63 protein-coding genes and 1 pseudogene (2 of these 64 cut by a window edge) are annotated in these 56322 nt (G+C 47.4%); 55 read left to right on the forward strand and 9 right to left on the reverse strand.

What is annotated here, in order from left to right:
- The 38 genes and pseudogenes from rplK to rplQ all read left to right on the forward strand — a co-directional run.
- A protein-coding gene (rplK, locus tag AC0L4K_RS20610; protein ID WP_473267725.1) for a 50S ribosomal protein L11 crosses the window boundary here: on the forward strand, positions 1-37 show its 3' portion. Its footprint begins 398 nt before the window's first position; only the last 37 of its 435 coding nucleotides appear in the window; the start codon falls outside the window, past its left edge; the stop codon is at positions 35-37.
- Complete coding sequence (gene rplA, locus AC0L4K_RS20615) at positions 37-732, forward strand: 50S ribosomal protein L1 (protein WP_473267726.1); 696 nt, start codon at positions 37-39, stop codon at positions 730-732. Before rplK ends, rplA begins: the two co-directional genes overlap by 1 nt.
- Before the next feature lie 222 nt (positions 733-954).
- Positions 955-1449, forward strand: a complete 495-nt coding sequence (gene rplJ / locus AC0L4K_RS20620) for a 50S ribosomal protein L10 (protein ID WP_473267727.1) — start codon at positions 955-957, stop codon at positions 1447-1449.
- Positions 1450-1512: 63 nt separating this feature from the next.
- Positions 1513-1887, forward strand: coding sequence for a 50S ribosomal protein L7/L12 (rplL, locus tag AC0L4K_RS20625; protein WP_303581937.1), 375 nt, complete (start codon positions 1513-1515; stop codon positions 1885-1887).
- A gap of 172 nt (positions 1888-2059) precedes the next feature.
- Positions 2060-6160, forward strand: a complete 4101-nt coding sequence (gene rpoB, locus AC0L4K_RS20630; RefSeq protein WP_473267728.1) for a DNA-directed RNA polymerase subunit beta — start codon at positions 2060-2062, stop codon at positions 6158-6160.
- Positions 6161-6232: 72 nt separating this feature from the next.
- Complete coding sequence (gene rpoC, locus AC0L4K_RS20635; RefSeq protein WP_473267730.1) at positions 6233-10459, forward strand: DNA-directed RNA polymerase subunit beta'; 4227 nt, start codon at positions 6233-6235, stop codon at positions 10457-10459.
- Between the two features lie 219 nt (positions 10460-10678).
- Positions 10679-11053 (forward strand): 30S ribosomal protein S12, encoded by a 375-nt coding sequence (gene rpsL / locus AC0L4K_RS20640; protein ID WP_126159333.1) that lies wholly within the window; start codon positions 10679-10681, stop codon positions 11051-11053.
- A 144-nt stretch (positions 11054-11197) separates the two neighbouring features.
- Positions 11198-11668, forward strand: coding sequence for a 30S ribosomal protein S7 (gene rpsG / locus AC0L4K_RS20645; RefSeq protein WP_126159334.1), 471 nt, complete (start codon positions 11198-11200; stop codon positions 11666-11668).
- An 18-nt stretch (positions 11669-11686) separates the two neighbouring features.
- Positions 11687-13777, forward strand: coding sequence for an elongation factor G (fusA, locus tag AC0L4K_RS20650; protein ID WP_473267731.1), 2091 nt, complete (start codon positions 11687-11689; stop codon positions 13775-13777).
- A 30-nt stretch (positions 13778-13807) separates the two neighbouring features.
- Complete coding sequence (gene tuf / locus AC0L4K_RS20655; protein WP_473267722.1) at positions 13808-15031, forward strand: elongation factor Tu; 1224 nt, start codon at positions 13808-13810, stop codon at positions 15029-15031.
- Positions 15032-15454: 423 nt separating this feature from the next.
- On the forward strand, positions 15455-15766 hold the full coding sequence (rpsJ, locus tag AC0L4K_RS20660; RefSeq protein ID WP_036511965.1) for a 30S ribosomal protein S10: 312 nt from the start codon (positions 15455-15457) through the stop codon (positions 15764-15766).
- A 102-nt stretch (positions 15767-15868) separates the two neighbouring features.
- Positions 15869-16507, forward strand: coding sequence for a 50S ribosomal protein L3 (gene rplC / locus AC0L4K_RS20665; RefSeq protein WP_303580328.1), 639 nt, complete (start codon positions 15869-15871; stop codon positions 16505-16507).
- Positions 16508-16518: 11 nt separating this feature from the next.
- Complete coding sequence (gene rplD / locus AC0L4K_RS20670; protein WP_417227725.1) at positions 16519-17124, forward strand: 50S ribosomal protein L4; 606 nt, start codon at positions 16519-16521, stop codon at positions 17122-17124.
- Positions 17121-17417, forward strand: a complete 297-nt coding sequence (rplW, locus tag AC0L4K_RS20675; RefSeq protein ID WP_124927543.1) for a 50S ribosomal protein L23 — start codon at positions 17121-17123, stop codon at positions 17415-17417. Before rplD ends, rplW begins: the two co-directional genes overlap by 4 nt.
- Before the next feature lie 14 nt (positions 17418-17431).
- Positions 17432-18259: a 50S ribosomal protein L2 gene (gene rplB / locus AC0L4K_RS20680; protein WP_417227724.1), complete on the forward strand. Its 828-nt coding sequence runs from the start codon at positions 17432-17434 to the stop codon at positions 18257-18259.
- Positions 18260-18274: 15 nt separating this feature from the next.
- Positions 18275-18550: a 30S ribosomal protein S19 gene (gene rpsS, locus AC0L4K_RS20685; protein WP_215953571.1), complete on the forward strand. Its 276-nt coding sequence runs from the start codon at positions 18275-18277 to the stop codon at positions 18548-18550.
- A 15-nt stretch (positions 18551-18565) separates the two neighbouring features.
- Entirely contained in the window at positions 18566-18898 is a 333-nt protein-coding gene (gene rplV / locus AC0L4K_RS20690; protein ID WP_091361855.1) for a 50S ribosomal protein L22, read from the forward strand.
- 11 nt (positions 18899-18909) lie between these two features.
- Positions 18910-19596, forward strand: coding sequence for a 30S ribosomal protein S3 (gene rpsC / locus AC0L4K_RS20695; protein ID WP_215953572.1), 687 nt, complete (start codon positions 18910-18912; stop codon positions 19594-19596).
- Between the two features lie 12 nt (positions 19597-19608).
- Positions 19609-20022: a 50S ribosomal protein L16 gene (gene rplP, locus AC0L4K_RS20700; protein WP_215953573.1), complete on the forward strand. Its 414-nt coding sequence runs from the start codon at positions 19609-19611 to the stop codon at positions 20020-20022.
- A complete protein-coding gene (gene rpmC, locus AC0L4K_RS20705; RefSeq protein ID WP_126159343.1) occupies positions 20022-20213 on the forward strand; it encodes a 50S ribosomal protein L29 in 192 nt (63 codons plus the stop codon). The genes rplP and rpmC overlap by 1 nt, the downstream gene beginning before the upstream one ends.
- A gap of 2 nt (positions 20214-20215) precedes the next feature.
- Positions 20216-20479 (forward strand): 30S ribosomal protein S17, encoded by a 264-nt coding sequence (rpsQ, locus tag AC0L4K_RS20710; protein ID WP_091361846.1) that lies wholly within the window; start codon positions 20216-20218, stop codon positions 20477-20479.
- Positions 20480-20562: 83 nt separating this feature from the next.
- Positions 20563-20931: a 50S ribosomal protein L14 gene (gene rplN, locus AC0L4K_RS20715; protein WP_126159344.1), complete on the forward strand. Its 369-nt coding sequence runs from the start codon at positions 20563-20565 to the stop codon at positions 20929-20931.
- Positions 20932-21034: 103 nt separating this feature from the next.
- Positions 21035-21352, forward strand: coding sequence for a 50S ribosomal protein L24 (gene rplX / locus AC0L4K_RS20720; protein ID WP_417227723.1), 318 nt, complete (start codon positions 21035-21037; stop codon positions 21350-21352).
- A gap of 14 nt (positions 21353-21366) precedes the next feature.
- Positions 21367-21906 (forward strand): 50S ribosomal protein L5, encoded by a 540-nt coding sequence (gene rplE / locus AC0L4K_RS20725; protein WP_091361841.1) that lies wholly within the window; start codon positions 21367-21369, stop codon positions 21904-21906.
- A gap of 10 nt (positions 21907-21916) precedes the next feature.
- The gene (gene rpsN, locus AC0L4K_RS20730) at positions 21917-22222 is read left to right on the forward strand and encodes a 30S ribosomal protein S14 (RefSeq protein ID WP_215953575.1); all 306 of its coding nucleotides are present in this window, start codon (positions 21917-21919) and stop codon (positions 22220-22222) included.
- Positions 22223-22290: 68 nt separating this feature from the next.
- Positions 22291-22683: a 30S ribosomal protein S8 gene (gene rpsH, locus AC0L4K_RS20735; protein ID WP_215953576.1), complete on the forward strand. Its 393-nt coding sequence runs from the start codon at positions 22291-22293 to the stop codon at positions 22681-22683.
- A gap of 11 nt (positions 22684-22694) precedes the next feature.
- On the forward strand, positions 22695-23228 hold the full coding sequence (rplF, locus tag AC0L4K_RS20740) for a 50S ribosomal protein L6 (RefSeq protein WP_417227722.1): 534 nt from the start codon (positions 22695-22697) through the stop codon (positions 23226-23228).
- Between the two features lie 9 nt (positions 23229-23237).
- Complete coding sequence (rplR, locus tag AC0L4K_RS20745; protein ID WP_126159349.1) at positions 23238-23588, forward strand: 50S ribosomal protein L18; 351 nt, start codon at positions 23238-23240, stop codon at positions 23586-23588.
- An 11-nt stretch (positions 23589-23599) separates the two neighbouring features.
- Positions 23600-24100, forward strand: coding sequence for a 30S ribosomal protein S5 (gene rpsE / locus AC0L4K_RS20750; RefSeq protein ID WP_417227721.1), 501 nt, complete (start codon positions 23600-23602; stop codon positions 24098-24100).
- A 6-nt stretch (positions 24101-24106) separates the two neighbouring features.
- Positions 24107-24289, forward strand: coding sequence for a 50S ribosomal protein L30 (gene rpmD, locus AC0L4K_RS20755; protein WP_126159351.1), 183 nt, complete (start codon positions 24107-24109; stop codon positions 24287-24289).
- A gap of 10 nt (positions 24290-24299) precedes the next feature.
- Positions 24300-24734 (forward strand): 50S ribosomal protein L15, encoded by a 435-nt coding sequence (gene rplO / locus AC0L4K_RS20760; RefSeq protein WP_417227720.1) that lies wholly within the window; start codon positions 24300-24302, stop codon positions 24732-24734.
- Positions 24735-26064: pseudogene (gene secY, locus AC0L4K_RS20765) on the forward strand (preprotein translocase subunit SecY).
- 24 nt (positions 26065-26088) lie between these two features.
- Positions 26089-26205: a 50S ribosomal protein L36 gene (gene rpmJ / locus AC0L4K_RS20770; RefSeq protein ID WP_083935407.1), complete on the forward strand. Its 117-nt coding sequence runs from the start codon at positions 26089-26091 to the stop codon at positions 26203-26205.
- A gap of 143 nt (positions 26206-26348) precedes the next feature.
- The gene (gene rpsM, locus AC0L4K_RS20775) at positions 26349-26705 is read left to right on the forward strand and encodes a 30S ribosomal protein S13 (RefSeq protein WP_215953580.1); all 357 of its coding nucleotides are present in this window, start codon (positions 26349-26351) and stop codon (positions 26703-26705) included.
- 24 nt (positions 26706-26729) lie between these two features.
- A complete protein-coding gene (rpsK, locus tag AC0L4K_RS20780) occupies positions 26730-27119 on the forward strand; it encodes a 30S ribosomal protein S11 (protein ID WP_019622838.1) in 390 nt (129 codons plus the stop codon).
- A gap of 18 nt (positions 27120-27137) precedes the next feature.
- On the forward strand, positions 27138-27758 hold the full coding sequence (rpsD, locus tag AC0L4K_RS20785) for a 30S ribosomal protein S4 (protein WP_417227718.1): 621 nt from the start codon (positions 27138-27140) through the stop codon (positions 27756-27758).
- A gap of 26 nt (positions 27759-27784) precedes the next feature.
- Positions 27785-28789 (forward strand): DNA-directed RNA polymerase subunit alpha, encoded by a 1005-nt coding sequence (locus AC0L4K_RS20790; RefSeq protein ID WP_126159356.1) that lies wholly within the window; start codon positions 27785-27787, stop codon positions 28787-28789.
- A 40-nt stretch (positions 28790-28829) separates the two neighbouring features.
- Positions 28830-29222 carry a 50S ribosomal protein L17 gene (gene rplQ, locus AC0L4K_RS20795; protein WP_126159357.1) on the forward strand — a complete coding sequence of 131 codons (393 nt, stop codon included), beginning with the start codon at positions 28830-28832 and terminating at the stop codon, positions 29220-29222.
- A gap of 481 nt (positions 29223-29703) precedes the next feature.
- Here rplQ and AC0L4K_RS20800 read toward each other — a convergent pair whose 3' ends face one another.
- On the reverse strand, positions 29704-30618 hold the full coding sequence (locus tag AC0L4K_RS20800; protein ID WP_473267732.1) for a LysR family transcriptional regulator: 915 nt from the start codon (positions 30616-30618) through the stop codon (positions 29704-29706).
- Between the two features lie 95 nt (positions 30619-30713).
- Between AC0L4K_RS20800 and AC0L4K_RS20805 the strand changes: the two genes are divergently transcribed.
- Positions 30714-31742, forward strand: a complete 1029-nt coding sequence (locus AC0L4K_RS20805; RefSeq protein ID WP_473267733.1) for a zinc-binding alcohol dehydrogenase family protein — start codon at positions 30714-30716, stop codon at positions 31740-31742.
- Between the two features lie 60 nt (positions 31743-31802).
- On the forward strand, positions 31803-32096 hold the full coding sequence (locus AC0L4K_RS20810) for a putative quinol monooxygenase (RefSeq protein ID WP_473267734.1): 294 nt from the start codon (positions 31803-31805) through the stop codon (positions 32094-32096).
- An 87-nt stretch (positions 32097-32183) separates the two neighbouring features.
- On the opposite strand, the gene uvrA is transcribed toward AC0L4K_RS20810, so the two are convergent.
- On the reverse strand, positions 32184-35024 hold the full coding sequence (uvrA, locus tag AC0L4K_RS20815) for an excinuclease ABC subunit UvrA (RefSeq protein WP_473267735.1): 2841 nt from the start codon (positions 35022-35024) through the stop codon (positions 32184-32186).
- Between the two features lie 181 nt (positions 35025-35205).
- Here uvrA and ssb point away from each other — a divergent pair, with 181 nt between their 5' ends.
- The 7 genes from ssb (at position 35206) to AC0L4K_RS20850 (ending at position 43891) form a co-directional block, all read left to right on the forward strand.
- Positions 35206-35781 carry a single-stranded DNA-binding protein gene (ssb, locus tag AC0L4K_RS20820; RefSeq protein ID WP_473267736.1) on the forward strand — a complete coding sequence of 192 codons (576 nt, stop codon included), beginning with the start codon at positions 35206-35208 and terminating at the stop codon, positions 35779-35781.
- A gap of 164 nt (positions 35782-35945) precedes the next feature.
- The gene (locus AC0L4K_RS20825; protein WP_473267737.1) at positions 35946-37160 is read left to right on the forward strand and encodes a tyrosine-type recombinase/integrase; all 1215 of its coding nucleotides are present in this window, start codon (positions 35946-35948) and stop codon (positions 37158-37160) included.
- Entirely contained in the window at positions 37141-38682 is a 1542-nt protein-coding gene (locus AC0L4K_RS20830) for a site-specific integrase (protein WP_473267738.1), read from the forward strand. The genes AC0L4K_RS20825 and AC0L4K_RS20830 overlap by 20 nt, the downstream gene beginning before the upstream one ends.
- Positions 38675-40834 carry a hypothetical protein gene (locus AC0L4K_RS20835; RefSeq protein WP_473267739.1) on the forward strand — a complete coding sequence of 720 codons (2160 nt, stop codon included), beginning with the start codon at positions 38675-38677 and terminating at the stop codon, positions 40832-40834. The genes AC0L4K_RS20830 and AC0L4K_RS20835 overlap by 8 nt, the downstream gene beginning before the upstream one ends.
- A 2-nt stretch (positions 40835-40836) precedes the next feature.
- Entirely contained in the window at positions 40837-41247 is a 411-nt protein-coding gene (locus AC0L4K_RS20840; RefSeq protein ID WP_473267740.1) for a hypothetical protein, read from the forward strand.
- 14 nt (positions 41248-41261) lie between these two features.
- Complete coding sequence (locus AC0L4K_RS20845) at positions 41262-41735, forward strand: VPA1267 family protein (protein WP_473267741.1); 474 nt, start codon at positions 41262-41264, stop codon at positions 41733-41735.
- Complete coding sequence (locus AC0L4K_RS20850; RefSeq protein ID WP_473267743.1) at positions 41717-43891, forward strand: AAA family ATPase; 2175 nt, start codon at positions 41717-41719, stop codon at positions 43889-43891. Before AC0L4K_RS20845 ends, AC0L4K_RS20850 begins: the two co-directional genes overlap by 19 nt.
- 140 nt (positions 43892-44031) lie before the next feature.
- Here the strand turns inward: AC0L4K_RS20850 and AC0L4K_RS20855 are convergent, their stop codons facing one another.
- On the reverse strand, positions 44032-44454 hold the full coding sequence (locus AC0L4K_RS20855) for a DUF6988 family protein (RefSeq protein ID WP_473267744.1): 423 nt from the start codon (positions 44452-44454) through the stop codon (positions 44032-44034).
- Positions 44455-44731: 277 nt separating this feature from the next.
- Between AC0L4K_RS20855 and istA the strand changes: the two genes are divergently transcribed.
- The 3 genes from istA (at position 44732) to AC0L4K_RS20870 (ending at position 47471) form a co-directional block, all read left to right on the forward strand.
- Positions 44732-46264 (forward strand): IS21 family transposase, encoded by a 1533-nt coding sequence (gene istA / locus AC0L4K_RS20860; RefSeq protein ID WP_473267745.1) that lies wholly within the window; start codon positions 44732-44734, stop codon positions 46262-46264.
- 10 nt (positions 46265-46274) lie between these two features.
- Positions 46275-47015 carry an IS21-like element ISVch3 family helper ATPase IstB gene (istB, locus tag AC0L4K_RS20865; RefSeq protein WP_473267100.1) on the forward strand — a complete coding sequence of 247 codons (741 nt, stop codon included), beginning with the start codon at positions 46275-46277 and terminating at the stop codon, positions 47013-47015.
- 111 nt (positions 47016-47126) lie between these two features.
- Entirely contained in the window at positions 47127-47471 is a 345-nt protein-coding gene (locus tag AC0L4K_RS20870) for a group II intron maturase-specific domain-containing protein (RefSeq protein ID WP_473267746.1), read from the forward strand.
- Between the two features lie 70 nt (positions 47472-47541).
- Here the strand turns inward: AC0L4K_RS20870 and AC0L4K_RS20875 are convergent, their stop codons facing one another.
- The 5 genes from AC0L4K_RS20875 to AC0L4K_RS20895 form a co-directional block, all read right to left on the reverse strand.
- The gene (locus AC0L4K_RS20875; RefSeq protein WP_473267747.1) at positions 47542-48420 is read right to left on the reverse strand and encodes a TIR domain-containing protein; all 879 of its coding nucleotides are present in this window, start codon (positions 48418-48420) and stop codon (positions 47542-47544) included.
- Positions 48421-48487: 67 nt separating this feature from the next.
- Positions 48488-49033 (reverse strand): hypothetical protein, encoded by a 546-nt coding sequence (locus AC0L4K_RS20880; protein WP_473267748.1) that lies wholly within the window; start codon positions 49031-49033, stop codon positions 48488-48490.
- Between the two features lie 124 nt (positions 49034-49157).
- Positions 49158-49805 (reverse strand): HEPN domain-containing protein, encoded by a 648-nt coding sequence (locus AC0L4K_RS20885; RefSeq protein WP_473267749.1) that lies wholly within the window; start codon positions 49803-49805, stop codon positions 49158-49160.
- 130 nt (positions 49806-49935) lie between these two features.
- Positions 49936-50517 carry a hypothetical protein gene (locus AC0L4K_RS20890; protein ID WP_473267750.1) on the reverse strand — a complete coding sequence of 194 codons (582 nt, stop codon included), beginning with the start codon at positions 50515-50517 and terminating at the stop codon, positions 49936-49938.
- 446 nt (positions 50518-50963) lie between these two features.
- On the reverse strand, positions 50964-51614 hold the full coding sequence (locus tag AC0L4K_RS20895) for an NIF family HAD-type phosphatase (RefSeq protein WP_473267752.1): 651 nt from the start codon (positions 51612-51614) through the stop codon (positions 50964-50966).
- 64 nt (positions 51615-51678) lie between these two features.
- On the opposite strand from AC0L4K_RS20895, the gene AC0L4K_RS20900 reads away from it, so the two are divergent.
- Complete coding sequence (locus AC0L4K_RS20900) at positions 51679-51930, forward strand: helix-turn-helix domain-containing protein (RefSeq protein ID WP_473267753.1); 252 nt, start codon at positions 51679-51681, stop codon at positions 51928-51930.
- A gap of 146 nt (positions 51931-52076) precedes the next feature.
- On the opposite strand, the gene AC0L4K_RS20905 is transcribed toward AC0L4K_RS20900, so the two are convergent.
- Positions 52077-52823, reverse strand: a complete 747-nt coding sequence (locus AC0L4K_RS20905) for a DNA/RNA non-specific endonuclease (protein WP_473267754.1) — start codon at positions 52821-52823, stop codon at positions 52077-52079.
- A gap of 147 nt (positions 52824-52970) precedes the next feature.
- Here AC0L4K_RS20905 and AC0L4K_RS20910 point away from each other — a divergent pair, with 147 nt between their 5' ends.
- The 4 genes from AC0L4K_RS20910 to AC0L4K_RS20925 all read left to right on the forward strand — a co-directional run.
- On the forward strand, positions 52971-53126 hold the full coding sequence (locus AC0L4K_RS20910) for a carbon storage regulator (protein WP_473267755.1): 156 nt from the start codon (positions 52971-52973) through the stop codon (positions 53124-53126).
- Positions 53127-53398: 272 nt separating this feature from the next.
- A complete protein-coding gene (locus tag AC0L4K_RS20915; RefSeq protein ID WP_473267756.1) occupies positions 53399-53803 on the forward strand; it encodes a LexA family protein in 405 nt (134 codons plus the stop codon).
- Positions 53803-55074 carry a Y-family DNA polymerase gene (locus AC0L4K_RS20920; RefSeq protein ID WP_473267757.1) on the forward strand — a complete coding sequence of 424 codons (1272 nt, stop codon included), beginning with the start codon at positions 53803-53805 and terminating at the stop codon, positions 55072-55074. The genes AC0L4K_RS20915 and AC0L4K_RS20920 overlap by 1 nt, the downstream gene beginning before the upstream one ends.
- Before the next feature lie 306 nt (positions 55075-55380).
- A protein-coding gene (locus tag AC0L4K_RS20925; RefSeq protein ID WP_473267758.1) for an ATP-binding protein crosses the window boundary here: on the forward strand, positions 55381-56322 show its 5' portion. Its footprint extends 234 nt past the window's final position; 942 of the gene's 1176 nt are visible here — the first part of the coding sequence; the start codon lies at positions 55381-55383; its stop codon lies beyond the right edge, outside the window.

The following is a 56322-nucleotide window of genomic DNA, read 5'->3' on the forward strand; positions in this document are numbered from 1 at the left end:
ACGTAGCATGGGTCTTATCGTGGAAGGAGTTGAGTGATGGCTAAGCTGACTAAACGCCAAAAGGCGATTGCTGAAAAAGTTCAGCCAGGTAAGCAGTACACTGTATCTGATGCGGTTGCGCTGTTGAATGAACTATCTACTGTAGGCTTTAAAGAGTCTGTTGATGTAGCTGTTAACCTGGGTGTTGATCCTCGTAAATCTGACCAGAACGTTCGTGGTTCTAGCGTATTGCCAAGCGGTACTGGTAAAGATGTTCGCGTTGCTGTATTTGCTCAGGGTGAAAACGCTGAGAAAGCTAAAGCAGCTGGCGCTGATGTTGTTGGTTTCGATGATCTGGCTGAACAGATTAAAGGTGGCGACCTGAACTTTGACGTTGTTATCGCAACTCCGGATGCGATGCGTGTTGTTGGTCAGTTAGGTCAAATCTTGGGCCCACGTGGTCTGATGCCTAACCCTAAGGTTGGTACTGTTACACCTGACGTTGTTACTGCGGTAAATAATGCTAAGGCTGGTCAAGTACGTTTCCGTACTGACAAAAACGGTATTATCCACGCAGGTGTTGGTAAAGTTGGCTTCGAAGTTGACGCTATCGCCGCTAACCTTGATGCATTGTTAGGTGAGCTGAAAAAGCTGAAGCCTTCTTCTGCTAAAGGCGTGTACCTGAAGAAAATTACCCTGTCCACCACTATGGGGCCAGGTCTGGTAATCGATCAGAGCTCTTTGGGCGCTTAATCGATTTTCAGAAAAAATTGAGGGTCTCTGCAGTCTAGCTGCAGAGGTCGTCAAAGACCGCAGGTGAGAATGGCGCACGTAGTCAAACTCTTAATCTACCAGCCTGCGCAGACGGTGTGATCCCCTTAACAGGATCAATTCAACCACCGTACTCGGCGCTTCAGTGGTTTATCGCTGAAGTGATTGGTAAACAGTCGATAAGACTAAATCCAGGAGTAAATCGTGGCATTAGGACTCGAAGATAAAAAAGCGATTGTCGCTGAAGTCCAGGAAGCTGCTAAAGGCGCTCTTTCTGCTGTAGTTGCAGATTCTCGCGGTGTAACCGTTGAGAAGATGACTGAACTGCGCAAGCAGGCACGTGAAGCGGGAGTATGGCTGCGTGTCGTACGTAATACGCTTGCACGTCGTGCAGTAGAAGGCTCTGATTTCGAATGTATCTCTGATGCGTTCGTAGGTCCAACCCTGATTGCATTCTCTAACGAGCACCCAGGTGCTGGCGCGCGAATTCTGAAAGATTTCGCCAAGGGAAATGACAAGCTTGAGTTGAAGACCGCTGCTTTCGAAGGACAGGTCGTAGAAATCTCTGTGTTGGCTTCACTGCCTACATACGACGAAGCGATCGCCAAGCTGATGGGCTGCATGAAAGAAGCAGCAGCAGGCAAGCTGGTCCGTACTATTGCGGCTGTTCGCGAACAGAAAGAAGAAGCTGCTGCTTAATTTTAAAAGCGGCTTAAGTAACGAGTTTAAGAGCCTCAGGCTCGAATATTTAGGAATTGAACCATGTCTCTATCTAAAGAAGATATCTTGAACGCAATCGCTGAAATGTCTGTAATGGACGTTGTTGAGCTGGTTGAAGCAATGGAAGAAAAATTCGGTGTTTCTGCTGCTGCTGTTGCAGTTGCCGGCGCTGCTGGCGGTGACGCTGGTGCAGCTGCTGAAGAACAAACTGAATTTGACGTTGTTCTGGCCGCTGTTGGCGACAAGAAAGTAAACGTAATCAAAGCTGTTCGTGCAGCAACTGGCCTGGGCTTGAAAGAAGCTAAAGGTATGGTTGACGGCGCGCCTGCTACCGTTAAAGAAGGCGTTAGCAAGGATGAAGCTGAAGAGCTTAAGAAAGCTCTGGAAGAAGCTGGCGCAACTGTTGAAGTTAAGTAAGCAGCGCTATGCTTCGTATCAGACTATTTGATAGCTGATACATCTACGGCTGGTGGCAAAGTGCCACCGGCCTTTTTCCGTTATTAGTAAGAGCAAATGATAACGGCTCACAAACCGAGAAAATTCCTTCGGTTTGGTTGAATTTTTCAGGTGTAGATGCTGGGGAACTTAGATGGCTTACTCATATACTGAAAAGAAACGCATCCGTAAAGACTTCGGAAAGCTGCCGGAAGCGATGGATGTGCCATATCTATTGGCAATCCAGTTGGATTCTTATTTCAAATTCCTGCAACAGGGTGCTGATTCTTCAGACCGCAAAGATGTCGGACTGCATGCTGCTTTCAGTTCCGTATTCCCGATCGTTTCCTATTCCGGAAATGCCGCATTGGAATATGTAGGTTACCGTCTGGGCGAGCCGGTTTTTGACGTTAAAGAATGCCAGATGCGTGGTATTACTTATGCGGCACCACTGCGCGTAAGAGTCCGCCTGGTAATCTATGATCGCGATTCTTCAAATAAAGCGATCAAAGATATTAAAGAACAAGAAGTATACATGGGCGAAATGCCGCTGATGACCGACAACGGTACATTCGTTGTAAACGGTACTGAGCGTGTAATCGTATCTCAGCTGCACCGTTCGCCAGGTGTATTCTTCGACCATGATAAGGGCAAAACACACTCTTCTGGGAAGCTGCTGTATTCTGCTCGTGTCATTCCTTACCGTGGTTCATGGTTGGACTTCGAGTTTGATCCTAAAGATAGCCTGTTTGTACGTATTGACCGTCGTCGTAAGCTGCCGGCCACTATTTTACTGCGCGCGCTGGGTTATACCACTGAAGAGATCCTCGAAACCTTCTTTGATAATACGGAGTGGGTACTGAGCGCAGATGATATTCTGATGACGCTAGTACCAACACGCCTACGTGGTGAAACGGCTACCTTTGATATTAAAGATAGTAGCGGCAATGTGCTGGTTGAATCTGGCCGTCGTGTTACACCACGTCATATCCGTCAGCTCGAAAAAGATAATATTACCCAGCTAGAAGTGCCTGTTGAATATCTGCTAGGTAAAGTATTAGCAAAAGATATTATCGATCCGACGACCGGTGAATTGCTGTGCGAAGGCAACAGCGAGATCACTGAAGAAGTGCTCGAGTTGATGCGCAGCCGTGATGTGACAGCATTTGAAACGCTGTACACCAATGAGCTGGATTGTGGTCCATTTATATCTGATACCTTGCGTATCGATACGACCCGCAATCAGTTGGAAGCGTTGGTAGAAATTTACCGCATGATGCGCCCTGGCGAGCCGCCAACCAAAGAATCTGCTGAGAACCTGTTCGAGAACTTGTTCTTCGCTGAAGAGCGTTACGACCTGTCAGCTGTTGGTCGGATGAAGTTCAACCGTCGTCTGAATCGTGATGACGAAGTCGGTTCTGGTGTGCTGGATAAAGAAGATATCCTCGCGGTGATGAAAACCCTGATCGATATTCGTAACGGTAAGGGTGTTGTCGATGATATCGATCACCTGGGTAACCGTCGTATTCGTTCTGTTGGTGAGATGGCCGAAAACCAGTTCCGTGTTGGTCTGGTACGTGTTGAGCGTGCGGTACGCGAACGTTTGAGCATGGCTGAATCCGATAACCTGATGCCTCAGGATCTGATTAACGCTAAGCCTGTTGCTGCAGCCGTGAAAGAGTTCTTCGGTTCATCTCAGCTGTCTCAGTTTATGGACCAGAACAACCCGCTGTCAGAAGTCACCCACAAGCGTCGTGTATCGGCATTGGGGCCTGGCGGTCTGACTCGTGAACGTGCTGGCTTTGAAGTACGTGACGTACACCCAACCCACTATGGTCGTGTATGTCCAATCGAAACACCTGAAGGACCGAACATCGGTCTGATCAACTCATTGGCAACCTATGCCCGCACTAACGATTACGGCTTCCTTGAAAGCCCCTACCGTAAAGTGATCGATGGTCAGGTAACTGATGAGATTGAATACCTATCGGCGATTGAAGAAGGGCGTCATGTTATCGCTCAGGCTTCTGCTGGTATGGATGAAAATCGCAAACTAACCGATGAGTTGGTTGCGGTACGTCATGAAAATGAATTTACCGTTATGCCGCCGGAAAAAGTTACCTACATGGATGTATCTCCACGTCAGGTAGTATCGGTTGCGGCGGCACTGATTCCGTTCCTTGAACACGATGACGCGAACCGCGCATTAATGGGATCAAACATGCAGCGTCAGGCTGTACCGACATTACGTGCTGATAAGCCGTTGGTTGGTACTGGTATGGAGCGTTATGTTGCCCGTGACTCCGGTGTTTGTGTAACGGCTAAGCGTGGCGGTGTGATTGAAGCCGTTGATGCGGCCCGTATTGTTGTCCGTGTTAATGACGAAGAAACCGCGGCGGGTGAAGCGGGTGTAGATATCTACAACCTGACTAAATACACCCGTTCTAACCAGAACACCTGTATTAACCAGCGCTCGATTGTGAGCCAAGGTGAGCAGGTTCAGCGTGGCGATATCATGGCTGACGGTCCGTCCGTTGACTTGGGTGAGCTGGCGCTGGGGCAGAATATGCGTATCGCATTTATGCCTTGGAATGGTTACAACTTCGAAGACTCGATTTTGATCTCCGAACGTGTTGTACAGGAAGACCGCTTCACGACTATCCATATTCAGGAACTGACCTGTGTGGCCCGTGATACCAAGTTGGGTTCTGAAGAGATTACTTCAGATATTCCAAACGTGGGTGAGTCTGCACTGGCGAAACTGGATGAAGCCGGTATCGTACACATCGGTGCTGAAGTAGGCCCTGGCGACATTCTGGTTGGTAAAGTAACGCCTAAGGGTGAAACTCAGCTGACGCCAGAAGAGAAGCTGCTACGTGCTATCTTCGGTGAGAAAGCGTCCGACGTTAAAGATACTTCGCTGCGTGTTAAGACCGGCACCATCGGTAAAGTTATCGATGTACAGGTATTTACCCGTGACGGCGTGCCTAAAGATGAGCGGGCTGTCTCTATTGAGCAATCTGAACTGAATCGTATCCGTAAGGATTTGAACGAAGAGTTCCGCATTGTTGAACAGGCAACCTTTGAACGTCTTGAGCGTGCCTTGTGTGGTCTTAAAGCTGAAGGTGGTGCAAACTTCCAGAAAGGCGAAGAGATTACCTCTGCTGCGTTGGCTGAACTGAAGAAATCTGACTGGTTCAAGATTCGTGTTGCTGATGAGTCAGCACAGGAAATGCTTGAAAAAGCTCAAGAGCAGCTGGAAGAAAGCCGCGTTGAGTTGGATGCTAAGTTCGAAGACAAGAAGAACAAGCTACAAACCGGTGATGACCTCGCACCAGGCGTACTGAAGATTGTTAAGGTTTATGTGGCCACTAAGCGCCGCGTACAACCGGGTGACAAGATGGCAGGACGTCACGGTAACAAGGGTGTTATCTCCGTTATCATGCCGGTTGAAGATATGCCGTATGATGAAAACGGCGAGACGGTTGATATCGTCTTGAACCCTCTGGGTGTACCGTCACGGATGAACGTAGGTCAGGTTCTTGAGACTCATATGGGTATGGCGGCCAAAGGTTTGGGCGTTAAGATCAATGCAATGCTGCAAGCAGAGCGTGATCGTCTAGAGACCGTTAAAGAGCTGCGCGAATTCCTTGACCGTATCTACAACAGCGAACTGGGTGGCTATAAGTCAGGCCGTCACGAAGATATCGACTCTCTGAGCGATGACGAAGTGATGGAGCTGGCGAAGAACCTGAAAGGCGGTGTACCGCTGGCAACCGCAGTATTTGACGGTGCGAAAGAAGCGGAAGTTAAAGAGCTGCTGCGTATGGCAGATCTGAGCGACACTGGCCAGTTCACCCTGTTTGATGGTCGTTCCGGTGATCAGTTTAGCCGTCCAGTAACCGTTGGTTACATGTACATGCTGAAACTTAACCACCTGGTTGATGACAAGATGCACGCACGTTCTACCGGCTCTTACAGCCTGGTTACTCAGCAGCCGCTGGGTGGTAAGGCGCAGTTCGGTGGTCAGCGATTCGGTGAGATGGAAGTGTGGGCACTGGAAGCATACGGTGCGGCTTACACCTTGCAGGAAATGTTGACGGTTAAATCCGATGACGTGAATGGCCGTACGAAGATGTATAAGAACATCGTCGATGGCGATCATCGTATGGAACCGGGCATGCCAGAGTCGTTTAACGTGCTGGTGAAAGAGATCCGCTCGCTGGGTATCGACATCGAGCTGGAATCCGAGTAACCCTTTAACAGATAGTTTACTGCGCAGCTGATTAACCGCTGCGTGGTCAACTCCCCCGAGGAGCTGAAAGAAATGAAAGATTTACTAAATCTGTTGAAATCCCAGGGACAGAACGACGAGTTTGACTCGATCCGTATCGGTCTGGCATCACCTGAGATGATTCGTTCTTGGTCTTTTGGTGAAGTTAAAAAGCCAGAAACCATTAACTACCGTACGTTTAAGCCTGAGCGTGATGGTCTGTTCTGTGCCAAGATCTTTGGTCCAGTAAAAGACTATGAGTGTTTGTGTGGCAAGTACAAGCGTCTCAAGCATCGTGGTGTAATCTGTGAGAAGTGTGGCGTTGAAGTTGCACTGGCTAAAGTTCGTCGTGAACGTATGGGTCACATCGAGCTGGCATCGCCTGTTGCACACATTTGGTTTTTGAAGTCTCTGCCATCCCGTATCGGTTTGATGCTGGATATGACCCTGCGTGATATTGAGCGGGTCCTGTACTTCGAATCATTTGTCGTTATTGATCCAGGTATGACAACGCTTGAGCGTGGTCAGTTGATGAATGACGAACAGTACTTTGAAGCGCTAGAAGAGTTTGGCGATGACTTTGATGCCCGTATGGGTGCTGAAGCGATCCAAGAGCTGCTGAAGTCGATCGATCTTGTAGAAGAGATCGAGGTGATGCGTGAAGAGCTGCCAGCGACGAATTCTGAAACTAAAATTAAGAAGCTGTCTAAGCGTCTTAAATTGTTGGAAGGTTTCCATCTGTCAGGCAATAAGCCTGAGTGGATGATTTTCCAAGTTCTGCCGGTTCTGCCGCCAGATCTGCGTCCATTGGTACCGCTGGATGGTGGTCGTTTTGCGACATCTGATCTGAACGATCTGTACCGTCGAGTGATTAACCGTAACAACCGTTTGAAGCGTCTGCTTGATCTGAGTGCTCCGGATATCATCGTACGTAACGAAAAACGTATGTTGCAAGAATCTGTTGATGCGCTGCTAGATAACGGTCGTCGCGGTCGTGCTATCACCGGCTCTAACAAGCGCCCACTGAAATCCTTGGCTGATATGATCAAGGGTAAGCAGGGTCGTTTCCGTCAGAACTTGCTGGGTAAACGAGTCGACTACTCTGGTCGTTCGGTTATCGTGGTTGGTCCATACTTGCGTTTGCATCAGTGTGGTCTGCCTAAGAAAATGGCGCTGGAGCTGTTCAAACCATTCATCTTCTCTAAGCTAGAGCTACGCGGTTATGCAACCACGATTAAAGCCGCTAAGAAGATGGTTGAGCGTGAAGAGTCGCTAGTTTGGGATATCTTGGATGAAGTTATCCGCGAACATCCGATCATGCTTAACCGGGCACCTACGCTTCACCGTTTGGGTATTCAGGCATTTGAACCTGTACTGATCGAAGGTAAAGCGATTCAGCTGCACCCATTGGTCTGTGCTGCTTACAACGCCGACTTTGACGGTGACCAGATGGCGGTACACGTACCGTTGACTATCGAAGCGCAGCTAGAAGCCCGCGCCCTGATGATGTCAACCAACAACGTACTGTCACCTGCCAACGGTGAGCCAATCATCGTACCTTCTCAGGACGTGGTCTTGGGTCTGTACTGGATGACCCGTGATCGTATTAACGCTCAGGGTGAAGGCACTATCTTTGCTGATATCAAAGAAGTTCAGCGCGCTTACGGTGCTAAGCAGGTCGATCTGCAGGCACGGGTGAAAGTACGTATTAGCGAGACAATTCGCGACATCGAAGGTAACGAAGAACATATCACCAGCATCAAAGAGACGACCGTTGGTCGTGCTATGTTGTTTGATATCGTGCCAACTGGTTTGCCATTTGAACTGGTAAACCAAGCGATGACGAAGAAAGCGATTTCGCGTCTGATCAACACGGCTTACCGTATCGTTGGTTTGAAAGATACGGTTATCTTTGCTGACCAAGTGATGTACATGGGCTTCCGTCAGGCAACTGTTTCCGGTTCTTCTATTGGTGTTAACGACTTCGTTATCCCGGATGAGAAAGTCGATATCATCACCTCAGCTGATACTGAAGTGAAAGAGATCGAGATGCAGTATGCCGACGGTCTGGTTACCCAAGGCGAGAAATACAACAAGGTTATCGATATCTGGTCTCGTGCCAACGAGATTCTTGCTAAGAAGATGATGGATAACCTGAAGAAGGAAGAAGTCCTTAACCGTGATGGTGAGCTAGTCGCTCAGGATTCTTTCAACTCAGTTTATATGATGGCCGACTCCGGTGCTCGGGGTAGTGCTGCACAGATTCGTCAGTTGGCGGGTATGCGTGGTCTGATGGCGAAGCCGGATGGCTCCATCATCGAAACGCCAATCACCGCAAACTTCCGTGAAGGTTTGAACGTACTTCAGTACTTCATCTCAACTCACGGTGCGCGTAAAGGTTTGGCGGATACCGCACTGAAAACAGCGAACTCCGGTTATCTGACGCGTCGTCTCGTAGACGTTTCTCAGGATCTGGTTATCACTGAAGAAGACTGTGGTACTGAAGAAGGTCTGGTCATGCAGCCGCTGATTGAAGGCGGTGATGTTGTGGTCGGCCTGGGCTACCGTATTCTGGGTCGTACTATCGCGAAAGATGTGATGGATCCAACCGGTAAAGAAGTCTTGATCGAAGCCGGTACCCTGATCGACGAGGCGTGGGTTAAGCGTCTTGACGATGAGCAGCGCTTCTCGTCTATCGATGAAGTAGTTGTGCGTAGTGCGATTACCTGTGAAACAGCCTTCGGTCTGTGTTCTAAGTGTTATGGTCGTGACTTGGGTCGTGGTCATCGGGTTAACCCTGGTGAGGCAGTGGGTGTTATTGCTGCTCAGTCTATCGGTGAGCCGGGTACACAGCTGACCATGCGTACCTTCCACATCGGTGGTGCGGCATCACGGGCAGCAGCTGTCGATAGCGTACAGATTAAGAACTCCGGTGAGATCCGGATGCATAACCTGAAATCTGTTGAAAAAGCAGATGGTTCACTGGTAGCCACCTCTCGTTCCGGCGAGCTGGGTGTAACCGATGAGCACGGTCGTGAGCGTGAGCGTTATAAGCTGCCTTACGGTTCTGTGATTAAGGTTAAAGATGGCGATCGTGTTGAAGCCGGCGCTATTGTGGCTAACTGGGATCCGCATACCCACCCAATCATCTCTGAGGTGGCGGGTAAGCTTGAGTTTGTTGGTATTGATGACGGTATTACCGTTAAACAACAAACTGATGAACTGACCGGTTTGTCGACTATCGAAATTCTGGACCCGGCAGTACGTCCAGCGGCGGGTAAAGATATCCGTCCGATGATTCGTTTGGTTGATGCCGCTACGGGTGATGACTTGTTCCATCCGGGTACCGATTCGGCAGCACAGTATCTGTTGCCTGCGAAAGCGATTCTGAACCTGAGCAATGGTGCAGAAGTGGGTATCGGTGATGTATTGGCGCGTATTCCACAGGAAGGTTCTGTGAACAAGGATATCACCGGTGGTCTGCCACGGGTTGCTGACTTGTTTGAAGCGCGTAAACCGAAAGAGTCGTCTATCCTGGCGGAAATCTCCGGTACCATTACCTTCGGTAAAGAAACCAAAGGTAAGAAGCGTTTGGTCATCTCACCACAGAATGCAGATCCAATTGAGATCATGATTCCTAAGTGGCGTAACCTGAACGTATTTGAAGGTGAAGTTGTACAGAAAGGTGAAGTCATCTCCGATGGCCCATCTAACTCCCATGATATCTTGCGTATCAAGGGTGTGGCTGAACTGGCGAAGTATATTACCTCTGAAATCCAAGACGTTTACCGTCTCCAGGGTGTAGGCATCAACGATAAGCACATCGAAGTTATTGTGCGTCAGATGCTGCGTAAGGTTGATATTACCGCGAGTGGTGATAGTTCGTTCATCAACGGTGAACAGGCTGAATACCACAAGGTTATCGCTGAGAACAAAGCACTGGAAGCAGAAGGCAAGATTCCGGCTAAGTACGATCGTGTACTGCTGGGTATCACCAAAGCCTCTCTGGCCACAGAATCCTTTATCTCTGCGGCATCGTTCCAGGAAACAACGCGAGTACTGACCGAAGGTGCAGTGTGCGGTAAGAAAGATTATCTGCGCGGCCTGAAGGAAAACGTTGTTGTTGGACGATTGATTCCAGCCGGTACTGGTTTGGCTTATCACAAAGCGCGTAAGCGTAAAGCTCAGAAAGTTGATGATAACGTCACTGTTAGCGCAGAAGACGTTCAATTGGCACTGACTGAAGCGTTGAACCAGGCAGCGATGCCTGATTCAGAATAATGAGCTGTGGGCAGGGCTAAATTCGTTTTAGGCCTGTCATCAGAGCTCATAGTGGGTAATTTTCCTTTAGATGCTAATAAAGATCTAAAAAGAATTGCCTAATATCTGGTCGAATATTGACCTGATGGGCCGAGATTGAGTACAATCTCGGCCCTTTCGTGACAGGAGTGAAAAAAATCCTGTTTTTTTGGTGCTTAAATAAAGCGTGGAGTTTGCTTAATGGCAACTATTAACCAGCTGGTGCGACAGCCGCGCAAGCGTAAAGTGGTAAAGAGTGATGTACCTGCATTGCAGGCTTGTCCTCAACGCCGCGGCGTTTGTACCCGCGTCTATACAACAACCCCTAAGAAACCGAACTCAGCATTGCGTAAAGTATGTCGTGTTCGTTTGACTAACGGATTCGAGGTTACTTCCTACATCGGTGGTGAAGGTCATAACCTACAGGAGCACTCCGTTGTTCTGATTCGTGGCGGTCGTGTAAAAGACTTACCGGGTGTTCGTTACCACACAGTACGTGGCGCACTGGATACCAGTGGCGTTAACGACCGTAAACAAGGTCGTTCTAAGTACGGTACCAAGCGTCCTAAGTCTTAATTGTTTCCGGGACGGCGACAGAAGTCCGGCACTGACTGTGCAAACAGTCCGCTATACAACTAGAGCTAGACCGCAAGCAATAAGAGTAAGGTCAGGTATCAATTCCTGAAATAACCTGAAGACCTGTAGATAAAGGGGCTTATCATGCCAAGAAGAAGAGTTGCGGCAAAACGTGAAATCCTGCCGGATCCTAAATTCGGTAACATTACACTGGCAAAATTTACTAACCACCTGATGATCAGTGGTAAGAAATCTGTTGCTGAGAAGATCGTTTACGGTGCGCTGGATAAAATCAGTGAGCGCACGGGTGAAGATCCAATCGAATCATTCAACAAAGCACTTGAGGCTATCCAGCCAATGGTCGAGGTTAAATCTCGCCGTGTGGGTGGTGCTACCTATCAGGTGCCTGTAGAAGTTCGTCCATCACGTCGTATGGCTCTTGCTATGCGTTGGTTGGTTGATGCTTCTCGTAAGCGTGGTGAAAAATCCATGGCATTGCGTCTGGCCGGTGAAATCGGTGATGCAGTAGAAGGCCGTGGTGCAGCTGTGAAGAAACGTGAAGACGTTCACCGCATGGCTGAAGCGAACAAAGCATTCGCTCACTACCGCTTCTAAGTCTCTGAGGATTGAGTTTTGGCTCGTAAAACGCCTATTGACCGATACCGTAATATCGGTATCTGTGCCCATGTTGATGCTGGTAAAACAACGACCACCGAGCGTGTGTTGTTCTATACCGGCATGTCTCATAAAATCGGTGAAGTACACGATGGCGCGGCGACCATGGACTGGATGGAGCAGGAACAGGAGCGTGGTATTACTATCACCTCCGCTGCGACAACCTGTTTCTGGAGCGGCATGAGTAAACAGTTTGAGCAGCATCGCGTCAATATTATCGATACTCCGGGGCACGTTGACTTCACCATTGAAGTTGAGCGTTCTCTGCGGGTGCTTGATGGTGCTGTTGTGGTGTTGTGTGCGTCGTCCGGTGTTCAGCCTCAAACTGAGACCGTATGGCGTCAGGCGGATAAGTATGAAGTGCCGCGCATGGTTTTCGTCAACAAGATGGACCGCGCTGGTGCCGACTTCTTCATGGTCAAAGAGCAGTTGAAGGAGCGCCTGGGTGCAACCGCTGTGCCGATTAACTTTCCGATCGGTGCTGAGGAAGACTTTAACGGTGTTGTCGATCTGATCCGCATGAAAGCCATTATGTGGAATGAAGCTGATCAGGGGATGACTTACGAGCTTTACGATATCCCGGCCGAGCTGCAAGAACAAGCTGAAGAACTGCGTGAGCAGATGATTGAAGCGGCAGCAGAAGCATCCGATGAGCTGATGGACAAGTACCTCGAAGGAGGTGAGTTGTCCAATGAAGAGATCAAAGCAGGTCTGCGTCAACGCACCCTCGGCAACGACCTTGTTCTCATGCAGGCGGGTTCTGCATTTAAGAACAAGGGCGTACAGGCGATGCTTGATGCCGTTATTGAGTATATGCCCTCGCCGATAGAAGTTAAGGCAATTGAGGGTACGCTGGATGACGATGAGACGCTTGAAACTCGTGAAGCGGATGATTCTGCACCTTTTGCAGCGCTGGCCTTTAAGATTGCGACTGATCCATTCGTGGGTACCCTGACGTTTGTGCGGGTGTATTCAGGTGTGCTGGCTTCCGGTGACAGTGTTGTTAATACTGTTAAAGGGAAGAAAGAGCGCGTCGGACGGATGGTGCAGATGCACGCGAACAACCGTGAAGAGATTAAAGAGGTTCGCGCTGGCGATATCGCTGCTCTGATCGGCATGAAAGATGTTACGACCGGAGATACTCTGTGCTCTCCAGATCATAAGATCATTCTAGAGCGTATGGAGTTTCCTGAGCCGGTAATTTCGGTGGCCGTTGAGCCTCGATCTCAGGCAGACCAGGAAAAAATGGGTATCGCGCTGGGCAAGCTTGCTCAGGAAGATCCCTCTTTCCGGGTGGCAACTGATCCTGAAACCGGTCAGACAATTATCTCTGGTATGGGCGAATTGCACCTGGATATTCTGGTGGATCGCATGAAGCGTGAATTTAGCGTGGAAGCGAACATTGGTAAGCCGCAGGTAGCCTATCGCGAGAAAATCCGTCAGTCTGTCGATGCAAACCATAAGTTTATTCGTCAGTCTGGTGGTCGTGGCCAATATGGTCATGTGGTCATTGAGTTTAGTCCCTCTGAAAATGAAGGGCTGGAGTTTATCAATGAGATTGTTGGTGGTGCGATTCCTAAGGAATACATCCCTGCGATTGAGAAGGGCATCGAAGAGCAGATGAAAAACGGCGTTATTGCCGGCTATCCGCTCATCGGCCTGAAGGCTCGTCTACATGACGGGTCTTACCATGAAGTTGACTCTAACGAGATGGCGTTTAAAATTGCTGCCTCGCAGGCGCTTAAGAAGTTTGCACAGGATGCGAGTCCTTGTCTGCTTGAGCCCGTGATGAAGGTGGAAGTTGTAACGCCCGAAGATTACATGGGTGACGTGATGGGTGACCTGAACCGTCGACGTGGTCTGGTTCAGGGTATGGAAGATTGCAGCTCAGGTAAGATAATCAATGCTCAGGTTCCACTGGGCGAGATGTTTGGTTATGCTACCGACCTGCGTTCGGCTACTCAGGGTCGTGCAACCTACTCAATGGAATTCTTTGATTATGCCGAGGCGTCGGACAACGTCGCTCAAGCGGTAATCAATGCAAGATAATTTGCCCAATATATTAATGAGGAATTAATCGTGGCTAAAGAACAATTTGAACGTAATAAACCGCACGTTAACGTTGGTACAATCGGCCACGTTGACCACGGTAAAACAACTCTGACGGCAGCACTGACCCGTGTATGTGCAGAAGTTTTCGGTGGTAAAGCTGTTGCATTCGACGGTATCGATAATGCTCCAGAAGAGCGTGAGCGTGGTATCACTATCGCGACTTCTCACGTTGAGTATGACTCTACTATTCGTCACTATGCACACGTAGACTGCCCAGGACACGCCGATTATGTTAAAAACATGATCACCGGTGCTGCTCAGATGGACGGTGCTATTCTGGTTTGTGGCGCGACTGATGGCCCTATGCCTCAGACTCGTGAGCACATCCTGCTGTCTCGTCAGGTTGGTGTGCCTTACATCATCGTATTCCTGAACAAAGCAGACTTGCTGGCTGAAGATTGCGGCGGCGTTGATTCTGAAGAATACGCTGAAATGCTGGAACTGGTTGAGATGGAGCTGCGTGAGCTGCTTGATACTTACGACTTCCCAGGTGATGACACACCAATCATTGCCGGTTCTGCACTGATGGCGCTGAACGGCGAAGATGACAACGAGCTGGGTACAACTGCTGTACGTAAGCTGGTTGAAGCGCTGGATTCTTACATTCCAGAGCCGGAGCGTGCTATCGATCAGCCATTCCTGATGCCTATCGAGGACGTATTCTCAATCTCTGGTCGTGGTACTGTAGTAACAGGCCGTGTTGAGCGTGGTATCGTTAAGACAGGTGAAGAGATTCAAATCATCGGTATTCGCGAAACGCAAACAACTACCTGTACTGGTGTTGAGATGTTCCGTAAGCTGCTTGACGAAGGTCGTGCAGGTGAGAACATTGGTGCGCTGCTGCGTGGTACTAAGCGTGATGACGTAGAACGTGGTCAAGTACTGGCTAAGCCAGGTACTATCACTCCTCACACTCGTTTCGAAGGTGAAGTATACGTACTGTCAAAAGATGAAGGCGGTCGTCACACACCATTCTTCAAAGGTTACCGTCCACAGTTCTACTTCCGTACAACTGACATCACCGGTGCTTGCGAGCTTCCAGAAGGCGTTGAAATGGTAATGCCAGGCGATAACATCAAAATGGATGTTACCCTGATCAACCCAATCGCAATGGAAGAAGGTCTGCGCTTCGCGATCCGTGAAGGCGGCCGTACTGTTGGTGCTGGCGTTGTAGCTAAAATCATCGAATAATCTTCGTTGATGTAAAAAAGGCTCCTTCGGGAGCCTTTTTTTGTGGTTTTTTATTTTTTGATATGGCCGGGGTTGAGTATTAAAAGATTCTGTACGCCCATATCAAGCATTACATCATCAATTCTGGCGTAACGAAGTTTTGCTTGGGAAGTTTTGCTTGGATTGATGCCCTTATTCGTGCCCGCAAATGATCGAATAGATGATCTCCTGGTTGTTTCGCCTCATTGTTTTGTTTAAGTGGCGATTTTATGTCTGCTTTTTGTTGCGTAAGTGCTGTTGCTATTGAATGTCGCTAAAGGCGGGCTGTTTAATTTGTAAACAATACAGGCTTGACTTGGGGGTATAGGGTAAGTAGAATGCGCTACCCCGTTAAATGGGGTTAGGTGGCGAAAGCCTTTTTTTAATTCTAGGAATTGTGGTCAAATGCAAAACCAGAAAATCAGAATCCGTCTGAAGGCTTTTGATCATCGCCTGATTGACTCTTCCGCTCAGGAGATCGTTGAGACTGCTAAGCGGACAGGTGCTCAGGTGCATGGTCCGATCCCGCTTCCTACTCGCAAAGAGCGTTTTACAGTTCTGATCTCTCCTCACGTGAACAAAGATGCACGTGACCAATATGAGATCCGTACTCACAAACGCGTTCTAGACATCGTTGAACCAACAGAAAAAACTGTTGATGCACTGATGAAGCTAGATCTTGCTGCGGGTGTTGAAGTGCAAATTAGCTTAGGCTAATTAGACGATTGCGTAGATGAGTAAATCTACGTGTGGAATGCCTTTTAGGCAGCCATAGCGGGTTTTAGCCCCGTACACAACTGGCAATGTGAGGTTTATAAAATGTCTGTATCTTTAATCGGACGTAAAGCAGGTATGACTCGTGTCTTCACTGAAGACGGCGTGTCTGTGCCAGTCACTGTCATCGAGGTGGAACCGAACCGCGTAACACAGGTTAAGACCGAAGAAACTGATGGTTATTCTGCTGTGCAGGTAACTGTAGGTTCTCGTCGTGCTAGCCGCGTTACTAAGGCCGCTGCAGGTCACTTTGCGAAAGCAGAGACCGAAGCAGGTCGTGGTTTGTGGGAGTTCCGTCTGTCAGGTGACGAAGAAGTAAATGTTGGTGATCAACTGACTGTTGAACGCTTTGAAGCGGGTCAGAAAATTGATGTAACCGGTCAATCCAAAGGTAAAGGTTTTCAGGGCGGTATTAAGCGCTGGAACTTCTCCATGCAGGATGCGACACACGGTAACTCTCTTTCTCATCGTGCTCCTGGTTCTATTGGTCAGTGTCAAACTCCTGGTCGCGTGTGGAAAGGTAAGAAGATGGCAGGGCACATGGGTGCTGAACGTGTAACCGTTCAATCCCTAGAAGTTGTTCGCATCGATGCCGAGCGCAATCTGCTGTTAGTGAAAGGTGCTGTACCTGGTGCTACTGGCGGCGACGTAATCGTTAAATCAGCTGTTAAAGCTGGTGCCTGAGGGGGTTTGAAATGAATCTGAATCTTGCAGGAGCTGGAGGAAGCGTAGAAGTTTCCGATCTAGCATTTGGTAAAGAATTCAATGAATCACTGGTTCATCAGGTTGTTACGGCATACCTGGCCGGTGGTCGTCAAGGCACCAAGGCTCAGAAAAACCGCGCCGCTGTAAGCGGTGGTGGTGCTAAGCCATGGCGTCAAAAAGGTACTGGCCGTGCACGTGCCGGTACTATTCGTAGTCCTTTGTGGCGTACAGGTGGCGTAACATTCGCTGCTCAGCCGCGTGACCACGCTCAAAAAGTTAACAAGAAAATGTATCGCGCTGCGATGCGTTGCATCTTGTCTGAGCTGGTACGTCAGGAGCGTTTGGTTGTTGTTGATAACTTCCAAGTCGACGCGCCTAAGACTAAGCAGTTCGTCGCTAAGCTCGCTGAGCTTGAGCTGACTAACGCGCTGTTGATCACAGAAGACGTAGAGCAGAATCTGTATCTAGCCGCACGCAACGTACCACACGTTGACGTTCGTGATGCAGCTGGCATCGATCCTGTCAGCCTGGTTGGTTTTGAGAAGGTTGTTGTGACTGTTGCTGCTCTCAAGAAAATTGAGGAGGCGTTAGCATGAACGAAGGACGCATCTATCAAGTACTGCTAGGCCCGCATATCTCTGAGAAAGCAACAATTGTTGCTGAAGGTTCTCAGCAGGTTGTATTCCGCGTCTCAGCTGATGCAACTAAGCCTGAAATCAAGAAGGCTGTTGAGCAGTTGTTCGACGTAAAAGTAACTGGCGTGAACGTTGTTAACGTTAAGGGCAAAACCAAGCGCACTCAGCGCGGTATGGGTAAGCGCTCTGACGTTCGTAAGGCATATGTATGTCTGGCAGACGGTCACGACATCGACTTTATCGATGGCGAATAAGAGGGGTTTGAATTATGGCTATTGTTAAATCTAAACCGACCTCCGCTGGGCGCCGTCATGTAGTTAAGGTGACTACACCTGATCTGCACAAGGGTAAGCCACACGCTGCTCTGGTCGAAAAGAAAAGCAAAACCGGTGGTCGTAACACCTATGGTCGCATTACGACTCGTCACATTGGTGGCGGTCATAAGCAACATTACCGTGTTATTGATTTCCGTCGCAACAAGCTGGATATCCCTGCTACCGTTGAGCGTCTGGAATATGATCCAAACCGCTCCGCGCACATCGCTCTGCTGATGTACGCTGACGGTGAGCGTCGCTACATTATCGCCCCTAAAGGCGTTAAGGCTGGTGATTCTCTGATATCTGGTCAGAATGCTGATATTAAACCAGGTAACTGTTTGCCACTGCGTAACATCCCTGTCGGTAGCGTTATTCACTGTATCGAGATGAAACCAGGTAAGGGTGCTCAAATTGCACGTTCTGCTGGTACTTCCGCACAGTTGATTGCTCGTGAAGGTGCTCATGCAACTTTGCGTCTGCGTTCAGGCGAAATGCGTAAAGTGTTGGTTGACTGCTGCGCGACACTGGGTGAGGTCGGTAATTCCGAGCACTCTCTACGTCGTCTAGGTAAAGCTGGTGCTACGCGCTGGCGTGGTGTTCGTCCTACCGTTCGTGGTGTGGCGATGAACCCAGTCGATCACCCACATGGTGGTGGTGAAGGTCGTACATCTGGTGGTCGTCATCCTGTGACACCATGGGGCGTACCGACTAAAGGTAAGAAAACTCGTTCGAATAAGCGTACCGATAAGATGATCGTACGCCGTCGTCAAGCGAAATAATCAGAGGATACAGCTGTGCCACGTTCACTGAAGAAAGGTCCTTTTATCGACCTTCACCTGTTGAAAAAGGTAGAAGCTGCAGTTGAGGCCAATGATCGTCGTCCGATCAAAACTTGGTCTCGCCGTTCTACAGTTTTTCCAAACTTCGTAGGACTGACGATTGCAGTTCATAATGGCCGTCAGCACGTACCGGTGTTTGTCACCGAGGATATGGTTGGTCATAAATTAGGCGAGTTTGCCGCTACCCGTACGTATAAGGGTCATGCAGCAGATAAGAAAGCTAAACGCTAATCGGGAGTTAAGAAAATGGAAGTAGCCGCTAAGCACAAAGGCGCCCATATCTCCGCTCAGAAAGCGCGTTTGGTTGCCGATCAAATCCGCGGAAAGGCGGTGGGTGAAGCCCTGAATATTTTGGCTTTCAGCCCTCAAAAAGGTGCGGTGCTAGTTAAGAAGGTACTTGAGTCTGCTATTGCTAACGCAGAGCATAACGAAGGTGCTGATATTGACGAGCTACGCGTTTCACAAATCTTCGTTGATGAAGGTATGACCATGAAGCGCATAAGACCGCGTGCGAAAGGTCGCGCTGACCGTATTTTGAAGCGCACCTCCCACATCACCGTTAAGGTAGCTGACTGCTAGGAGATACCACTATGGGTCAGAAGGTACATCCAACAGGTATTCGACTTGGAATTGTAAAAGATCACACTTCGGTGTGGTATGCAGACAAGAACGAATACGCTAATAAGCTGTTGAACGACCTTAAGGTACGTGAGTATCTGGAAGGCGAGTTAAAAGCAGCATCTGTTAGCCGCATCGAAATTGAGCGGCCTGCACAGAATGCAAAAATTACCATTTTCACTGCCCGTCCAGGCATTGTTATTGGTAAGAAAGGTGAAGATGTAGAAAAACTGCGTAACGCTTGTTCTAAAATGATGGGCGTTCCGGTTCACATCAACATCGAAGAGATCCGTAAACCAGATCTAGATGCCAAACTAGTTGCACAAAGTGTCGCAAGCCAGCTGGAACGTCGTGTTATGTTCCGCCGTGCCATGAAGCGTTCTGTACAGAATGCTATGCGTCAGGGTGCTGAAGGTATCAAGATTCAGGTTGGTGGCCGTCTGGGCGGTGCAGAGATTGCACGGTCTGAATGGTACCGCGAAGGTCGTGTGCCATTGCACACCCTGCGTGCTGACATCGATTACGGTACTTACGAGGCGCACACTACATACGGTGTGCTTGGCATTAAAGTCTGGATCTTTAAAGGTGAGATTCTGGGTGGTATTGAAGAAGTACGCGCTCAGAGAAATGCTCAACCTAAGAAGAAAGGTTCAAAGTAGGGGTAATTATCAATGCTGCAACCTAAGAGACTTAAATTCCGCAAGGTTATGAAAGGCCGCAACCGCGGTCTGGCCGAGCGCGGTGGTACTGTTAGTTTTGGTGAAATTGCACTGAAAGCGACAGAACGTGGCCGTATTACAGCTCGCCAGATCGAAGCTGCTCGTCGTACTATGACTCGTCACGTAAAGCGTGGCGGTAAAATCTGGATTCGCGTGTTCCCGGACAAGCCAATCACAGGTAAGCCGCTTGAAGTACGGATGGGTAAAGGTAAGGGTAGTGTTGAATACTGGGTATGCCAGATCAAACCAGGTAAAGTACTGTTCGAAATGAGCGGTGTGCCTGATGAGTTGGCTACTGAAGCATTCAACCTAGCTGCGGCGAAACTGCCGCTGGCAACCACTATTGTTAAACGGACGGTGATGTGATGAATGCAACTGAACTGCGCGAACAATCCGCTGAAGAACTCCAGCAAACTTTGCTGGGTCTTCTGAAGGATCAGTTCAATCTGCGTATGCAGAAAGCAACTGGTCAGCTGACTCAGAATCATATGCTGGGTCAGGTGCGTCGCGATATCGCGCGCGTTAAGACCGTACTGAATCAGAAAGCAGGTAACTAATAATGGCCGCAGAAAAACGTACACGTACTGTGACCGGTAAAGTTATCAGCAATAAAGCTGACAAAACTATTACCGTTCTGGTAGAGCGTAAAGAGAAGCACCCGATCTACGGGAAATTCGTAACTCGCTCCACTAAGCTGCATGCGCACGACGAACAGAATGAATGTCAGATGGGAGATACAGTGACTGTTGCTGAATCCCGTCCGCTTTCAAAAAGTAAGTCTTGGACGCTAGTTAAGATTGAAGAACAGGCAGTAAAGGTGTAATATAACGCACCTTTGCTTCTGGCAGGCTGTTTTTTGGGCCCTAAAGGGCAAAGAAAACAGTCTGAATTTTGGAGTAGAGACCCATGATTCAAACAGAATCTATGCTTGATGTTGCTGATAACAGCGGCGCCAAGCGAGTACAGTGTATCAAGGTCCTGGGTGGCTCACACCGTCGTTATGCCGGTGTAGGTGACATCATCAAAGTTACTGTTAAGGAAGCAATTCCTCGCGGTAAGGTGAAAAAAGGTCAGGTCCTTAATGCTGTTGTGGTACGTACCCGTAAAGGTGTTCGGCGCCCGGACGGTTCAATCATTCGCTTTGACACAAACTCAGCGGTTTTATTGAACGCCAACTCCGCGCCTATCGGTACTCGTATCTTTGGCCCAGTAACTCGTGAACTTCGCTCAGAGAAGTTTATGAAAATCATTTCCCTGGCGCCTGAAGTGCTATAAAGAATCCCGGCTTTCGCAAGTCAGGATTTATGCAAAAACGCTAAGCTCGAAAGGGCTTGGCGTTTTTAAGCATGAGAGGGTAGTAGGAAAGGATGGATAATTAATGCGTAAAATAATTCGTAACGACGAAGTAATCGTTATTGCAGGCAGAGACAAAGGCAAGCGCGGCAAAGTTCTGCGTATTCTTGCTAATGACCGTCTGATCGTGTCTGGCATCAACATGGTTAAGAAACACACCAAGCCTAACCCAATGCTGGGTAAAGCTGGCGGTATCGTAGAGAAAGAAGCAGCGATTGCAGTATCTAACATCGCTATTTTCAACTCTGCTACCGGTAAAGGTGACCGTGTTGGTTTCAAAGTTCTGGAAGATGGCAACAAAGTCCGGATCTTCAAATCCAACGGCGAAGTTATCGCTAAGTAATAGGAGTTGATGCCATGTCTAGATTAAAAGCACTCTATAACGAGTCCGTTAAGCAGCAGTTGAAAGACGATTTGAGCTGTCCTAACGTGATGGCTGTACCACGTCTGACCAAAATCACCCTGAACATGGGTGTTGGTGAAGCGCTTGGTGATAAGAAACAGCTGGATAATGCCGTTGCAGAAATGCAGGCAATTGCAGGTCAAAAACCTGTTGTAACCCTGGCCCGCAAATCTATTGCAGGCTTCAAGGTTCGTGAAGGTTGGCCAATTGGTTGCAAGGTAACCCTGCGCGGTGAGCGTATGTGGGAATTCCTTGACCGTCTGGTTGATATCTCGATCCCACGTATTCGTGACTTCCGTGGCCTGAACCCGAAATCTTTTGATGGTCGTGGTAACTACAGCATGGGCGTGAAAGAGCAGATCATCTTCCCTGAAATCGAATACGATAAGGTAGATAAGCTGCGTGGTATGGATATTACCATCACCACCACTGCTCGCACTAACGACGAAGGTCGTGCCCTGCTGGCAGCCCTCAACTTCCCATTCAAAAAGTAAGGGTAGAGAAATGGCTAAGGTATGTATGAAAGCGCGCGAATCAAAACGCGCAAAAATGGTTGCTAAGTATGCTGAAAAGCGTGCCGCTCTTAAAGCAATCGTTAAAAACCCTGCTTCATCTGAAGATGAAGTTTGGGATGCCCAGGTAGCTCTGCAAAAGCTACCGCGTGACGCTAACCCGGTTCGCCAGGTGCGTCGTTGTCAGGTTACAGGTCGTCCACACGCTGTTTACCGTAAATTTGGTCTAAGTCGGATCAAACTGCGTGAAGCTGCAATGCGTGGTGATGTGCCGGGCCTGAAAAAAGCAAGTTGGTAAGCACAATGGTCTGGGCAGGATGATTCCCATCCTGCTACCGCATTGCGCTGCACAAAGGAAAATAAACCATGAGTATGCAAGACACTCTTGCGGATATGCTAACCCGTATTCGTAATGGTCATATGGCTGAGAAATCAGCTGTAACTATGCCTGCTTCTAAGCTGAAAGCCTCTGTTGCTGCAGTTTTGAAAGAGGAAGGTTACATTGCTGACTTCGCCGTCGAAGGTGAAGGCAAGCCAGTGATGACTGTTGAACTGAAATACTTTGAAGGCAAGCCGGTTATTGAGTCTATCCAGCGAGTTAGCCGTCCAAGTCTGCGTGTATACCGAGGCGCTAATGAGCTGCCTAAAGTATCTGGCGGATTAGGCGTAGCTATCGTATCCACTTCTCGTGGTGTGATGACTGATCGTGCTGCCCGTGCTGCCGGTATCGGTGGCGAAGTCATCTGTACGGTATTCTAGGAGCTGGAAATATGTCTCGAGTTGCTAAAAGTCCCGTTGTCCTACCGGCAGGTGTTGAAGCTAAGGTTGATGGTCAGCAGATCAATGTAAAGGGCGGTAACGGTGCCCTGGGTCTGTCTGTTCACCCGTCTGTAGAAGTAACCACAGAAGATAACGTGCTGAAGTTCGCCGCACGCAATGGCAGCAAAACTGCTAACGCGCTGGCCGGTACTGTTCGCTCTTTGGTTAATAACATGGTTGTTGGTGTAAGCACCGGTTTCACTAAGAAACTATTGCTTCAGGGTGTTGGTTATCGTGCTGCTGCAAACGGCAATACGTTGAGCCTAACTCTGGGTTTCTCTCACCCAATCGATTATAAGCTGCCTGAAGGTGTTGCAGCTGCAATGGAAGGCCAGACAACTATCGTGCTGACATCAGCCGATAAGCAGGCGCTGGGCCAAGCTGCAGCAGAAATTCGTGCTTTCCGTCCACCAGAGCCTTACAAAGGTAAGGGTGTACGTTACGCTGACGAATTCGTTCGCCGTAAAGAAGCTAAGAAGAAGTAAGGTAGGGTCATGAACGAAAAGAAAACATCTCGTATTCGCCGTGCCCGCCGTGCCCGTTACAAAATGCGTGAACTGGGCGCAGTACGTCTGTGTGTAACCCGTACACCACGTCACATCTATGCACAGGTTATCTCTGCTGATGGTGGTCAGGTTCTGGCTGCAGCATCAACTGTAGAAAAAGACCTGCGTAGTGATACTACTGGTAACACTGATGCCGCTACTAAAGTAGGCACACTGATCGCTCAGCGCGCAAAAGACGCTGGCGTGACTAAGGTTGCTTTCGACCGTTCTGGGTTTAAATACCACGGACGAGTTAAAGCGTTGGCAGATGCAGCCCGTGAAGGCGGCCTGGAATTCTAAGGGGTTTGACAATGGCAAATCACGAACAGAAAGACGGTGACCTACAAGAGAAACTTGTACAGGTTAACCGTGTTGCCAAAGTAGTTAAGGGTGGTCGTATCTTCGGTTTCACCGCTTTGACTGTTGTTGGCGACGGTAATGGCCGCGTAGGCTTCGGTCGCGGTAAAGCACGTGAAGTACCTGCGGCGATTCAAAAAGCGATGGAACAAGCGCGTCGTAATATGATCACTGTTGATCTAAACGGCACAACTCTGCAATACCCTATTAAAGCCCGTCACGGTGCTTCTAAGGTATACATGCAGCCTGCATCTGAAGGTACTGGTGTAATCGCCGGTGGCGCGATGCGTGCTGTACTGGAAATTGCAGGTGTTCACAACGTACTGGCTAAGTGCTACGGCTCTACAAACCCAGTCAACGTTGTTCGCGCAACAATCAACGGTCTTGCTAGCATGACATCTCCTGAAGATGTTGCTGCTAAGCGTGGTAAGTCCGTAGAAGACATCCTGGGGTAATCAACGATGGCATCTACTCTCAAGGTAACACTTGTTCGCAGCACCATCGGTATCCTGCCTAAGCACAAATTGTGCGTCCAGGGTCTGGGTCTGCGCCGTATCGGTCACACCGTAGTAGTGGAAGACACTCCTTCTGTACGCGGTATGATCAACAAAGTTAACTACATGGTTCGTGTAGAAGGCGAATAAGGAGCTCATTATGCGTCTTAATACACTGAGTCCTGCCGAAGGTTCTAAACATGCTCCTAAGCGTGTAGGCCGCGGTATTGGTTCCGGCCTGGGTAAAACCGGCGGTCGTGGCCATAAGGGTCAGAAATCCCGCTCCGGCGGTTCAGTGAAACCAGGTTTCGAAGGCGGCCAAATGCCGTTGCAGCGTCGTCTGCCTAAGTTCGGTTTTACCTCTCGTCAGGCTGCATTCGTTGCAGAAATTCGCCTGAACGAGCTGGCTAAGATTGATGCTGACGTAATCGATCTGGATGCACTGAAAAAAGCGGATATCATCAAAGACAGCATCAAGCGTGCGCGCGTGATTCTTTCTGGTGAGATCAACAAAGCAGTTACCGTTAAAGGTCTTAAAGTGACCAAAGGCGCTCTTGCTGCAATTGAAGCTGCAGGCGGAAAAGTCGAGGAATAAATGGCTAAGAAAGGACCAGTACCAGCAGGCGTACAGAACGGCTTAGGCGAGCTTAAATCTCGTTTGTTGTTCGTTTTGATTGCGATCGTTGTATACCGTATCGGTGCACATATTCCGGTACCTGGTATCAATCCTGATCGTCTAGCTGCACTCTTTGATCAGAATCAGGGCACTATTTTGAGCATGTTTAACATGTTCTCCGGTGGTGCTTTGGAACGGATGAGTATCCTTGCTTTGGGTATTATGCCGTACATTTCTGCATCGATTATTATGCAGCTGATGACGGTAGTCAGCCCGACGCTTGCGCAACTCAAGAAAGAGGGTGAGGCTGGTCGTCGGAAGATCAATCAGTACACACGTTACGGTACCGTTATCCTAGCGACAGTACAGTCGTTCGGTATGGCGGTCGGCCTTGCTAACCAAGGCGTTGCCTTTGCAGCAGATTTCAACTTCTACTTTGTAGCGGTTGTCACACTGGTTGCAGGTGCAGTGTTCTTGATGTGGTTGGGTGAGCAGGTGACTGAGCGGGGTATCGGTAACGGTATTTCGATTCTGATCTTCTCTGGTATTGTGGCCGGTTTGCCTAGTGCTATCGGTCAGTCCTTTGAATCAGCGCGTCAGGGGGATCTTAATATCCTGGCGTTGCTGGCCATTGCTGTGCTGGCGGTTGCCACTGTCGGCTTCTGTAGTGTTCATGGAGCGCGGTCAACGCCGTATCACCATTAACTATGCGAAGCGCCAACAGGGTCGTCGCATGTATGCTGCGCAGTCCAGTCATTTGCCGTTAAAGGTGAATATGGCTGGTGTTATTCCGCCGATCTTCGCTTCAAGCATTCTGCTGTTCCCTGCGTCACTTGGCCAATGGTTTGGTCAAACTGAAGGCATGGAGCTGCTACAGGATATCGCACTTGCGCTGGGCCCGGGTCAGCCGCTGTATATCCTGTTGTTTTCGGTATGTATCATTTTCTTCTGTTACTTCTACACAGCGATTGTTTTCAATCCAAAAGATGTAGCTGATAACCTGAAGAAGTCTGGTGCATTCATCCCGGGTATTCGCCCAGGGGAGCAATCTGCTAAGTACATCGATAACGTACTGGGCCGCCTGACACTGTTTGGCGCTCTGTACATCACTGCGGTATCTCTGATGCCTCAGTTCCTGGTGGTAGCCTGGAATGTACCTTTCTACTTCGGTGGTACGTCACTGCTGATTGTGGTTGTTGTTGTGATGGATTTCATGGCTCAAGTACAATCTCATTTGATGTCCCATCAGTATGAATCCCTGATGAAGAAGTCGAATCTTAAAGGAGGCGGTGCTGGCCTGCTGCGCTAGCATCCCTGCTATTTGGAGTTGATCATGAAAGTACGTGCATCAGTTAAGAAGATCTGCCGTAACTGCAAGATCGTACGTCGTAACGGTACTCTGCGGGTTATCTGCAAAGTTGAACCACGACACAAGCAGCGCCAGGGTTAATTAACGCCTGGTCTGGGAGTGGTTGGCGCGAAGGGTTGATTTATTTTTGATCAACGTGTAGAATCTCGCGCCTTCCATTAATAGAAGAATTTGCAGTACCTGTGAAAAGCACAGGTGCATGCTAATAAGTTGGAGTAAATTGAATGGCCCGTATAGCTGGCGTCAATATTCCTGACAATAAGCATGCGGTAATTTCATTGACTTACATCTTCGGAATTGGCCGCACGACAGCGAAGGACCTCTGCGTTAATTGTGGAATTCAAGAAACCACAAAGATTGCAGATTTGTCAGAAGAACAACTGAATACGGTACGTGACGCAGTCGCCAAGTTGACAGTTGAAGGTGATCTTCGCCGTGAAGTATCCATGAACATCAAACGCTTGATGGATCTTGGTTGTTACCGTGGTTTGCGGCATCGCCGTAGTTTGCCTCTTCGTGGTCAGCGCACTAAGACAAATGCGCGTACCCGTAAAGGGCCACGTAAACCAATCCGTAAGTAATGGTAAGCGATAGGAATTTCCAGTATGGCTAAGCCAGGTAATCGCACACGTAAAAAGGTTAAAAAGCAGGTTGTTGACGGATTCGCTCACATCCATGCTTCATTTAACAACACGATCATTACTATTACTGATCGTCAGGGCAATACCCTGAGTTGGGCAACCGCAGGCGGCTCCGGCTTCCGTGGTTCTCGTAAGAGTACACCCTTCGCGGCACAGGTTGCTGCGGAACGTGCAGGTGTAGCTGCTCAAGAGTATGGTCTAAAGAATTTAGACGTTTTTGTTAAGGGCCCAGGCCCAGGCCGTGAATCTGCAGTGCGCGCATTGAACGCATGTGGATACAAGGTTAATAACATCACGGACGTGACACCGATTCCTCACAACGGTTGTCGTCCACCGAAGAAACGTCGCGTTTAATCCGGAGACAGTAATAATATGGCTCGTTATTTAGGACCAACATGCAAGCTGTCTCGCCGTGAAGGTACCGACCTTTTCCTGAAGAGCGGTGTTCGTGCTCTGGACAGTAAGTGTAAAGCTGAAAATGTTCCAGGTGTACATGGCGCTCGTCGTGGTCGTTTATCAGATTACGGTTTACAGCTTCGTGAAAAACAGAAAGTTCGTCGTACATACGGCGTACTTGAAAAGCAATTCCGCAGCTACTACAAGGAAGCTGCCCGTCGCAATGGCGCGACTGGTACTAACCTTCTTCAGTTGCTGGAAGGGCGTCTAGACAATGTCGTCTATCGTATGGGATTTGGATCTACTCGTGCTGAAGCACGTCAAGTAGTTTCTCATCGTCAGATTACAGTTAACGGACAGTCCGTGAACGTTCCTTCTTACCAGGTACAAGCTGGTGATGTGGTTGCCGTTCGTGAAAAGTCCAAGACTCAACTGCGTATTAAACACGCACTTGAGCTGGCTTCTCAGCGTACAGCTGTTGAGTGGGTAGATGTTGATGCTGCGAAGATGGAAGGTACTTTCAAGTCCCTGCCAGAGCGTACTGAACTGTCTGCTGACATCAATGAGCAGCTGATTGTCGAACTGTACTCTAAGTAAATATTGACTTCTTAATTGGTGGAACTATGCAGCGTTCAGTAAACGAGTTTCTAAGTCCCCGTCACATTGACGTTCAGGAAATTAGTGCGACTCGTGCAAAAGTTACTTTGGAACCACTGGAGCGCGGTTTTGGCCATACGCTGGGTAATGCGCTACGCCGTATCCTTCTCTCTTCAATGCCTGGCTGTGCCATCACTGAAGCTGAGATCGAAGGTGTGCTGCATGAGTACAGCACCATCGAGGGTGTGCAGGAGGACGTAATTGAAATCCTGCTCAACCTTAAAGGTGTTGCAGTCGCGCTGCACAACGGTGATGAAGCAACCCTGACTCTGTCTAAGAGCGAAGCGGGTCCTGTTACAGCAGCTGATATTCAGTTGAATCAGGATGTCGAAATCGCAAATCCAGAGCATGTCATCGCTCATTTGAGCGAAGGTGCAAGCCTTAACATGCAATTGAAGATCGTTCGTGGTCGTGGCTATGTGCCAGCTGACCTGCGCGTATCGGATGAAGACGAGTCTCGGACCATCGGCCGCTTGCTACTTGATGCTACCTACAGCCCGGTTCGCCTGGTGTCGTATGTAGTTGAAAGTGCGCGTGTTGAACAGCGTACTGACTTAGATAAGTTGGTCATTGACATTGAATCCAATGGTACTATCGATCCGGAAGAATGCATCCGTCGTGCTGCAACTATTTTGCAGCAACAACTGGCTGTATTTGTAGATCTGGAAGGTGGTAAGGATCAGGTTAACGATGAACCGGAAGAACCAGAAATCGATCCGATTCTGCTTCGCCCGGTTGATGATCTGGAGCTGACTGTACGTTCCGCCAACTGTCTGAAGGCAGAGCAGATCTACTATATCGGTGATCTGATTCAGCGTACCGAAGTAGAACTGCTTAAGACTCCGAACTTGGGTAAGAAATCGCTGACCGAGATCAAGGACGTTTTGGCGTCTAAAGGTCTGTCACTGGGTATGCGCCTTGAAAATTGGCCACCTGCGAGCATCAGAAACGACGATAAAGTCGCTTCCTGATCTGCGGTTTTAAACCTAACAGTTTGGCAAGGATAAAAAGATGCGTCATCGTAAATCAGGTCGTCACTTTAATCGTACAAGTGCGCACCGTAAAGCAATGTTCAAGAACATGGCTGTAAGCCTGTTCGAACATGAGCTCATCAAGACCACGCTGCCTAAAGCTAAAGAGCTGCGTCGTGTTGCTGAGCCACTGATCACACTGGCAAAAGTAGACTCGGTTGCTAACCGTCGTCTAGCCTTTGCTCGTACCCGCAGTAAAGAAGCTGTTGGTAAACTGTTTAACGAACTTGGTCCTCGCTACGAAGGTCGTCCAGGTGGTTACATTCGTATTTTGAAATGTGGCTTCCGTACGGGTGATAACGCGCCGATGGCTTACGTTGAGCTAGTTGACCGTCCAGCGGATGCTGTAGCGGTAGAAGATTCTGAAGATTAATCTCTTCATATCTTAATAAAAACCCGGCATAAGCCGGGTTTTTTTGTCCTAAAAGTCGTCATATCACTCAACTGATCGTTTTTTTCTACGCTTCTAAGCGCTATTCAATGGTGTTCCGGTACTTGCTAGCCTTTCATGTATTAACTCACGCTTTTAATCGTTCAGCCTTTAACTACTCAGTTTGGGGGCTGGTGTTAAGTAAATGTCATCAACTAAATCTATAATGTAGGCATTATTGACGTTTGGAAGTAGAGCAATGGAGCTAGTAAGCTGCGAAGTTTGTCGAGAAGTGCTAAAGGAACAGCCAATTTCCGTACCGGCTGACTATATCGAACGAAATAAGAATTTTAACGAGACAATCTATATGTGTAAAAACTGTAGAGTGATTGTCCGACTTACATCGATACCCCATAAATGGAGTATGTTGACACCCTAATGCGGCTTGCTGCCTTTGGTGTGATCCTTTTTGCTTTGCCCTACGCTAGCTTAACGGCCTGCCTACGGGTTTAAGTTCTTCATTTACCTTATCTCTTAAAAAATCCCGTAACAGCAGTACTGCAGGTGTAACCTGTTTGCGGCTTGGACAAACGAGCCAAAGTCCAACCGGCTTGGATTGGTATTCCGGCAGCAAACGGAGGAGTTTGCCGCTATCGAGCTCACGTTTTACATCCAGTTTTGATTTAAACGCAATGCCTCTGCCGGCCCGCGCCCAGCGTCTAACAATCTCCGCGTCATCACATTCTCGGTCGCCGGTTACGGGTATGCGGTACTGTTCACCGTTTCTGACCATATCCCATGTATCGTAGGCGCGATTGCCGAGACGAAAGATCAAGCAGTTATGCTGACGTAACTCTTCGGGATGCTGAGGTTCACCAAAGGCGGCAGTGTACTCTGGCGAGGCGATAATAACTCGGTCGATGCTGGCAACCTGAAAGGCGATCATGGATGAATCTTCTGGCGCACCGTAACGTAGCGCCACGTCTACCCGGTCGAGATAGAAATCCGACAGACCATCACCGATATTAAGTTTGAGTGATAGTTCCGGGTGTTTGATCATCATCTCATCGATCCAAGGTACCACTAAGTTGCGGCCCAAATCGGACGGCATCGATAGGCGCAGCTCACCGGAAATTTTACCTTTGATCGCATGTAGGGATGCTTTACCTTCTTCTAACGCCACGAGTGCTTGGCGGCAGAAGGTCAAAAAGTGTTCTCCCTCGGGTGTTAGCCGTAATTGTCGGGTCGATCGAATGAATAGCTGGGTATCAAGTTGTTTTTCCAGTCGCTTAAGGGCCGCACTGGCCGTGGCTGGGGTTAATCCCAGTTGTTCGGCCGATGCGGTAATGCTGCTGCAGTCGGCGATTCGGGTAAATAATTCTAAGTCGTCTGTATTCATTATCAAAAATATATTGAAACTGATTGAGTGATTAGCATGTTTTTAGTTTAGGCATATCGGTTCACAATGTCTCTATCAATTTACGGAGGTCGAAAATGAAAGCTATTGGTTATTTAGAGTCACAGGCAATTACAGAACAGGATTCACTGGTTGATATCGATCTGCCGATGCCCGATGCCGCGGGACGCGATCTGCTTATTAAGGTCAACGCTATTTCTGTTAACCCTGTGGATACTAAAGTTCGCCAGCGGGCACAGCCTGAGAACGGCGAATACAAAGTATTGGGCTGGGATGCAGTGGGTGAAGTCGTCGCTGTCGGTGAGCAGGTTGAATTCTATCAGCCGGGTGATCGTGTCTGGTATGCCGGTGATTTGACTCGCCAAGGTACCAATGCTGAGTACCACCTGGTTGATGAGCGTATTGTCGGTCATGCACCTAAGTCGTTATCTGATGGCGAAGCGGCGGCGATGCCGTTGACGACCATCACTGCTTGGGAGTTACTATTTGATCGCCTAGGGATACAGCAGAAGAGCGCTAATGGTGCAGCTTCAAAGCCAGAGCAGGTATTGGTTATCGGCGCAGCCGGTGGCGTGGGTTCCATTATTGTGCAGTTGGCGGCCAAACTAACGGATGCTGTCGTGATTGGTACGGCATCCCGTGCAGAAAGTCAGCAATGGGTTAAGGAGCGTGGCGCTGATTTTGTTATTGATCACCGTCAGCCGTTGAATGAAGAGCTTAAGCGTATCGGATTGGATACGGTATCCCATGTGGTCAGCCTAAACGGCACCGACCAGCATTTCGATGCGATCGTTGAGAGCATTGCTCCTCAGGGTAAGCTGGCGCTGATTGATGACCCAGAAACACCATTGGACATTATGAAGTTGAAGATGAAGTCTGTGTCACTGCATTGGGAATTTATGTATACCCGTTCAATGTTTAACACCGATGATATGGCGAAGCAGCGTGACCTGCTGAATGCCGTTGCTGACTTAATTGATGCGGGTGAGATCAAAACCACCCAAGGAACCAACTTTGGTGCTATCAATGCAACCAATCTAAAGCTAGCGCACGCTGCTGTTGAGAGTGGTAGTACCATCGGCAAGGTTGTACTAGAAGGTTTTTAACGTGCGGGGTGGTACTGGCCCCAATCAGCTCAATCATGTTACTGAAGCTTAGGAATAACGATGACTACTGAACTGATAATTGTTGCCCGTATTGAGGCAAAATCCGATCAAATTGATTTAGTGAAAACAGAATTAATCCGTTTAATTGAACCTACCCGTGAAGAGGCCGGTTGCTTGCAGTACGATCTGCATCAGGATAATAACAATCCTGCTGTGTTTCTTTTCTATGAGCGCTGGGAATCCCGTGACCTTTGGGTGGCACATATGGATAACGTTAATCTAAAACGTTATTCAGTGGCAGTTGAAGGGGCTGTAGAGAACTTTATCTTGAATGAAATGGCACACCTCAGTTGAGCTAAGTAAAAATGTTATAAAAAAGGCTGATGTGTTTGCATCAGCCTTTTTTTGTATTTAGATCAGTCTATTCGCTTAGCCTTAGCCTTAGCCTTGGGCTTTATGGTTTTTGTCCAGCATCGGTTTGAGGAACTCCCCGGTATAAGAGCCTTGCACTTCGGCAACGTCTTCCGGTGTTCCCGTGGCGATGATTAAACCACCACGGGTGCCGCCTTCAGGGCCGAGGTCGATGATCCAGTCGGCCGTCTTGATGACATCCAAGTTATGTTCGATCACCACAATGGTGTTGCCATGGTCACGCAATCGATAGAGCACGTTGAGCAACTGCTGAATATCATAGAAGTGCAGTCCGGTTGTCGGTTCATCAAGAATATAAAGGGTTTTACCGGTATCCCGTTTGCTCAGCTCTTTCGCCAGCTTGACCCGCTGGGCTTCACCGCCAGAAAGTGTGGTGGCTGCTTGTCCGAGGCGGATATAGGAAAGGCCCACATCGATCAGGGTTTGCAGTCGGCGGGAAAGGGCTGGGATGGCATCAAAGAATTCGCGACCATCTTCCACCGTCATATCCAGCACTTCATGGATACTCTTACCCTTATATTTAACTTCTAAGGTTTCCCGGTTATAGCGTTTGCCTTTACAGACATCACAGGGTACATAGATATCCGGCAGGAAATGCATCTCGACTTTGATCACGCCATCGCCCTGGCAGGCTTCACAGCGGCCACCTTTAACGTTAAAACTGAAACGTCCTGGCTTATAACCCCGTGAGCGGGCTTCCTGTGTGCCGGCAAACAGTTCGCGGATCGGCGTGAAAATACCGGTATAGGTTGCTGGGTTGGAGCGTGGTGTCCGGCCGATCGGGCTCTGATCGATATCGATCACCTTATCGAGCATATCCATGCCTTTCAGTGACTTATAAGGCGCAGCATCCAGCGTGGTGGCACCATTCAGCTCGGTGGCGGCGATAGGGTAAAGCGTGCCGTTAATCAGCGTAGATTTACCCGAGCCAGATACCCCGGTCACGCAGGTTAATAGCCCTAGGGGTATATCCAGATTAACGCTATTGAGATTGTTGCCGGTAGCGCCGTGCAGTTGCAACCAACGGCCATCGGATTTGTGCCGCTCAGTCGGCGTCTCGATCCGACGACGACCGGAAAGATAATCGGCGGTCATCGACTCTTTGCAAGCCATCAATTCAGCGGGAGTACCCTGTGCAATGATTTCACCACCGTGGACGCCAGCACCGGGGCCCACATCGATGACATAATCCGCTAGTCGAATAGCATCTTCGTCATGCTCAACCACAATCACTGTATTGCCTAGGTCGCGGAGGTGGATCAGGGTTTTCAATAGACGGTCGTTATCCCGCTGATGCAGTCCGATAGACGGCTCATCGAGAATATACATCACCCCGACTAGACCGGCACCGATCTGGCTGGCCAGACGGATACGTTGTGCTTCACCGCCCGAGAGGGTTTCGGCACTACGCTCAAGGGATAGATAATCGAGGCCGACGTTGACCAAGAATTGCAGGCGTAGGCGGATCTCTTTCAGAATCTTATCGGCGATTTCACCCTGCTTGCCGCTTAATTTAAGGCCGTCGAAATAGTCACAGCTATCGCCAATGGATAGACGTACCAGTTCTGGCAAGGTTGTTTCATCGATATACACATGACGCGCATCGCGGCGCAGTCGGCTGCCGTCACAGGCAGGGCATTCCTGCATATTGATATACTTAGCGAGATCATCCCGCACCATATCGGATTCAGTTTCCCGATAACGACGTGATAGATTGTTCAGCACCCCTTCAAACGGATGGGATTTACTGATGACATCGCCACGGTCGTTGAGATAACGGAAGGCGATATCTTCTTTACCGCTGCCTTCCAGAATCATCTGTTGCTGCTTGGCGGTCAGATCTTTAAAGGGGGTGTCCATATTAAAGCCATAATGATCGGCAACGGCTTTAAGTTGTTGAAAATAGTACAGCGCACGACGGTCCCAGCCTCGGATAGCCCCTTCAGACAGGGTGAGGGTGTTATCGCAGACGACTTTTTTCGGATCAAAAAACTGCTTTACTCCCAAACCATCACAGGCAGAACAGGCGCCGTGGGGGTTGTTGAAGGAGAACATGCGGGGTTCGAGTTCTTGAATGCTGTGGCCACACTTAGGACAGGCAAAGCGGGCCGAAAACACCAGTTCTTCGCCATCGTTATCCATATAGCTAATGGTGGCGATACCATCGGTCATCGCCAAGGCTGTTTCAAAAGACTCGGCTAAGCGCACCTGTAGATCATCACGTACTTTAAAGCGGTCAACTACGGCTTCGATATTGTGCTTTTTGTTCTTATCTAGCTCAGGAATACTGTCGATATCGCACACAATGCCATTGACGCGCACCCGAACAAAACCCTGTGCTCGTAGTTCACTAATAGTATGTAAGTGCTCACCTTTGCGGCCTTGAACCACCGGTGCCAGCAACATCAGCTTAGAGCCTTCAGGTAGGGCTAATACCTGATCAACCATCTGGCTGACGGTTTGTGCCGCTAACGGTAGATCATGATCCGGACAGCGAGGTTCACCGGCGCGGGCAAACAGCAAGCGTAGATAGTCGTAGATCTCGGTGATGGTGCCGACTGTCGAACGGGGGTTATGGGAGGTGGATTTTTGCTCAATCGAAATCGCTGGCGAAAGTCCCTCGATATGATCGACATCGGGCTTTTCCATCATCGATAAGAATTGCCGCGCATAGGTAGACAGGGATTCAACGTAACGGCGCTGACCCTCAGCGTAGAGCGTATCGAATGCCAGCGAGGATTTTCCTGATCCGGATAAACCGGTAATAACAACAAGTTTATCCCGCGGGATGTCCAAATCGATATTTTTCAGGTTGTGTGTTCTGGCGCCGCGAACCACTATCTTGTCCATCGTTGTTTCCGTGTCCAATGCAAAAGCTCAAGTATAAAGAGTTATGCGTGTTGCCACACCTGATCTGACGATTTTTTATCGCTGCTGAGAGTAATAATTATGCTATGCTTCACTCAATGCAGTAGCTGCTAAATTTATGCGGCACAGGTTTGCAACAAGTTAAAAAATATTGGAGAGATCAATGGCACGTGGTGTTAACAAAGTCATCCTGATTGGTAATCTGGGTAATGAGCCTGAAACTAAGTATTTGCCCAGCGGCAATGCGGTGACCAACATCACGGTGGCGACTTCTGAATCTTGGAAGGATAAGCAAACAGGCCAGCAACAGGAACGAACTGAGTGGCACCGAGTGGTGTTTTTCAACCGATTAGCTGAGATCGCCGGCGAATATCTGCATAAGGGTTCTAAGGTTTATCTTGAAGGTTCGTTGCGCACCCGTAAATGGCAAGATCAGCAGGGCCAAGACCGTTACACAACGGAGATCGTGGCGAGCGAAATGCAGATGCTCGATAGCCGTGGCGATGGCGGTAACAATGGTGGTTATCAGCAGCCTCAGGGCGGCTATCAGCAACCGCAACAACAGGCGCCACAGCAGAATTATCAGCCACAACAGGCTCCACAACAGAATTATCAGAAACCGCCGCAGCCTCAACAGCCGCCGCAACAAAATTATCAAAAACCAGCCCCACAAGCGGCCCCTCAAGCACTTCAGCCAGCACCAGGATTGGATGATTTTGACGATGATATTCCCTTCTAGCGAACTATTTATGTGAAATGTAACGTTTTGCATCTGCATAATTACCTGAAGCCCCGCAACAGCGGGGTTTTTTGGTTTTTACGCACCATTAAAAAGTAACATTTAATAGTTTGTTTTTATTCGTAGGTATGGTAATATGTTAAATGTAATGTATTGGGTGTCTTATGAATCGTAAAGTTGAAGAGCTAAAGCAGGAAAATGGTGTGCGGAGTGTGCTTCTGTTGGAAGATGGAATTCCGATGTACTACCCCACGCTTTATGTGTCTATGAATCTGCGGCATATATCGGTCTCTCGACAGCGAAATATCTTATATAGCATTGCGATGTTGTTTAACTGGTGTCAGTCGGAGGGTATCGATCTTGAGGCGCGATTCAAACTTGATAATCATTTGAATGAGATGGAAGTGCTTCAGCTTTTAGATTTCTGTGCGTGGACGGTAGGCACCCAGAAACGTCTAATGAGCGGTGTGAGACTATTACCAAAGGCCTACGAACAAGTATCGAGAGATATGGCTTCTCAGCGCATCCATGCAATTCGCGAGTATCTAGCGTTTTTGTATCTCCGCTTGGCTCAACGTAAAGATAAAAACGATATAGCTAAAGCGGTTTCTAATACAATTACTTCTTACAAGCCTAAGATCAAGAAGTACACTAAGAATGTGGTCATTGCCCTATCAGATGAGCAAATTGATGGCATCACTCAAAAATTGCTCCCAGACCACCCTGATAACCCTTGGAAGGATAAATCCATCCAGCTCCGCAATTTGTTGATCTTCTCAATTCTGTATGAGACGGGTATGCGACGTGGCGAACTAGCTGGCCTTTACGTGAACGATATTCAAAACACTGAAATATCCATATATCGCCGTCATAACAACCCACTTGAGACTCGAAAGCAGGCTCCGAATGTCAAAACCGGCGAACGCAAAATCCCCATACCCGAATCTTTGGCGAGGCTTTTAGATGATTATGTGATGAAGCATCGTGGCTCGATCAAAGCAGCAAAGAAACACCCATATCTATTCGTTAGTCTTAGGAGGAATAAGGGAAACCCCATGACACTTAATGCAATCACTGAGGTGTTTAAAGCGGCTAGATCAGCGCTTCCAGAGCTTAAAGGTGTTACTCCACATAAGCTGCGACATCATATGAATTATCGTATCTCCAATATGATAGATGAGGCGTACAAAGACGCTACCCCATCTGAAAAAGCGGCGGCAGATGAAGCTATTCGGCCCCATATCATGGGTTGGGGATCCGATAGTAAGATGCAAGGAACCTACAATAAAGCCTATGACCTAGAGCAGGCTGGGAAATTCACTGTTGAACGTTCTAACACGATTAATAAGGGAAAAGATAATGCTGGCGAAGAAGCTTAAAGATAGTGAGCTGGATGAACTTTTAACCAGTGACTATCAAAGTGAGGCCGGTCTGGTATTTATCCCTGCTGATGAGCGATGGATTCTTGACCCTGTTAATAATAAACAGATTTTGGTTAATGGTGCACTTATGGCATTACCAGAAGAAGCTCATCGTTATTTTAGAGTAGCGCTGGCTCGTTATGCTGGCAGCCACAAAGCCGACTCAGTTAACAATATATCTAGCTATCTAAGCATGGTTGCTACTCGGCATGGTGTCGATTTCAATATTTTGGATGAACGTGACTTTCTCTCAGCAAAGGTGAAGGCGGGTAAAGAGCGTGAATATCAGCTTTCTACTATTCGTGGTTTTTTGCGTTACTGGCACAAGTCAGGCCTCTATGGAATTAGCGATGAGTTTATCGAGGCTATCGGAAAACTCACCTTCCAAGGTAATGTAAAAGGCCAAGCGGTGTTGAGTCACGACCCTTTGAAAGGGCCGTACACTCAATTGGAAATGGAAGCCATTATTGATGGTCTGAATAATGCCTTCATGGAAGATAGAATCTTTTTAGATGATTGGGTGCTGGTCAAACTCTACACAGAACGTGGCCTTCGCCGTGCCCAGGTAACTCAATTGGTGTTTGATGACTTCTTAAAAGAGGCTGGAGCTTTTTTTATAAATCAGCCACGTGCTAAACAGCGCGGTGTAGGCTTTAGAGAAAGCTTTAGCAGGTTTCCAATATCTGAGGATCTATATAAGGCAGTACAGCTTTTAAAGGCTCAGCGAAGACAAGAGATCGATAAGCAGACCTCGAAAGGGTTTTCACATTCCTTAAGTCTGTTACCGCTGTATCCTAAATATGAAACTTTTATTGAACACATTAAACAGAACGCTCGAATCGACGCATCGTGCTTCCAGCCTCGTGAGTATTTGAATGCCCCGCTTACAAGGGCTGAGACTGTTATTCATGCGATCTCTGAGCGCACAGGTGAGCGGATCCATCTTGCATCTAAGCGCTTTCGCTCAACTCTAGGCACCGATCTTAACCGTGAAGGGGCGGGTGTCGGCGTTATCGCAGCGGCATTAGATCACAACGATTACCAAAACGCGGGTGTATACGTTGAGTCTACAGGTGATAACGCAACCCGGCTGAACCAGAAAATCGGAAAGCTATTAGCCCCCTTGGCCCAAGCCTTTGCAGGTCTGATTGTGCATGATGAATCTCAGGCTACAAGGGGCGTTGATCCTACGAGCCGTATACGCTCGATAGACGGAAGTGAGAACGTAGGCTCCTGTGGGAATTACGCGTTCTGTAGCGCGAATGCACCTGTCGCCTGCTATACATGCGTTAAGTTTCAGCCTTGGCTTGATGCTCCACACGAAGATGTTTTGGTTGATCTGTATGAAGAGCGTGAGCGGACTCTAAGCATTACAGGCGATGAGACTATTGCGCGTATTCTTGACCGCTCAATCCTTGCAGTAGAGGACGTTATACAACGATGTGAAACCATCAAATCAAAGGAGCTGGCAAATGACTAACGTAATTTCTTTTCGTCCGAGAGAGGGTTTAGAGGCTGGAAAGCAGGTTATGGAGTTCATTGCTTGGGCGAAGGGGCTTACAGGTTTTAATAAGCCTGATCTACCGCTTGATTGGGATGCGTGGAGTTGGAAGGTCTGGATGGGTGTTAGCTTGGATTTTGTGAAGCTTGGAGTGTCTTCGCGTAAGAAGTCATTTGATCCTTCGAAGGAATTACTTGACCCTCAGATTATAGATTTTGCTAAAGCATATGTTTTACATCAACAGTCGCTCAGAATAACTAAAAACATTCAAGAGGTCGTGGCTGTTCGAGTAGTAGAAGCCGCGCTGCTTGAACTAGAGTCCAACGCGGATATAACTCGGGTAAATCTTCATGTTTATGATCGAGCAGGAGAGCTAATCAAAGAAAACTTCAATGCAGAAGGTGCCTATCGAATCGGAGGACATCTTCAGAAACTGTCTGAGTTCATTGTGGAGAAGGGATTATCTGAAAGCAGTGATGTGTGGATGAATTTGATTAAGCGCCCTAGTGATGCTCATGGTCATGTGAAGAACAAAAAAGATGCTGAAAAGAAAATGCCGACACAAGAGGCGTTGGACGCTTTAGCAGAAATCTGGTCTGCTCAGCCAACCGATCACCGTGATATTTTCGTAACCTCTAATTGCGCTTTACTTCTTAGCTCACCTGGTCGTGTGGGTGAGTTAAATGTTTTGGCCGCTGACTCTTTAACTTACAAGGATAACCGTGAAGGAAAACCTGAATTATTTATCAACTGGTATGGTCAGAAGGGCTACGGCTTCACAGACAAGCCAGTGCCTGAGGTATGGAAAGAATTCACCCTAGAGTCAGTTCGTCGTCTTAAAGAAATATCAGAAGAGCCGCGTAAATTAGCCAAGTGGCTTGAAGAAAATCCCGATAAATTCCCTATTCACGCGAACTGTCCGAAGGTTAATCAAGATGCTCCGTTGACTCCTAAACAAGTACTGGATGCTTTGTGTGTGGATGAACTAAATAGCTCTCCTAGAGCTAAACTAAGAGCTTGGATTAAGGCAACTCTAAAGGTATTAAATAAATCGCCAAAGTATTTGGAGAGCAAAGCAATTCTACAAGAGCAGCTTGATAGCATGTATGACGGAATCTGGTCAGAGGGCAAGGAGGATACTCATACGCTGACACTTCGTAAGCTTAATGTCTATCTGCGTGAATATTGGCTTCCGCCATATTTTCCTTATACAAATGACAGTAAAAAGATGAAGTATCAGCATGCCCTTAATTGCTACTTTGAAGGTCAATTCAATATCAACGGCGCAGGATACCTCAAACCTTTTTCGCTACAAACAATAGATAACAATATATTGAACAGTTCGCTGAGTATTAAGGAAGATAGCGATAAACGATTTCATAACTTAAATATCTACCTTCGATGGGGATACAGCGGTGAGGCTTATTCAATGACCACTCACCAGTTCCGACACTACCTAAATACCATTGCGGCTAAAGGAAAGGTTGGTGAAGTTGAGATTGCACGTTGGTCTGGTCGCTTGGATATCAGCCAAAACAAGGTGTACAACCATATCAGCGACGAAGAGCGCGTAGAGAGTGCCAGGGGCTTGGGGCTGGGCAGTCAGTCTACAGGTCTCGCAACGCTTTCAAGTAAGCATCAGCCTATTCTTCTGAAAGATCTGGGTGTTGCAGAGGATCGAATCGCTCATTACACCGAATACGGTGTGTGTGTGCATGATTTTGCGGTTGAGCCCTGCACTAAGCTCCGCGACTGCCTGACCTGTAAAAAGCATAAGTGTATCAAGGGTGATGTCGAGAAGGAGCGCCGAATTCGTTTGTTGCGTGACGGGTTAGAGCAGACGTTAAAGCAGGCTACGCAGGGTGTAGAGCAGGAATTTTATGGAGCCGATCGTTGGCTCTCATACTCGATGGATCGACTGGAAAAAGCAAATGCCTTGATCGAAATTATTGAAAACCCTGATATAACAGAGGGCGCAGTGATTGCATGTTCTGATAATGGCTACTCCGTTCTTGAGAGAGGGCTGGCAGCTCAAGGAAAGCTGTCGGCTTCAGATGTGCCTGCTATTGGCTCTACAACACCTAAACCGCAGGCCGATTTACACAAACTCACCAAGCTCTTGGGGAGGTAATCATGGCCAGACACCTGACTGATGATGATGTCCGCCGTATTGTTAATCTACTTAAAAGCTGGCGGTTTGAGCTTACTTGGGACTTATTGGTAAAAGCCTGTAGTGATTCATTTGGTATACAAACGACTCGTCAAGCGCTTAACCGAAAAGCCGAAATCAAAGAGGAGTTTGGTATTCGTAAGCGATCCCTTAAGACAGGGGTTGATGAAACGGCTAGACCCAACAGCATCAATGCGGCACATGAGCGAATAAATCGGCTTTCTCAGCGGGTTAAAGAGCTGGAAAGTCAGAATGCGCGCTATCGTGAGATGTTTAAACGCTGGCAGTACAATGCTGAGTCCAGAGGGGTTGGAAAGGATATTTTAGATCGCCCATTGCCTAAGCCTAGCTTTGACAGCGAAAATAATATTTAGCGGTGAGACCTGTCATGAGTAAAGAAAAAGGACAGCAATACTTTGAAATGTTCACAGCGTGGCGCGACTCCATGACTGATGAAGCCTTCGCGTCTATTGTTTATGCCTCAACAGGTAAATTAAACAAAGGACAGATCAAGAAGCTATCAGGTGTATCCGCTGAGGCATTGAAAAATAATACTCAGGTTAAAACCGCACTAAATCAGTTAGAAGCTGATCTTCGCAAACGAGGCGTACTTCCCCGTCTAACTCCAAAGGGGGGAAAGTCAAAATCAAAAACGAAGTTATATGACCAGTCGGAGAGCAACTCCCGTGAAGAGCGAAAGCGAATAGGTTTTCTGGAGGCCTCAAATCACGACCTGAAAGTGAAAGTGGCTAAGTTGGAGGCTCAGGTAGAATCGCTTGAGAATCGCCTAGCAGCGAGTTCTGAGACTCTTGAGGCTATTGATGACTTACAGGTATTTAGATTATGTCCTGCCAAGAGCTAAGCAGTCATACAGAAAAGCTGAGAGTGACCAGCCATCTTCAGCGTCAGCAGGATACATTGATTAAAGGTGTCCCCATTGATGATGCCACTCAGTTGAAATCTGCCCGATATGTGGTTCAAATCTGGGTCGATTCTGACAATTTACCTGTTATTCCTGCACCAGGTCAGATTTGGACGGTAACAGGTGTATGTGAAGTAATACAGGTTGATGTCGGTGATTTTATCCGTGATATTCATCAATATAGCCACCCTGAATCACTTGATTTCGAACTGCCCAATGATGGCGAGGTTTTCATCCAATTCATTGCCAAAGATCCAGAGTTTAAGGGTATTGGGGAATCCAAAGCGCGGGAGTTGTGGCATCGATTTGGTATTAACATCCATGAAATGCTACAGGAGCAAGGTGCTAAGTATCTAAGCGATTTACGTGAGGTGCTATCCGATAAATCGATTAAAGCACTTTATGCAGGGTATAAGAAATATCAAAATCTGAAACATACAATCTGGATGGCAAAAGCGGGAGTGCCTGCCTCTATTCAACGCAGAGTGCTCAAGTATCACAAAGCTGGAACCCTTGAAGAGCTTAAGATCAACCCCTATGAATTGGTGAACTTCGGTATGTCCGTACTAAAGGTTGATCAGCTTGTCAGAACAGACGGGTCCCCGTGGACTGGAGACTATACAAATCAGCGTGTTATTGCTGCTGCCACCCAGGGATTAAGAGACTGCTTCAGTGACGGCAGTACCTACACAAATAGCGGTAAGCTAAATACCAAAATATTCAACATACTCAAGAACGCTGAAACAACAAAACAGGCTTTAGACTACCTAAAAGCCAATCAGAATGTTGCGATTTATCATGAGTCTGAAGATCGATACCATCCCATGGCTACTGCAATTCAAGAGCTCGCTGTTGCTAAGCGGTTCAAACACCTGGCTTCGCATTCACGGCAGTGGAATAAACAAGACGAAATATCGCTTAATTCTGTTTTAGGTAAACTCCCCCACTCACTCACCGACAGACAAATTGAGGCTGTTAGAAACCTGCTGGTTAATCAGATCGGTTGCCTGACTGGTGGCGCTGGAACGGGGAAAACATTTACCTGTAATACCTTCCTAAAGACCGCTGATTTGCTGGGTTACGAGGTTCACGCAGTAGCCCTATCAGGGCGCGCTGCAATGCGTTTGCATGAGTCGATTAGCTATCTCACGAAGACTATCGCACGATTTCTCTGGGATGACTCAGTCGAGTGTGCTGAAGGTGAAAAGAAGCTGCTTTTAATTGATGAGGCATCCATGGTGGATTTGCCAACGATGTTCAAAATCATCAATCATATAAGCCCAGAGGTTAAGATTGTATTTACGGGAGATCCCAACCAGTTACCCCCAATTGGTATCGGTAAAATCCTACATGATCTCGTTAAATGTGATCGGGTAGCCAATACAACTTTGGACATAGTAAAACGTCAAGAGGGAAGCTCTGGTATCCCTGAATACACTGAGTCAATCAAGAATGGCTGTGTGCCCAATGAGCTGAGTACAGGAAATATCTATTTCCACGAGATGGGTTCGGATCAGTTTGAAAATACAGTAATTGAATTGTTCGGCGCATCACCAGAAAACACGCGTGTGATTGCCTCTACGCGAAAGACAACGCGGCTCATCAATGAAGCAATACAGCGCACATTCAATGCTGAATCTCCGAAGATGGAGTTTCTTCTCAACTCTGAAAATTACTACCTGAACTTGAGGCTGGATGATCAGGTTCTGTTTACACAGAATTATTATCAGGCGGGTGTGCAGAACGGAACACTTGGGAAGTTAGTCAGCATTACTCAAACCCAGAATCATCTGGGTTTAGTTAGAACTGATACGGGTGATTTGGTTGAGGTTACAGAAGGATTACTTGATGCAATGGAGCTGGGATATGCGATCACGCTGCACAAGGCTCAGGGGAGTCAGTTCCCGCGAATCATAGTGGTGTTGGAAGATAACCGCATAACTGATCGCAACTGGCTCTATACGGCCATCACACGTGCTGAAAGAGAAGTTCATATCATTGGCAATACAGAAACTTTTAGGAAGGTCACAGAAGCCCCTGGTAAGGCTTTCACTCGAAAGACTCTACTAACCGAACTAATTGAGTTTTCTGCTTAAATTCTTTCTTTAGAGCTATTTCATAAATATTCTGATTAGTCATCAATTGGTAGTTTTCTTGGATGCATAACGCTTAGGGTGCGGGGCAAGTGAAGCGGAACGCTGTCCCGCCCGACCCACTTGTTATGGCAAGGGCCAAACTAGCCTGTTTGCCTTATTATTTTATCGAATTCCTGCGTCAGCTCCCGCAAAACCCGAGTATCATTGAAGATATGACAAACCTCCAAGCACGCTAGAAACGAAAGCATCATCGACTGTCGGATCAACCAATCCAGTTGCGTGGCTTCATATCCACTTGAAATACGGTCACCTTTGTCACGGCTTGCTGACTGGTAGAGGCCCCCATGAGTATGGTCATTCAGAATATCCTTGATTGCTTCCATCAGCGACGAAAACCTACCATGACGATACCCATCTGTTTGCTCAACCTGTTCAAATAGCTGCTTTATACCAGGAAGATCTTTGCCGTCCATAAAGTTCGTCAGTTGCCGTGCTGACGCGCACCTGAACATCCATATCCCGCGTAAAAGCGCACTCCTCTGGGGACGTAAATTTACCTTCAAGGCTGGCCGTATTCAATGGCATGAGAAAACGCTACTGAAATTTAAGCAGCGGATTTCGGAGCATTCCGAACAGCCATTTCGGTATGACCCGAACACCTATTTCGGTTTAATCCGAACGCACATTCCGCGATTATCCGAACACTTTTAAGCGAACTCCGAAATCAGCGTTCGGAATAGCGAAAACCGCGTTCGGAATGCCCGAAATCCTTCCTTTTTCTCTTTTAAATCAATAGCTCGCTATTCTTTACTTCTTAAAAAAGAACGTAAGGAAGCGACAATGGCTAAAAAGAGAACTCCAATGAACAAAATCAAAGAGGTATTACGCCTTAAGTACGAGTGTGGGTTGTCCTACCGTAGTATTGCCAGTTGTCTCAATGTCAGTCTTGCAACAGTCTCAGAACTTGTCGCTCGCTTTAAGCAAAGTCAGATAGGCTGGCCTCTCCCAGAAGGTTGCAGTGATACAGACCTTACTAAAGCTCTTTATCATTCGAAGAAAGCCAGTCGACACAAGGTCATGCCAGACTTCGCTCAGTACGCTGTCGAACTCAAGCGTAAAGGCATGACAAAGATGTTGTTGTGGCAGGAATACCATGAGCAATATCAAGAGCAGGCTTACGCTTACACTCAGTTCTGCGAGCACTTCACTCGCTGGTTCAAAACCCAAAAGCGCAGCATGCGTCAGCTCCATGTTGCAGGTGACAAGCTGTTTATCGATTACTGTGGGCCTCGGCTTCAAGTCGTTAACCCTGATACAGGTGAAGTGCGCGAAGCCGAAGTGTTCGTAGCGACCTTAGGCGCGTCAAATTACACCTATGTTGAAGCCTTCCCTAGTCAAGGTAAGTCTTACTGGTTAGAGGCGCATGCGAATGTGTTCGAACACTTCGGCGGTGTACCACAGCTCTTGGTTCCCGATAACCTGCGTAGCGCGGTCACCAAAGCTAATCGCTATGAGCCGAGACTTAATGACAGCTATCAAAAACTGGCAAATCACTATCAAACCGCTGTAATGCCTGCTCGCCCCTACAAACCGAAAGACAAAGCCAAGGCAGAGAATGCCGTGCTCCTAGTGGAACGTTGGATCATGATGCGGCTACGACACAAAACCTTCCATACCTTCAAAGAGCTGAACCTGGCCATCCGTGAGCTTATGAATGACTTAAATCAACGTGAGATGAAACAGTATGGTGCAAGTCGTAAAGCGCTGTTCGACAAACTCGATAAACCTGCATTGAAGCCACTGCCTAAGCAGCGATACCTATATACCGAAACCAAACGAGCCAAAGTGGGGCCTGATTATCACATCGAATATCGCCGCCATTACTACTCGGTTCCTCATCAGCTTGTTGGCCATCATGTCGAACTGGAAGCTTCCAACCGTTTGGTGCAAATCTACCATCAAGGTAACTTGGTCGCTCAGCACCCACGTAGCCAAAGGGAGCACGGAAACAGCACTCAACCAGAGCACATGCCGAGTCATCATCAACATCAAAAGTGGTCGCCTGGACGCTTACTCAACTGGGGAGCCAATATCGGCCCAGCCACACGAGAAGTTGTCAATAAGATGCTTAACTCCAAGCCTCATCCAGAGCAGTCTTATCGTTCTTGTCTGGGGTTACTCAACCTAAGCAAAGCCCATGGTGAATCGCGCCTAGAGCAAGCCTGTAAAGATGCACTGATGCTGACAAAACCCAATTACACCTTCGTCAACAATCTACTCAAGAACAATCGTGAAGGGCAACTGAGTAAAGACAAAGCGAATACGCCGAACCTTGTTCACAGCAATGTTCGAGGCCCGACCTGTTATCACTAGGAGAAAAGATATGAACGCACTTAATGATCAACTCAAAAGCCTCCGCTTGAGCCATGCGGCGAAAGCGTTAGAGCAGCAACAAGAGCAACTGACCACTTACGCAGAGCTGAACTTCGAGGAGCGGTTAAGCTTGCTTCTGGAAAGCGAGATCTTGAACCGTAATCAGAGCAAAATACAACGCTTAAAACGACAAGCTAAGCTGAGAGTGGATGCGCAACCGAGTCAACTCATCTACAAGGAGGGACGAAACCTCAATCGCAAACAGATGAGCGAACTTCTAACGGGGAGTTATCTGCACAAGCACCAGAATATCTTGATTACAGGCCCAACAGGTGCAGGAAAAACCTATCTTGGTTGCGCTCTGGCAACCAGCGCCTGCGACCAACAGCAAACCGTCAGATACTACCGATTAACTCGCTTGCTTGATGATCTGACCGCAGGTCGTCTGGATGGTAGCTATCAAAAGCAACTTCAGTCTCTCGCTAAAAAAGCCCTGCTTATCCTAGACGACTGGGGGATGGAAAAACTGACTCAAGAGCATGCTGGTCACTTGTTAGAAGTGCTTGAAGACCGCTACCAAAACAGCAGCACAATCGTCATCAGTCAGTTACCTGTCAAGGAGTGGCACAACATGATCGGCAACGCCACCGTCGCAGACGCTCTAATGGATCGTCTAGTTCACAATAGTCATCGAATAGAACTGGGAGGAGAGTCAATGAGAAAACTGGCGCAATCCGAACACTTAGAGTAAAAATAGGGAAAGAGAAAAAGTGCTGGTTCAGGTGTTCGGAATAAACCGAAACAAGCGTTCGCAATCACCGAAATACGCAAGTGCGTGTGTTAACGAATCGTAACTGGGGGGATGAAATATCAGCTCTTCAAAACCAGCCAATTTATACGTGGCTGGATTAACTATTTTGGCATCGCCAATTGCTATCAACTCTGCGTCGATCTAGATCACTGGATTCGGCGTAGAATAAGGATGGCTTACTGGCAGCAGTGGCGAAAGCCACGAATCAAGGTAAGGAACCTGATGAGTCGAGGCGTCCACGTACAGGCGGCTGTTGCGTGTGGCATTACCAGTAAAGGCCCATGGCGAAGCTCTAAAACACCGAGGACTAATCAGGCATTATCCAATGCTTATTTAAAATCTCAGGGGCTTTATGAATTGCGCGATGGTTGGATCAAGCTTCACCATTCTCAGTGAAACACCCTGTGCGGATCCACATGCAGTGTGTTGTGGGGGCTGAGGGTTAGAAGAGGCCCTCGCTACCCGATTAACTCGTGCCAGCAGCTAGTCTCTGCCGTTCCAGCACGAATTTGGCGATCTGATCTGGAGGGAATCTGTTCATGTCCACATATCCATCTTGAGGGAAAACGCCAGGGACATTGCACTCTTCAGACCGGACGAACATGACCGTTTCATCGCTTCTGCTATTAATGATGCTTCGTATCGCTCTCCATTCAATCCCGCACCATAACTTTGATTCATAATCTGTTGATAAGAATACGACTACCAAGTCCGAATTCTTCAGATAAACTGCTTGCAAAAGAGTATCCAAATTTGGCCGCGCGAGCTGTGCAATAAAGTCATCATCGTAAAAAACTGAACCCGGCGGTAAGGATGCTTTGACACCATCAGCGACATCTTTAACAACACCACGAAGTTCTCCTGGGAAAGAAAACGCCACGTTGAAACGCATTTCTTCTAAACGCCCACAAACCCCGCTGTCGTTCGCCACCGGCGCGGTTATAATCTCGTGCTCTGATAGAATCCCAAGCAGGTCTTTAGCCTTCACCGCCCAGTGAGTTCTGTATTGCTCTCCTCGTGACTCATCTATTTCTAGCTTGCTAGCAATCTCTTTGATCTTCCTTGCAGGAATAGGACCTATTTCTTGGTCGAATTCATACTCAATCGCGACGACGCGACCTCGCTGTTTTATCTCTCTTATATATCCAACAAACGCATCTTTTTCATAGCATTCGTACAAAAATAACGATGGATAGGATTTCAGCCTATCCATCACCTTTGCCGACAAATCGGAGTGAGCTTCGGCGATGGAATCTACCGTGTATTCTAGGAATCTGCTTGTCGTAAATTCGTAAGCGGGCAAATCCCACGCAGTGTCGTTCCCGCTCATTATCAGATTGAACATCACTTCTCCAAAGAGTTAACGCTCAAAGCAGGCGCACCGCTTTTTGGCGTCGCCCTGCCTTTGCTTGTTAAATTTTGACCAGCTTCTTCACACCATTACCCACCCTTGCGTTGTTGAGTGTGACAAAGCCAGAACCATCATTAAAAGCATAATATACAGAGTTTTCGTGCAAAACTTGTTTCAAATTATCAAATTCAGCAGGATTACTAGGCTCCACTATCCAGATGCCTGCGGTTACGTAAGCTGGATTGGTTCGATCTATGGTGCAGCAGTATTCAAAGTCGATTAGTGCAGTAAGTAGTGGTCTTAGACCACCAAAGAATGTATCCGATTTAGCCAACTTTGCCTCAAGGGATAGTACCATTGCCATTTTTGAATAATCGAGACCATCAGAATCCAGATCTGCACTGTTGGAATAGGTAATGATGTATTGCCCATCAGGAAAATAAGTAGGAGCTCCTTCCATCACCGTAACTAGAGCCTTTGGGTTAGAAAATTGAAACTCTAAATCTTGAACATTGCTCATCAGAGAAACGGATGTAAGTACAATGCCAGTTGCAGAAATTAGCCATTTTTTCAGACTTTCTTTATTCGGAAATTTCTTCTCATTCATCGCACTAATCTCTCTGATAAATTTAACACCGCCATCACCTGCCGGAGGTAACTAGCGATTTTTATGAGTATTTCGTACAAAAAGTGACAGGTACCGGAGGTCGGGTGCATGGCCTTGTTAGCATTTATTTCGCTGCTTTTCGCCAAGGTTGAATAGTTCCGCCGACCAAACTAAGTAGATAATCGCATACAGCCGAGTCCATTTCTAAGCAGGTTTTATATATCAGCTCACAATATGCATTTAGTTGCCCAATAGTTACGTATTCGGTAAATCGCCCATTATGTGCAATGTCGCCTCGAAGAGAGACGAAGTCTTTGATCTCGGTTGAATCACAAGACCACATCTGAGTTATGTCTTCTACCCCAATGTAATTTTTATACAGTGGCTTTAAATTTGAAGGTTTCGGAGTATTTAGTCCCTTTACTTCAGTGCAACAGAACGCATCATATACTGAACGCCACCCTAAACCGGAAAGTTCTAGTGGCTTGAGCTCGTGTTTTGCATCGCGAACTAGCTTTGAAATATGCTTTTGGACGTCTAACGGTAACTCTGATGGCAAATCATACTTGTTGCCCAAATACCTTGAAGATTCTATAAGTAGTGATTCTGCGTATAGCTCCCAGCAAGCGCATAGCATCACAACACCGCTGCGTGTGATATGACCTAGCGCTCTTTTTCCTCGATATAAAGGGCTTAACTGACCGTGAGATTTGATGAGCCGTTGCACATCAATCATGTTAACCCTGAAATGTTTAAAAGCCTGAGATGGCATTTAGATGCTTTCCTTGTAATGCTAACGCTTTGCCAAGGGGCAAATGCGAACGTTGTTGGGCTTTGCCCAGTGAGTATTTGTCCCAGCCGCGCTTTTTGCGGCGAACTTAGGCAACTTGTTAGGCATACCTTTACGCAGATACATAGACTTCCGACTTATCTTGAGAACCATCTGGGTTTGTCCAAAAAACTGTAGCATTAAAACCTAAAGGAGTGTCATCACAAAGCGCAGCAATAAATGAAACTTCACTTCCCGTTCCAAGAACAGATATAGGTAATTTCTCTTCGATTTCACTGCCTATAAGTGGACTTGAATATTTAGTAGGTATATCTAGATTAAACGAAACATCTTTAGCTTGTTGATGGCTGTTATTTGATAAAAAGAACTTATAGCTTCTACTGTCTGTTTTTCTTAGATCCAAACGGACAGACGCTTTTAATTTTAAAGCTTCTTCTTTTTCAAATGATTCGAGTTGTCTCTGAGATAATTTTGCTTGTGCTTTTTGTAATTCAATTGTGCTTTGTTTAATTTTTTCTTCGCCTTCAATTAGCTCTAGCTGTTTTTCAGCAAGCTTAGATTGTGACTTTTGCAAATCAATTGATTCTCTCTGTAGTTGTCGTTGGTCTCGCTTAGTAAGCAAGCTAACAAATACTGCTAATAACGCAACTACAATAGTCCAATCGATTAAAGCGAGATAATTACTTAGTTCCACCGGACTCTCCTTGTATGCCTAACAACTTTATTCTTGCGCCTATGCAAGGTTCTAGAGCTTGCAAGCTCTGCTACCTTACAAGGTACGTTTAATCCAAGGACGGGTAAAACATGTATCGCAGAAGCCGTAAGTATCAGGAATATGTGACTAAATATGCAAAGGCAAGGGCTGCCAGAGAGGGAAAAAGGATCAATGGTATTCATCCTGAATATCCGTCTGAGTTACCAGCGCTACGCAGGTTAATCAAAATTACAGACTATGATACGGGTACTCCAGTTACCCACCGAATTGAACTATATCGCATTAACTGTGTTGATTGCTATAGGGCTTGGGTTCATTGCATCACGCTGTTTTCAGATCTGAAAGCGGTTGTTTACAACTTCGCACAGAGTAAGCCCGTCACCTTCTGGGTGGCAGGCAAGGCTACGATGATTATTCGGAACAAATTAATTGATGAAAATTCGATCAATGAGTCTGTACAGCTCACAATCCTTCGGGTCTCCTGTAAAACTTGGAATAGCAATAACATGACTAGGAAAATCGACTCGATTGGGTTGATGGTCGATAAGCCAGATGTCGTTAATACCCTCTTCTAAAAACTCTGATAGGGTTCCAAGAGATTTTTTATAACCTGTTGCCATTTCTATACATTGGTTACGAGACCAGACTGAGTGCTCCATATAGGCTTCAGATTTCTGATACTCAGCTTCAGTGCATGTCTCAGGGTCTCCCTGGGCAATTGATAACTGTAATAATGCTTCTTCAATAAATTCATTGGATTGTGTCGAATAGATCATTGGGCTTGCATGCTTTACTAATTCAACCAGTAAGTCAGCTGCACCAGGGCGCTGAAGGAGCGTGTAGTTTTCAATTTCATTTTCTTTGACATACGTGATGTCTATAGCGCTATCCAGCCAATTATCAGGGATCATTGAACGTTCAGAGTGCTTTATTTTACGGAAAAGTATTCCTTCTAGGCTAAGGCAAACTATTGGGCGTGGTCGACTAAAGTTATCATAAGGGTTGTTCCGATCAATTATTAAACTGTTTATCTCAGTTATCCCCATAGGTTTTCGTGTTTCTTTACAAATATACATGGCGACGCCTCAATTTTTTGGTGCTGTTTTCGCACCAGAATAGCATGTAGGTATAGTTCTCTCAATGATAAAGAGTCCGCGTCATCCAAAGTATATAGCTTTGATAAACTGGTTGATTTCTGTTCGAGAAGAACAGGGCCTTACCGTGCGCGAGCTAGCAAAGCTTCTATCTGAAGATCATTCAACTATAGTCAAAATTGAGACTCGGGTTCGCAAGCTGAGTGCTATCGAATATTATCAATTTTGTAGTGTGCTGAATGTTGACCCTGCCGCAGGATTTATTGCTATGGATAAATCATGTGAGAAGTGGAGTTAAAGTTAGGTTAGATGTGGATAAGCCCTTCTCATGCGATAATCCATTTTTAATCTTCGAGCCTGTCCATGTCACATCAACTTACCTTGCCGACAGCGAATTCAATAATAAACGTCGAAACTATGTGTAAGTAACATCTCTGGCAATGATTATTGCTGGCAATCTAATCTTGCGTATATTTCTTGATCAACATGAAGTGTGTTAGGTAGCTTAAAGTCTATTGCTTCTTGTACCTCAGCCAATGTTACTGCTTTTTGACAGTAATCATCATTACGTTCACTGCTTTGCTGCATCATGAAAGCTGCTGTATCACCTTTCTTGTTATAAATTACTTTGAAATATGCGTTTGGAACAAAATGTTCTTCATCTGCACCTGGCATTGAAGGCATATCCGCAGAGTAAATCGGTCCAGTTATAACAAAGAGCGAATTTCGAAAACCTACGGCATGACGAACCGCTTCTTCTAAATTTTTCCATGGGCCTTGGTTTAGGTCTTTGTCTTGAGGAGTAATGTTACTTAAGTAGTTCAGTTCCGACCAATATTGAGAGCCTGCAAATGACGCAAGAGGCGCTTGATGGCCTCTATCCGCTTCTAATGCGGAGCTACTAGCACCCTTGTAGTCGTTAGCCTCCAGAGTTTTGTTCCTATCTAGTAGAGGGTCTGAGGACCATTTTCTGCCGGGAGTGTCACCGAAATTAGTCACGTTGACTTCATAGGCAACCCAGTCAGCAAATTTAGTATTTGGGTTGTTGGACATTGCGTACAAATGCCCAAATACTAGATCATTTTCCGCTGGGTTAGAGGGGCACCCTAGTGGGCAATGGACTGAGAGTATATCTGCTGACGCTGAGGCGGTGAATGCGATGGCGAGCGATACCGCTTGGATGAACTTCACTATAATTCCCTTTAGACTCACAAGTGGATACGTGGTTTTTTATGCCTATACTGATTGGTGAGCAATATTCTCGAATAGGAGCCCAAAGATCAAGGGTAGAAGGCTCTGGCTAATCGAGCTTAGGATATATTCAGGGATGGAATAAACATGAAGATTATTCAGTTAAATTTAAACGAAGCAGTCATCATTGATCATCAGGTTGAAATCCGAATTCTTAAATCACGGTCGCGTAATGTACGGCTAGGAATTACTGCTCCTGATGAAGTCGAGGTCTGGCGAGATGAAGTGCCATTTGCATCATGACTATGATGATCAAGATTGTCAGGCCTCCCAAGGATAAGGTTTTTAAGGGACTGCTATAAAATTGCTGGAAGCTAATCGAGTCAATATTTGAGTATCGATGGCTCTTCTGTTCATGGTGGTGCTTAACACTACCAATAAGACGTAGAACAAAAGTGGCTACCTCACAGCTCACACCAGCTTTCCTTATTGTATAAGGTAGGCATTTATCTCTGGCTTGACCCAATAGATAAATAGCTCATATACTGTATTTATATACAGTATACGAGTCATTTATGCTTAAATTTATTCCGCTTAAGGCTCAGGCCGGAATCACTGGTTTTGAGTCGCCAGCCACTGAATATGTCCAACTTGGGCTAGATCTTGATCAGTTGCTGATTGATCATCCATCGGCCACTTACATTGGTTATGCTGAGGGTGCATCCATGATAGGTGATGGGATCTTTTCAGGCGATCTACTCATCGTCTCTCGGGCAGAGAAGGTAAAGGATTACGATATTATTGTGGCAAATCTTAACGGGGTCTTTGTCTGCAAAAAAATAGACAAGGCGTGTGCTCGTTTGTTGTCGTCAGCACCAGGTTATCAGCCCTATATATTACGAGATGGTGATGATTTTCAGGTGGAGGGGGTGGTCACACGATCAATCCGTTTGCACCGTCCCTTAAATGTGGCGTTCTGATGTACGTGCTTTGTGATGTTACGGCAATGTATGCGAGCTGTGAGAAGGTTTTCGATCCGAGCATTCGTAAGCGTCCAGTTGTCGTGCTTACCAATAATGATGGATGTATCTGTGCAGCGTGCCCTATCGCCAAGAGAATGGGGGTTGGTAAAAAGTTTGTGCCTTATTTTCAGGTACGAGAAGATCTTGAGCGGGTCGGTGCGGTTGTTCGTAGTAGTAATTATGAATTATATGCAGATCTCAGCCAAAAGCTGATGGATACTTGCAGTCGGTTTGCGCCTCATTCCCATGTTTATTCGATTGATGAAACGTTTTTGTATTACGGCAAGCACAGCACGTATATACCACCCGAGGGCTGGTTCGAACATGCAAAAACCATCCGGCGTACAGTGTGGCGAGAAGTGAGGTTACCTATTGGTGTTGGCGTCGGTTCGACGCCGACACTGGCTAAAGCGGCTAATCATGCGGCAAAACGTATCGATGGTTTTCGTGGCGTGGCGGTGATTGACAGTGAAAGGATGCGTAAAAAGATCCTGTCAGCGATGGATGTAACGGACGTTTGGGGTATTGGGCGGAAACTGGGGCAGCGACTAAATGATATGGGTATTCGCAGTGCCCTTCAGTTAGCGAATGCAGAGCCAAGCTGGATTAGAAAGCAGTTCTCTGTTGTGGTTGAATCCACCGTGTATGAGTTAAACGGCGTTGTTAAACTGTCTTGGGATGATGTACGGTCACCAAAGAAAGAGATCTACAGTACACGAAGTTTTGGCCAGCGAATCACCGAGCTTGAGCAGTTGAAATTTGCTGTGTCAACGCACGCCGAAATAGCGGCAGTCAAGCTTCGTCGGCAAAATAGCCTTGCTGGAGGTATTGTTATATTTGCTTCCAGCTCACCTCATGACCCGTCTGGTTATTATCGTCAATCAGTCTTTCATGCCTTTCCAGTACCAACCAGTGACAGTCGATTAATCATGGCTGCTACTAGGCAGGCGATGACGAAAATTTATCAACAAGGCGTGAGTTTTTATCGATGTGGTGTAGGCCTTTTAGACCTGAGCGATAAGGGGCGTTATCAGTATGACTTATTCAACGCATCACAGGATAATCCCGTGCTAATGCAATGCATGGATCAGATTAACGCTACCTTTGGCCGTGGAACCATTCAGCTAGCGGGCCGAGGGGTGGAAGAGAAATTCGCGATGAGACGAAATTTTCTATCGCCGCACTACACGACTCAATGGCAGGATATACCCAGAATCCAATGTATGTAATGAACTACTTAAACGCTTGCAGCGAGAAAGTTTTTTAGACTGTTGATACTGGCTATGAGTATCTAAGTTCTGAAGCTCCGATGATTTCTGCTTTGTGTCGATTGCTCATCTGTAGTAGCTTTCAGAGCGTTCTAAAGCCCATTTTGTGCCATAAGCAGGCATAAGAGATATATACAAGGAACGGCTATTCTGGCTGGTCCAGTCTTAATTGTTGAAAGAGCACTTACGTAAGCGTTTGCGAAAGGTATTACGCTATACAATAACGTCGCTATTATTTATTAAGAACTTTTTTATGTTGGTGAGAAAATGGACCCAATCGATAACCCTTATACTCCGGGCGCGGGCACTCAGCCTCATGAATTAGCAGGCAGAGATGAACTTAGAAACATCTTGAAGATTACCATTGCCAGAATTATGCGAGCTAAGCCTGTGAAAAGCATGCTTATGGTTGGTTTAAGAGGCGTTGGAAAAACTGTACTGCTTGAACAGATGCGTCAGGATGTTGAGGCAATGGGCGTTCATACTATTTATATTGAAGCGCCGGAAAATCGCTCCCTTCCCTCCCTTCTTAGTCCCCAATTACGGCTAGGGCTACTCAAGCTTAGTCGCCTTGAAAAATCAAAAGAAGCGGCAACTCGGGCCCTGAAGGCGCTTGCGGGGTTTGCCAAGTCGCTTAAGGTTACTTTTGGCGATATCGAAGTTGGATTTGACCAAGAACCTGAGGCTGGGCTTGCCGATAATGGTGATTTAGAAGCCGATCTCACGGCATTAATGGTAGAAGTTGGTCATGCAGCTAAAGCGGGTGAAACGGCTATCGTAATGTTCATTGACGAGCTTCAATATGTTCGCTCAGAACAGTTTGCTGCTTTGATTACCGCGCTTCATCGATGTGCTCAATTAAAGCTACCCGTTGCATTGGTTGGTGCAGGCTTGCCGCAGTTAAGGGGTTTAGCTGGTAACTCAAAACCCTACGCAGAGCGACTGTTTAGCTACCTTGAGGTGGGAGCGCTCGGTGAGGAAGCGGCTAAAGAGGCGATTATTAACCCTGCTAAGGATGAAGGTGTTGAGTTTGACAGCGAAGCGGTCGATGAAATCATTAGTAAAACGCAAGGGTACCCTTATTTTATTCAGGAGTGGGGAAGCCATACTTGGGATTTAGCCGAAGATAGTCCAATTACTAAAGACTATGTGGTTAACTCTACGGACCTAACGATCGCTAAACTTGATGAGAGTTTTTTCAGGGTGCGT

The organism is Amphritea sp. GJ51-11, from assembly GCF_055808735.1.

Bases quoted from the DNA above. Each gene is read 5' to 3' on its own strand.
- rpsG (WP_126159334.1), top strand. From the start codon at position 11,198: ATGCCAAGAAGAAGAGTTGCGGCAAAACGTGAAATCCTGCCGGATCCT.
- AC0L4K_RS20885 (WP_473267749.1), bottom strand. From the start codon at position 49,805: ATGCCATCTCAGGCTTTTAAACATTTCAGGGTTAACATGATTGATGTG.
- rpsK (WP_019622838.1), top strand. From the start codon at position 26,730: ATGGCTAAGCCAGGTAATCGCACACGTAAAAAGGTTAAAAAGCAGGTT.
- AC0L4K_RS20835 (WP_473267739.1), top strand. From the start codon at position 38,675: ATGACTAACGTAATTTCTTTTCGTCCGAGAGAGGGTTTAGAGGCTGGA.
- AC0L4K_RS20850 (WP_473267743.1), top strand. From the start codon at position 41,717: ATGTCCTGCCAAGAGCTAAGCAGTCATACAGAAAAGCTGAGAGTGACC.
- uvrA (WP_473267735.1), bottom strand. From the start codon at position 35,024: ATGGACAAGATAGTGGTTCGCGGCGCCAGAACACACAACCTGAAAAAT.
- rplR (WP_126159349.1), top strand. From the start codon at position 23,238: ATGAACGAAAAGAAAACATCTCGTATTCGCCGTGCCCGCCGTGCCCGT.
- istA (WP_473267745.1), top strand. From the start codon at position 44,732: ATGGCTAAAAAGAGAACTCCAATGAACAAAATCAAAGAGGTATTACGC.
- rplX (WP_417227723.1), top strand. From the start codon at position 21,035: ATGCGTAAAATAATTCGTAACGACGAAGTAATCGTTATTGCAGGCAGA.
- rplF (WP_417227722.1), top strand. From the start codon at position 22,695: ATGTCTCGAGTTGCTAAAAGTCCCGTTGTCCTACCGGCAGGTGTTGAA.
- AC0L4K_RS20895 (WP_473267752.1), bottom strand. From the start codon at position 51,614: ATGTATATTTGTAAAGAAACACGAAAACCTATGGGGATAACTGAGATA.
- rpsH (WP_215953576.1), top strand. From the start codon at position 22,291: ATGAGTATGCAAGACACTCTTGCGGATATGCTAACCCGTATTCGTAAT.
- rplV (WP_091361855.1), top strand. From the start codon at position 18,566: ATGGAAGTAGCCGCTAAGCACAAAGGCGCCCATATCTCCGCTCAGAAA.
- rplP (WP_215953573.1), top strand. From the start codon at position 19,609: ATGCTGCAACCTAAGAGACTTAAATTCCGCAAGGTTATGAAAGGCCGC.
- rpmJ (WP_083935407.1), top strand. From the start codon at position 26,089: ATGAAAGTACGTGCATCAGTTAAGAAGATCTGCCGTAACTGCAAGATC.
- AC0L4K_RS20830 (WP_473267738.1), top strand. From the start codon at position 37,141: ATGCTGGCGAAGAAGCTTAAAGATAGTGAGCTGGATGAACTTTTAACC.
- rpmD (WP_126159351.1), top strand. From the start codon at position 24,107: ATGGCATCTACTCTCAAGGTAACACTTGTTCGCAGCACCATCGGTATC.
- AC0L4K_RS20825 (WP_473267737.1), top strand. From the start codon at position 35,946: ATGAATCGTAAAGTTGAAGAGCTAAAGCAGGAAAATGGTGTGCGGAGT.
- rplA (WP_473267726.1), top strand. From the start codon at position 37: ATGGCTAAGCTGACTAAACGCCAAAAGGCGATTGCTGAAAAAGTTCAG.
- AC0L4K_RS20875 (WP_473267747.1), bottom strand. From the start codon at position 48,420: ATGTTCAATCTGATAATGAGCGGGAACGACACTGCGTGGGATTTGCCC.
- rpoC (WP_473267730.1), top strand. From the start codon at position 6,233: ATGAAAGATTTACTAAATCTGTTGAAATCCCAGGGACAGAACGACGAG.
- AC0L4K_RS20920 (WP_473267757.1), top strand. From the start codon at position 53,803: ATGTACGTGCTTTGTGATGTTACGGCAATGTATGCGAGCTGTGAGAAG.
- AC0L4K_RS20900 (WP_473267753.1), top strand. From the start codon at position 51,679: ATGATAAAGAGTCCGCGTCATCCAAAGTATATAGCTTTGATAAACTGG.
- rplN (WP_126159344.1), top strand. From the start codon at position 20,563: ATGATTCAAACAGAATCTATGCTTGATGTTGCTGATAACAGCGGCGCC.
- AC0L4K_RS20790 (WP_126159356.1), top strand. From the start codon at position 27,785: ATGCAGCGTTCAGTAAACGAGTTTCTAAGTCCCCGTCACATTGACGTT.
- istB (WP_473267100.1), top strand. From the start codon at position 46,275: ATGAACGCACTTAATGATCAACTCAAAAGCCTCCGCTTGAGCCATGCG.
- rplL (WP_303581937.1), top strand. From the start codon at position 1,513: ATGTCTCTATCTAAAGAAGATATCTTGAACGCAATCGCTGAAATGTCT.
- AC0L4K_RS20805 (WP_473267733.1), top strand. From the start codon at position 30,714: ATGAAAGCTATTGGTTATTTAGAGTCACAGGCAATTACAGAACAGGAT.
- rplB (WP_417227724.1), top strand. From the start codon at position 17,432: ATGGCTATTGTTAAATCTAAACCGACCTCCGCTGGGCGCCGTCATGTA.
- AC0L4K_RS20800 (WP_473267732.1), bottom strand. From the start codon at position 30,618: ATGAATACAGACGACTTAGAATTATTTACCCGAATCGCCGACTGCAGC.
- rpmC (WP_126159343.1), top strand. From the start codon at position 20,022: ATGAATGCAACTGAACTGCGCGAACAATCCGCTGAAGAACTCCAGCAA.
- rpsM (WP_215953580.1), top strand. From the start codon at position 26,349: ATGGCCCGTATAGCTGGCGTCAATATTCCTGACAATAAGCATGCGGTA.
- rplW (WP_124927543.1), top strand. From the start codon at position 17,121: ATGAACGAAGGACGCATCTATCAAGTACTGCTAGGCCCGCATATCTCT.
- rpsQ (WP_091361846.1), top strand. From the start codon at position 20,216: ATGGCCGCAGAAAAACGTACACGTACTGTGACCGGTAAAGTTATCAGC.
- ssb (WP_473267736.1), top strand. From the start codon at position 35,206: ATGGCACGTGGTGTTAACAAAGTCATCCTGATTGGTAATCTGGGTAAT.
- AC0L4K_RS20870 (WP_473267746.1), top strand. From the start codon at position 47,127: ATGAAATATCAGCTCTTCAAAACCAGCCAATTTATACGTGGCTGGATT.
- AC0L4K_RS20915 (WP_473267756.1), top strand. From the start codon at position 53,399: ATGCTTAAATTTATTCCGCTTAAGGCTCAGGCCGGAATCACTGGTTTT.
- rplQ (WP_126159357.1), top strand. From the start codon at position 28,830: ATGCGTCATCGTAAATCAGGTCGTCACTTTAATCGTACAAGTGCGCAC.
- rplD (WP_417227725.1), top strand. From the start codon at position 16,519: ATGAATCTGAATCTTGCAGGAGCTGGAGGAAGCGTAGAAGTTTCCGAT.
- AC0L4K_RS20845 (WP_473267741.1), top strand. From the start codon at position 41,262: ATGAGTAAAGAAAAAGGACAGCAATACTTTGAAATGTTCACAGCGTGG.
- AC0L4K_RS20840 (WP_473267740.1), top strand. From the start codon at position 40,837: ATGGCCAGACACCTGACTGATGATGATGTCCGCCGTATTGTTAATCTA.
- rpsN (WP_215953575.1), top strand. From the start codon at position 21,917: ATGGCTAAGGTATGTATGAAAGCGCGCGAATCAAAACGCGCAAAAATG.
- rplC (WP_303580328.1), top strand. From the start codon at position 15,869: ATGTCTGTATCTTTAATCGGACGTAAAGCAGGTATGACTCGTGTCTTC.
- rpsC (WP_215953572.1), top strand. From the start codon at position 18,910: ATGGGTCAGAAGGTACATCCAACAGGTATTCGACTTGGAATTGTAAAA.
- rpsJ (WP_036511965.1), top strand. From the start codon at position 15,455: ATGCAAAACCAGAAAATCAGAATCCGTCTGAAGGCTTTTGATCATCGC.
- rplO (WP_417227720.1), top strand. From the start codon at position 24,300: ATGCGTCTTAATACACTGAGTCCTGCCGAAGGTTCTAAACATGCTCCT.
- rpsE (WP_417227721.1), top strand. From the start codon at position 23,600: ATGGCAAATCACGAACAGAAAGACGGTGACCTACAAGAGAAACTTGTA.
- rpsD (WP_417227718.1), top strand. From the start codon at position 27,138: ATGGCTCGTTATTTAGGACCAACATGCAAGCTGTCTCGCCGTGAAGGT.
- rpoB (WP_473267728.1), top strand. From the start codon at position 2,060: ATGGCTTACTCATATACTGAAAAGAAACGCATCCGTAAAGACTTCGGA.
- AC0L4K_RS20910 (WP_473267755.1), top strand. From the start codon at position 52,971: ATGAAGATTATTCAGTTAAATTTAAACGAAGCAGTCATCATTGATCAT.
- rplE (WP_091361841.1), top strand. From the start codon at position 21,367: ATGTCTAGATTAAAAGCACTCTATAACGAGTCCGTTAAGCAGCAGTTG.
- AC0L4K_RS20880 (WP_473267748.1), bottom strand. From the start codon at position 49,033: ATGAATGAGAAGAAATTTCCGAATAAAGAAAGTCTGAAAAAATGGCTA.
- rpsL (WP_126159333.1), top strand. From the start codon at position 10,679: ATGGCAACTATTAACCAGCTGGTGCGACAGCCGCGCAAGCGTAAAGTG.
- AC0L4K_RS20810 (WP_473267734.1), top strand. From the start codon at position 31,803: ATGACTACTGAACTGATAATTGTTGCCCGTATTGAGGCAAAATCCGAT.